At 74.1% G+C, this 56,883-nt stretch carries 51 protein-coding genes and 1 tRNA gene (1 of these 52 only partly in view); 28 read left to right on the top strand and 24 right to left on the bottom strand.

Going from position 1 to position 56,883, the window contains the following annotated elements:
• The 3 genes in view from VK501_RS00615 to VK501_RS00605 are tightly spaced (at most 36 nt apart) and all read right to left on the bottom strand, a layout consistent with a single transcriptional unit that may run on beyond the window.
• Positions 1 to 1,232 carry the 5' portion of a DHA2 family efflux MFS transporter permease subunit gene (locus tag VK501_RS00615; RefSeq protein ID WP_324333567.1) on the bottom strand. The gene continues 244 nt to the left of window position 1, outside the view, so 1,232 of the gene's 1,476 nt are visible here — the first part of the coding sequence; its start codon is at positions 1,230 to 1,232; its stop codon lies off the left edge, out of view.
• 36 nt (positions 1,233 to 1,268) lie between these two features.
• Positions 1,269 to 2,420: a low temperature requirement protein A gene (locus VK501_RS00610; protein ID WP_324333565.1), complete on the bottom strand. Its 1,152-nt coding sequence runs from the start codon at positions 2,418 to 2,420 to the stop codon at positions 1,269 to 1,271.
• On the bottom strand, positions 2,417 to 3,916 hold the full coding sequence (locus VK501_RS00605) for a fused MFS/spermidine synthase (protein WP_324333563.1): 1,500 nt from the start codon (positions 3,914 to 3,916) through the stop codon (positions 2,417 to 2,419). Before VK501_RS00605 ends, VK501_RS00610 begins: the two co-directional genes overlap by 4 nt.
• A 26-nt stretch (positions 3,917 to 3,942) precedes the next feature.
• Here VK501_RS00605 and bioA point away from each other — a divergent pair, with 26 nt between their 5' ends.
• A complete protein-coding gene (bioA, locus tag VK501_RS00600; RefSeq protein WP_414641032.1) occupies positions 3,943 to 5,325 on the top strand; it encodes an adenosylmethionine--8-amino-7-oxononanoate transaminase in 1,383 nt (460 codons plus the stop codon).
• Between the two features lie 100 nt (positions 5,326 to 5,425).
• On the opposite strand, the gene VK501_RS00595 is transcribed toward bioA, so the two are convergent.
• On the bottom strand, positions 5,426 to 5,608 hold the full coding sequence (locus VK501_RS00595) for a rubredoxin (protein ID WP_324333560.1): 183 nt from the start codon (positions 5,606 to 5,608) through the stop codon (positions 5,426 to 5,428).
• A gap of 44 nt (positions 5,609 to 5,652) precedes the next feature.
• Between VK501_RS00595 and VK501_RS00590 the strand changes: the two genes are divergently transcribed.
• From VK501_RS00590 to VK501_RS00580, 3 genes are all read left to right on the top strand, one after another.
• The gene (locus VK501_RS00590; protein WP_324333559.1) at positions 5,653 to 6,297 is read left to right on the top strand and encodes an NUDIX hydrolase; all 645 of its coding nucleotides are present in this window, start codon (positions 5,653 to 5,655) and stop codon (positions 6,295 to 6,297) included.
• Between the two features lie 71 nt (positions 6,298 to 6,368).
• The gene (locus VK501_RS00585) at positions 6,369 to 7,022 is read left to right on the top strand and encodes a pyridoxamine 5'-phosphate oxidase family protein (protein ID WP_324333557.1); all 654 of its coding nucleotides are present in this window, start codon (positions 6,369 to 6,371) and stop codon (positions 7,020 to 7,022) included.
• A gap of 56 nt (positions 7,023 to 7,078) precedes the next feature.
• Positions 7,079 to 8,083, top strand: coding sequence for an NAD-dependent epimerase/dehydratase family protein (locus VK501_RS00580; protein ID WP_324333555.1), 1,005 nt, complete (start codon positions 7,079 to 7,081; stop codon positions 8,081 to 8,083).
• Positions 8,084 to 8,098: 15 nt separating this feature from the next.
• Here VK501_RS00580 and VK501_RS00575 read toward each other — a convergent pair whose 3' ends face one another.
• Complete coding sequence (locus VK501_RS00575; protein WP_324333553.1) at positions 8,099 to 8,740, bottom strand: SCP2 sterol-binding domain-containing protein; 642 nt, start codon at positions 8,738 to 8,740, stop codon at positions 8,099 to 8,101.
• A gap of 94 nt (positions 8,741 to 8,834) precedes the next feature.
• Positions 8,835 to 10,016, bottom strand: a complete 1,182-nt coding sequence (bktB, locus tag VK501_RS00570; RefSeq protein ID WP_324333551.1) for a beta-ketothiolase BktB — start codon at positions 10,014 to 10,016, stop codon at positions 8,835 to 8,837.
• 65 nt (positions 10,017 to 10,081) lie between these two features.
• Between bktB and VK501_RS00565 the strand changes: the two genes are divergently transcribed.
• The 3 genes from VK501_RS00565 to VK501_RS00555 all read left to right on the top strand — a co-directional run bounded on the left by VK501_RS00565 (position 10,082) and on the right by VK501_RS00555 (position 14,274).
• Positions 10,082 to 11,521 carry an aminobutyraldehyde dehydrogenase gene (locus VK501_RS00565; RefSeq protein WP_324333549.1) on the top strand — a complete coding sequence of 480 codons (1,440 nt, stop codon included), beginning with the start codon at positions 10,082 to 10,084 and terminating at the stop codon, positions 11,519 to 11,521.
• Between the two features lie 135 nt (positions 11,522 to 11,656).
• Positions 11,657 to 13,198, top strand: coding sequence for a sigma-70 family RNA polymerase sigma factor (locus VK501_RS00560; RefSeq protein WP_324333547.1), 1,542 nt, complete (start codon positions 11,657 to 11,659; stop codon positions 13,196 to 13,198).
• 29 nt (positions 13,199 to 13,227) lie between these two features.
• Positions 13,228 to 14,274: a Glu/Leu/Phe/Val family dehydrogenase gene (locus VK501_RS00555; protein ID WP_324333607.1), complete on the top strand. Its 1,047-nt coding sequence runs from the start codon at positions 13,228 to 13,230 to the stop codon at positions 14,272 to 14,274.
• 180 nt (positions 14,275 to 14,454) lie between these two features.
• Here VK501_RS00555 and VK501_RS00550 read toward each other — a convergent pair whose 3' ends face one another.
• The 3 genes from VK501_RS00550 to VK501_RS00540 all read right to left on the bottom strand — a co-directional run bounded on the left by VK501_RS00550 (position 14,455) and on the right by VK501_RS00540 (position 16,824).
• On the bottom strand, positions 14,455 to 14,706 hold the full coding sequence (locus tag VK501_RS00550) for a hypothetical protein (protein WP_324333546.1): 252 nt from the start codon (positions 14,704 to 14,706) through the stop codon (positions 14,455 to 14,457).
• 20 nt (positions 14,707 to 14,726) lie between these two features.
• Positions 14,727 to 15,497: an MBL fold metallo-hydrolase gene (locus tag VK501_RS00545; protein WP_324333544.1), complete on the bottom strand. Its 771-nt coding sequence runs from the start codon at positions 15,495 to 15,497 to the stop codon at positions 14,727 to 14,729.
• Positions 15,498 to 15,612: 115 nt separating this feature from the next.
• Positions 15,613 to 16,824, bottom strand: coding sequence for an MFS transporter (locus tag VK501_RS00540; protein ID WP_324333542.1), 1,212 nt, complete (start codon positions 16,822 to 16,824; stop codon positions 15,613 to 15,615).
• Between the two features lie 104 nt (positions 16,825 to 16,928).
• Between VK501_RS00540 and VK501_RS00535 the strand changes: the two genes are divergently transcribed.
• Both VK501_RS00535 and VK501_RS00530 read left to right on the top strand, forming a co-directional pair.
• Positions 16,929 to 18,278, top strand: coding sequence for an HD-GYP domain-containing protein (locus VK501_RS00535; protein WP_324333540.1), 1,350 nt, complete (start codon positions 16,929 to 16,931; stop codon positions 18,276 to 18,278).
• Positions 18,279 to 18,674: 396 nt separating this feature from the next.
• Complete coding sequence (locus tag VK501_RS00530) at positions 18,675 to 20,114, top strand: wax ester/triacylglycerol synthase family O-acyltransferase (RefSeq protein WP_324333539.1); 1,440 nt, start codon at positions 18,675 to 18,677, stop codon at positions 20,112 to 20,114.
• On the opposite strand, the gene VK501_RS00525 is transcribed toward VK501_RS00530, so the two are convergent.
• Positions 20,093 to 21,346, bottom strand: a complete 1,254-nt coding sequence (locus VK501_RS00525) for a PQQ-dependent sugar dehydrogenase (protein ID WP_324333536.1) — start codon at positions 21,344 to 21,346, stop codon at positions 20,093 to 20,095. The two genes, VK501_RS00530 and VK501_RS00525, sit on opposite strands and share 22 nt — an antisense overlap.
• A 348-nt stretch (positions 21,347 to 21,694) precedes the next feature.
• On the opposite strand from VK501_RS00525, the gene VK501_RS00520 reads away from it, so the two are divergent.
• Positions 21,695 to 23,938: an aminodeoxychorismate synthase component I gene (locus VK501_RS00520; protein WP_324333534.1), complete on the top strand. Its 2,244-nt coding sequence runs from the start codon at positions 21,695 to 21,697 to the stop codon at positions 23,936 to 23,938.
• A 66-nt stretch (positions 23,939 to 24,004) separates the two neighbouring features.
• On the opposite strand, the gene VK501_RS00515 is transcribed toward VK501_RS00520, so the two are convergent.
• Both VK501_RS00515 and VK501_RS00510 read right to left on the bottom strand, forming a co-directional pair.
• Positions 24,005 to 24,370, bottom strand: coding sequence for a nuclear transport factor 2 family protein (locus tag VK501_RS00515; RefSeq protein ID WP_324333532.1), 366 nt, complete (start codon positions 24,368 to 24,370; stop codon positions 24,005 to 24,007).
• Between the two features lie 44 nt (positions 24,371 to 24,414).
• The gene (locus tag VK501_RS00510; protein ID WP_324333530.1) at positions 24,415 to 26,499 is read right to left on the bottom strand and encodes a RecQ family ATP-dependent DNA helicase; all 2,085 of its coding nucleotides are present in this window, start codon (positions 26,497 to 26,499) and stop codon (positions 24,415 to 24,417) included.
• A 194-nt stretch (positions 26,500 to 26,693) separates the two neighbouring features.
• Here VK501_RS00510 and VK501_RS00505 point away from each other — a divergent pair, with 194 nt between their 5' ends.
• From VK501_RS00505 to VK501_RS00475, 7 genes are all read left to right on the top strand, one after another.
• Positions 26,694 to 27,593: a DMT family transporter gene (locus VK501_RS00505; RefSeq protein ID WP_324333528.1), complete on the top strand. Its 900-nt coding sequence runs from the start codon at positions 26,694 to 26,696 to the stop codon at positions 27,591 to 27,593.
• A 16-nt stretch (positions 27,594 to 27,609) separates the two neighbouring features.
• Positions 27,610 to 28,482 (top strand): PhzF family phenazine biosynthesis isomerase, encoded by an 873-nt coding sequence (locus tag VK501_RS00500; RefSeq protein ID WP_324333526.1) that lies wholly within the window; start codon positions 27,610 to 27,612, stop codon positions 28,480 to 28,482.
• Positions 28,479 to 29,171: a hypothetical protein gene (locus VK501_RS00495; RefSeq protein ID WP_324333524.1), complete on the top strand. Its 693-nt coding sequence runs from the start codon at positions 28,479 to 28,481 to the stop codon at positions 29,169 to 29,171. Before VK501_RS00500 ends, VK501_RS00495 begins: the two co-directional genes overlap by 4 nt.
• A 170-nt stretch (positions 29,172 to 29,341) precedes the next feature.
• Positions 29,342 to 29,713 (top strand): hypothetical protein, encoded by a 372-nt coding sequence (locus VK501_RS00490; RefSeq protein WP_324333523.1) that lies wholly within the window; start codon positions 29,342 to 29,344, stop codon positions 29,711 to 29,713.
• Positions 29,714 to 29,732: 19 nt separating this feature from the next.
• Positions 29,733 to 30,407, top strand: a complete 675-nt coding sequence (locus tag VK501_RS00485) for a dienelactone hydrolase family protein (protein ID WP_324333521.1) — start codon at positions 29,733 to 29,735, stop codon at positions 30,405 to 30,407.
• A gap of 159 nt (positions 30,408 to 30,566) precedes the next feature.
• Entirely contained in the window at positions 30,567 to 30,884 is a 318-nt protein-coding gene (locus tag VK501_RS00480; protein WP_324333519.1) for a hypothetical protein, read from the top strand.
• 93 nt (positions 30,885 to 30,977) lie between these two features.
• Entirely contained in the window at positions 30,978 to 31,487 is a 510-nt protein-coding gene (locus VK501_RS00475) for an OsmC family protein (protein WP_324333517.1), read from the top strand.
• A gap of 3 nt (positions 31,488 to 31,490) precedes the next feature.
• Here VK501_RS00475 and VK501_RS00470 read toward each other — a convergent pair whose 3' ends face one another.
• Positions 31,491 to 34,535: a BTAD domain-containing putative transcriptional regulator gene (locus tag VK501_RS00470; protein ID WP_324333515.1), complete on the bottom strand. Its 3,045-nt coding sequence runs from the start codon at positions 34,533 to 34,535 to the stop codon at positions 31,491 to 31,493.
• A gap of 174 nt (positions 34,536 to 34,709) precedes the next feature.
• Here VK501_RS00470 and VK501_RS00465 point away from each other — a divergent pair, with 174 nt between their 5' ends.
• Both VK501_RS00465 and VK501_RS00460 read left to right on the top strand, forming a co-directional pair.
• Entirely contained in the window at positions 34,710 to 35,117 is a 408-nt protein-coding gene (locus VK501_RS00465) for a hypothetical protein (protein WP_324333513.1), read from the top strand.
• A gap of 62 nt (positions 35,118 to 35,179) precedes the next feature.
• Positions 35,180 to 36,673, top strand: coding sequence for a hypothetical protein (locus VK501_RS00460; protein ID WP_324333512.1), 1,494 nt, complete (start codon positions 35,180 to 35,182; stop codon positions 36,671 to 36,673).
• Here VK501_RS00460 and VK501_RS00455 read toward each other — a convergent pair.
• Positions 36,621 to 37,484, bottom strand: coding sequence for a class I SAM-dependent methyltransferase (locus VK501_RS00455; RefSeq protein WP_324333511.1), 864 nt, complete (start codon positions 37,482 to 37,484; stop codon positions 36,621 to 36,623). The two genes, VK501_RS00460 and VK501_RS00455, sit on opposite strands and share 53 nt — an antisense overlap.
• A 167-nt stretch (positions 37,485 to 37,651) precedes the next feature.
• Here VK501_RS00455 and VK501_RS00450 point away from each other — a divergent pair, with 167 nt between their 5' ends.
• The 3 genes from VK501_RS00450 to VK501_RS00440 are packed head-to-tail and all read left to right on the top strand — an operon-like array spanning position 37,652 to position 40,985.
• Positions 37,652 to 38,458: a glycosyltransferase family 2 protein gene (locus VK501_RS00450; RefSeq protein ID WP_324333510.1), complete on the top strand. Its 807-nt coding sequence runs from the start codon at positions 37,652 to 37,654 to the stop codon at positions 38,456 to 38,458.
• A 13-nt stretch (positions 38,459 to 38,471) separates the two neighbouring features.
• A complete protein-coding gene (locus VK501_RS00445; RefSeq protein ID WP_324333508.1) occupies positions 38,472 to 39,167 on the top strand; it encodes a hypothetical protein in 696 nt (231 codons plus the stop codon).
• A gap of 9 nt (positions 39,168 to 39,176) precedes the next feature.
• A complete protein-coding gene (locus VK501_RS00440) occupies positions 39,177 to 40,985 on the top strand; it encodes an ArnT family glycosyltransferase (protein WP_324333506.1) in 1,809 nt (602 codons plus the stop codon).
• A 129-nt stretch (positions 40,986 to 41,114) separates the two neighbouring features.
• Here VK501_RS00440 and VK501_RS00435 read toward each other — a convergent pair whose 3' ends face one another.
• The 3 genes from VK501_RS00435 to VK501_RS00425 all read right to left on the bottom strand — a co-directional run bounded on the left by VK501_RS00435 (position 41,115) and on the right by VK501_RS00425 (position 44,062).
• Positions 41,115 to 42,503 carry a HAMP domain-containing sensor histidine kinase gene (locus VK501_RS00435; protein ID WP_324333503.1) on the bottom strand — a complete coding sequence of 463 codons (1,389 nt, stop codon included), beginning with the start codon at positions 42,501 to 42,503 and terminating at the stop codon, positions 41,115 to 41,117.
• A 2-nt stretch (positions 42,504 to 42,505) separates the two neighbouring features.
• Positions 42,506 to 43,210, bottom strand: coding sequence for a response regulator transcription factor (locus tag VK501_RS00430; RefSeq protein WP_324333500.1), 705 nt, complete (start codon positions 43,208 to 43,210; stop codon positions 42,506 to 42,508).
• Positions 43,211 to 43,282: 72 nt separating this feature from the next.
• On the bottom strand, positions 43,283 to 44,062 hold the full coding sequence (locus tag VK501_RS00425; RefSeq protein WP_324333498.1) for a glycosyltransferase family 2 protein: 780 nt from the start codon (positions 44,060 to 44,062) through the stop codon (positions 43,283 to 43,285).
• Between the two features lie 214 nt (positions 44,063 to 44,276).
• Between VK501_RS00425 and VK501_RS00420 the strand changes: the two genes are divergently transcribed.
• Positions 44,277 to 45,857 carry a hypothetical protein gene (locus tag VK501_RS00420; RefSeq protein ID WP_324333496.1) on the top strand — a complete coding sequence of 527 codons (1,581 nt, stop codon included), beginning with the start codon at positions 44,277 to 44,279 and terminating at the stop codon, positions 45,855 to 45,857.
• A 109-nt stretch (positions 45,858 to 45,966) separates the two neighbouring features.
• Here the strand turns inward: VK501_RS00420 and VK501_RS00415 are convergent, their stop codons facing one another.
• On the bottom strand, positions 45,967 to 46,680 hold the full coding sequence (locus VK501_RS00415) for an ATP-binding cassette domain-containing protein (protein WP_324333494.1): 714 nt from the start codon (positions 46,678 to 46,680) through the stop codon (positions 45,967 to 45,969).
• Positions 46,677 to 47,222, bottom strand: coding sequence for a hypothetical protein (locus tag VK501_RS00410; protein WP_324333492.1), 546 nt, complete (start codon positions 47,220 to 47,222; stop codon positions 46,677 to 46,679). The genes VK501_RS00415 and VK501_RS00410 overlap by 4 nt, the downstream gene beginning before the upstream one ends.
• A gap of 506 nt (positions 47,223 to 47,728) precedes the next feature.
• On the opposite strand from VK501_RS00410, the gene VK501_RS00405 reads away from it, so the two are divergent.
• From VK501_RS00405 to VK501_RS00395, 3 genes are all read left to right on the top strand, one after another.
• A complete protein-coding gene (locus tag VK501_RS00405; protein WP_324333490.1) occupies positions 47,729 to 48,352 on the top strand; it encodes an ABC transporter ATP-binding protein in 624 nt (207 codons plus the stop codon).
• The gene (locus tag VK501_RS00400) at positions 48,349 to 50,931 is read left to right on the top strand and encodes an ABC transporter permease (RefSeq protein WP_324333488.1); all 2,583 of its coding nucleotides are present in this window, start codon (positions 48,349 to 48,351) and stop codon (positions 50,929 to 50,931) included. Before VK501_RS00405 ends, VK501_RS00400 begins: the two co-directional genes overlap by 4 nt.
• A 115-nt stretch (positions 50,932 to 51,046) precedes the next feature.
• Positions 51,047 to 52,048, top strand: coding sequence for a DUF2600 family protein (locus VK501_RS00395; RefSeq protein ID WP_324333486.1), 1,002 nt, complete (start codon positions 51,047 to 51,049; stop codon positions 52,046 to 52,048).
• Between the two features lie 35 nt (positions 52,049 to 52,083).
• Here the strand turns inward: VK501_RS00395 and VK501_RS00390 are convergent, their stop codons facing one another.
• Together VK501_RS00390 and VK501_RS00385 are read right to left on the bottom strand one after the other, a co-directional pair.
• Positions 52,084 to 52,206: a hypothetical protein gene (locus tag VK501_RS00390; RefSeq protein WP_324333484.1), complete on the bottom strand. Its 123-nt coding sequence runs from the start codon at positions 52,204 to 52,206 to the stop codon at positions 52,084 to 52,086.
• Positions 52,203 to 53,075 (bottom strand): class I SAM-dependent methyltransferase, encoded by an 873-nt coding sequence (locus VK501_RS00385; RefSeq protein WP_324333482.1) that lies wholly within the window; start codon positions 53,073 to 53,075, stop codon positions 52,203 to 52,205. Before VK501_RS00385 ends, VK501_RS00390 begins: the two co-directional genes overlap by 4 nt.
• A gap of 48 nt (positions 53,076 to 53,123) precedes the next feature.
• Between VK501_RS00385 and VK501_RS00380 the strand changes: the two genes are divergently transcribed.
• Positions 53,124 to 53,687: an XRE family transcriptional regulator gene (locus VK501_RS00380; protein WP_324333480.1), complete on the top strand. Its 564-nt coding sequence runs from the start codon at positions 53,124 to 53,126 to the stop codon at positions 53,685 to 53,687.
• Positions 53,688 to 53,841: 154 nt separating this feature from the next.
• Here the strand turns inward: VK501_RS00380 and VK501_RS00375 are convergent.
• The 3 genes from VK501_RS00375 to VK501_RS00365 all read right to left on the bottom strand — a co-directional run bounded on the left by VK501_RS00375 (position 53,842) and on the right by VK501_RS00365 (position 55,900).
• Positions 53,842 to 53,915 (bottom strand) — tRNA-Pro (locus VK501_RS00375).
• Positions 53,916 to 53,930: 15 nt separating this feature from the next.
• Positions 53,931 to 54,182 (bottom strand): hypothetical protein, encoded by a 252-nt coding sequence (locus VK501_RS00370; protein ID WP_324333478.1) that lies wholly within the window; start codon positions 54,180 to 54,182, stop codon positions 53,931 to 53,933.
• On the bottom strand, positions 54,179 to 55,900 hold the full coding sequence (locus VK501_RS00365; protein ID WP_324333476.1) for an RNA polymerase sigma factor: 1,722 nt from the start codon (positions 55,898 to 55,900) through the stop codon (positions 54,179 to 54,181). The genes VK501_RS00370 and VK501_RS00365 overlap by 4 nt, the downstream gene beginning before the upstream one ends.
• Before the next feature lie 81 nt (positions 55,901 to 55,981).
• On the opposite strand from VK501_RS00365, the gene VK501_RS00360 reads away from it, so the two are divergent.
• Positions 55,982 to 56,746, top strand: coding sequence for a Nif3-like dinuclear metal center hexameric protein (locus VK501_RS00360; protein WP_324333474.1), 765 nt, complete (start codon positions 55,982 to 55,984; stop codon positions 56,744 to 56,746).
• Positions 56,747 to 56,883: the final 137 nt, after the last annotated feature.

Genomic DNA, 56,883 nt, shown 5'->3' with positions numbered 1-56,883 from the left:
CGCTGCAGCACGTTGAGCTGCGGCGACGCGTGGCTGATCTGGTCGGGACGGAGCACAGCGAATGCCGCCGTCATGGACGGCATCATCGACATGCCGATGCCGAACCCACGGAAGACCATGGCCGCGCCGATGATCCAGTACGACGTCCCGGCACCGATCAGCACGAACGGCACGGTGGCGATCACGGTCACGATCCCGCCGCCCAGCGCGGTCAACCCGCCGCCCCAGTTCTCCGTCGCCCGCGCCGACAGCCGCATCGCGATCGCGGCGCCGATGCCCTGGGGCATCAGCAGCAGGCCGGTCGTCACCGCGTCCTCGCCGCGGACCGTCTGGAAGTACAGCGGCATCAGGATCATCGCGCCGAACAGCGCGGCGCCGAGGCAGAACGTGGTCACCGAGGCCGCCGCGAACGCGCGGTCGGCGTAGAGCCGGACGTCCAGCAGCGGCGCCGGGATCCGCAGCGCCCTCATCACGAACGCGGCGATCAGCGCGACGCCGAGGAGCACCGGGACGAGCACCGACGACGCCAGCAGCGAGCCCGCCGTGCCGCTCTGCGCGAGCCCGTAGGTCACGCCGACCAGCCCGGTGGCGATCAGCCCGAGGCCGATCGCGTCCAGCGACCCGGCCTCCTCCCGCGTGTCGTGCGGCAGCAGCCGCAGCGCGACGCTCAGCGCGATCGCGCCGATCGGGACGTTGACGAGGAAGATCCACTGCCAGCCGGCGTGCTCGAGCAGCAGGCCGCCGATGGTCGGCCCGAAGACCGGCGCGAGGATGATCGGGATGCCGATGGCCCCCATGACGCGCGGCAGATTCCGCGGACCGGCGGCCTTGACGAGGATGATCTGCCCGATGGGCATCAACATGCCGCCGCCGATGCCCTGCAGGACGCGGAAGCCGACGAGCGAGCCGGACGACCACGCCAGCCCGCACGCCGCGGAGCCGGCGGTGAAGAGCACGAGCGAGATCAGGTAGAGCCGGCGCGCGCCGAAGCGCCGGGCCGCCCAGCCGGTGACGGGGATCACCGCGGCCAGGGCGAGCAGGTAGCCGGTGATGACCCACTGGATGGAGTCCAGCGAGCTGTTGAGGTCCTTGGAGAGGTCGTCGAGCGCGACGTTGACGATCGTGGTGTCGAGGACCGACATGATCGCGCCGAGGATCACGACGATCGCGATCCGCCAGACGTGGGGCTCGATGCGCGGGGCGGGGAGTGCGGCAGAGGGGGAGGAAGTCATTCGTTGCCTAAAGTTTAGACAACGAATGTTTCGGCGTCAAGAGATCGCGGCGCGCGCCTCGAGTCGCCGGGCGGACGCCCGCCCTGGCGCGCCGGCCATCGCGGCGACCGCGACCACCGCCACGAGCGCGGCGACCTGGGCGACCGCCGCGACCTCCGTGCCGAGTGGGATCGTCGCCAGCGCGACGAGCGCCCCCAGCGCCCGCGGAGCCGAGCGCCGGATGTGCAGCACGGCCCGGAACCACACGTCACCCAGCAGGAACAGCGCCGCGCCGCCGGCGAGCGTGAGCGCCGGCCCGGTCCCCAACGGGTCGTACGCGTGCCCGGTCGCCTTCTTCAGCCCGACGGCAAGGCAGATGATCCCCAGCAGCAGCGCGAGGTGCGCGTAGCCGAACGCGTCGAGCGCGGCGTGCGCCCGTTCCCGCCTGGGCAGCGCGGCGAGCGCCCGCTCGGCGCGCTCGTCGTCGCCGCCGAAGTACGTCCACCACAGGCCCGCGCTGAGCAGCAACCCGAGCACGGCCACGAGGACGAGCTCGGCGTCGATCGCCAACTCCGCCGCGCCGATCCCGATGGCGACGACCGACTCGCCGATCGCGACGATCACCACCAGCCCGTGGCGCTCGACGAAATGGGCGGGCGCGACGTCGAAGTCGTCGTTGCCCACGATCTTCGGCACGACCCACTCGGCGACGAACGCCACCGACCACAGGACGATCTGCGCGGTGCCGCCGATCGCGCCGCCGACGAGCACGAGCGCCGCGCTGCCGACGTTGGACGGCGCGAGCCGCAGGATCGCGTGCGCCGCGTCCGCTCCCCCGGCACGCGCGAACAGCCACGCGTGGACGCCCACGACGAGCAGGTAGCCGATGCCGAACGTGAGCCCGCTGCCGTCGAACGCGCCCGGGATCGCCAGGGCGAGGATGAAGTACCCGCACATCCCGGCCAGCAGCAGGGTCCGGTTCAGCGGCTCGTCGAGCGCGATGGCGTTCGTCAGCCACACGTAGCCGCCGTACATGAACCAGATCAGCCCGAGCATCACGGCGACGTGGGCGATGCCCTCCCAGCTCAGGTCGTGCGCGAGCACCGCGCTCAGCTGCGTGATGGTGAAGACGAAGACGAGGTCGAAGAAGAGCTCGAGCGTCGTGACGCGCTCGCTCGTCGGCGCCGCCGGCGCGCCGGCCGCGGTCACCGCGACCCCTCGGCGGCGACCTGCACGATCGAGGCGTCGATCAGCCACTCCACCGGCGCGACGTCGTCGGTGTAGACCCGGCCGCCGCGCAGCGCGGGCGCCAGGCGGTCGGCGGCCGCCTCGGCCACGGGCGCGAGCGCGGGGTCCATCCTCGCGGCGGCGGCCCGCAGGCGGCCGGCGCTCAGCGGCACGTCGGAGGCCATGAGCTGGGTGTTGACGTCCTGGGCGGGATCGCGGACGACGTGGCCGAACACCGAGCCCATGGTCGCCGAGAGCACCTGCTCGAGCCGCGGCGAGTCCGCGGGATGGCCGACGTTGACGATCACCGAGCCGCCCGGGTTCAGTCGCGACTTGGCGAGCGCGAAGAACTCCTTCGTCGCCAGGTAGAACGGGATGTACGGCTGGCGGTAGGCATCGACGTAGATGACGTCGAAGCGCTGCTTGGTCGCCCGCAGCCACGGGCGCGCATCCGCCGCGTGCGTGCGCAGGTGCGGCGCCCGCAGGTCGAACAGCCTCCGCCCCACCTCGGTCAGCCGCCCGTCGATCTCCACCGCGTCGATCCGCGTGGCCGGATGGAAGTGGCCGTAGGCGCGCACGACCGTGCCGGCGGCGCTGCCGAGGATCGCGATCGAGCGGGCCCCGGCGGCGTTCGCGGCGAACGGCAACACGAGCGGCTCGTCCCAGTAGTTGTCGGTCAGCCACCGGCCGGGCGTGTACACGGAGTGCACCGCCTGACCCTCGTTGAGCTCGAGCCGGCGCTCGCCGTCGTCGGCCTGCACGACGCGCGCGTACTGGTAGTCGGTCTCGCTCTCCCAGATCACGTGGCCCTGGGAGGTCGCCTTGACCGTCCCGGTCGGCAGCGCGATCAGCAGCAGGACGAGCGCCGGCGCGACGCCGGCCACCCGGCGGCGCAGCCCCAGCGCCGCGACGAGGCCGAGCGACAGCGCGAAGACGAGGAACGTGCGGCGGGTGCCGAGGAACGGGATCAGCACGAGCGCGCTCAGGAAGACGCCGGCCAGCGAGCCGAGCGTGGAGATGGCGTACAGCCGGCCGGAGGTGCGCCCGGCCTCCTCGAGCGTGCGGACGCTGAGGCGCACCGCGTAGGGAGCGACGCAGCCGAGCACCAGCACGGGCGCGGCGATGAGCACGAGCACCGCGAGCAGCGAGCCGACGAACGCCCCGGCCTGCACCGAGTCCAGGGCGTCGACCGAGACTCGCAGGAACGGCCCGGCGACGAACGGCACGGCGGCCATCAGCGCCGCGGCCACGAGCACCAGGCGGCACAGGCCGGCGAACGTCGGGTCGCGGTCGGCCAGCCGGCCGCCGACCCAGTAGCCGCCGCTCAGCGCGACCAGCACGGTGGCGATCGTGTTGGCCCACACGATCGTCGACGCGCCGAACCACGGCGCCAGCAGGCGCGCGGCGGCGATCTCTGCGCCCAGGGAGGCCGCGCCCACCACGGCGGCCACGAGCGCGACGGAACGGCGATCGTCCACGCCACGAGGGTACGCGGTGGCCGGCGATGGCGTCCGTGCGGGGCCATACCGTTCGGGCCATGACGACTGCAGCTCTCCGCGCGCTGGACCGGGAGGTCCTCTGGCATCCGTTCACGCAGCAGCAGGGCTGGATCGGCGAGGACGCGCCGATCATCGAGCGCGGCGAGGGCTGCACGCTGTACGACACGGACGGCAACGCGTACCTCGACGGCGTGTCGTCGCTGTGGTGCACCGTCCACGGCCATCGGCATCCGGCCCTCGACGCGGCGGTGCGGGCGCAGCTGGACCGCGTGGCGCACACGACCATGTTGGGGTTGTCGCACCCGCCGGCGATCGAGCTGGCCGAGAAGCTGCTCGCCGTGGCGCCGAAGGGCGACCGCGAGCTGACGCGGGTCTTCTACTCCGACAACGGCTCGACGGCCAACGAGATCGCCCTGAAGATGGCGTTCCAGTTCCACAAGATCCGCGGCGACGGGCAGCGGACCAAGTTCGTGTACCTGGACATGAGCTACCACGGCGACACGATCGGCTCGGTCTCGGTCGGCGGCATCGACCTGTTCCACACGCTCTTCCGGCCGCTGCTGTTCGACGGGCTCCGGACCACGCCGGGCGACGTCGACGGCCTGGAGCGCATCTTCGCCGAGCACGGCGGCGAGATCGCCGCGCTGATCATGGAGCCGCTCGTGCAGGGCGCGGCCGGGATGCTGATGCACCCGGCGGGCTACCTGCGCGCGGTGCGCGCGCTGTGCGACGCGTATGGCGTGCTGATGATCTGCGACGAGGTCGCCACCGGCTTCGGGCGCACCGGCACGATGTTCGCGTGCGAGCAGGAGGGCGTCGTGCCCGACCTCATGAGCGTGGCCAAGGGCCTGACCGGCGGCTACCTGCCGCTGGCCGCGACGCTGGCGACCGAGCGGATCTACGACGGCTTCCTCGGCGAGTTCGAGCAGCTCCGCACGTTCTTCCACGGGCACACCTACACGGGCAACCCGCTGGCCTGCGCCGCGGCGATCGCGACGCTCGACGTGTTCGAGCAGGAGGGGACGCTGGCGGCGCTGGCGCCGAAGCTCGAGCTGCTGGGCGAGCTGCTCGGCGAGCAGGTCGCGCCGCTGTCGACGGTCGCCGAGATCCGGCGGCTCGGGACCATGGTCGGCATCGAGCTGACCGCCTTCCCGCTGCAGGCGCGCATGGGTCACCAGGTGACGCTGGCCGCCCGCGAGCGCGGCGCGATCCTCCGGCCGCTCGGCGACGTCATCGTGCTGATGCCGCCGCTGGCCATCGGCGAGGACGAGCTGCGCCGGCTGGTCGCGATCACCGCCGAGGCGATCGCGGTGGCGACCGGCGCGGCCGATCGCGCTGAGGGCGATCGACGGCGGGAGACGGCCCCGGGGGCCGCTCCCGCAGTCTGATCAAGTGGCCCACCAGGAGCGTGGCTCCCCAACCCGCCGCGGGTTTCGCCCCCTGGGCGAAGACCCGCAAGGGAACCTGGCCCTCTGGGCCAGCGTTCCCCTAGCCCGCGTAGGCCACGAAGTCGCGCTTGCGGGCGCCGCACACGGGACAGAACCACGTGTCGGGGATGTCCTCGAAGGCGGTCCCGGGCGGGATGCCGCCGTCGGGGTCGCCGTCGGCGGGGTCGTAGATGAACCCACAGGATTCGCAGATCCACTTCTGCACGGTGGCGGTGTCGCTCATGTCCTCCGAAAAGGTACTGGCCAGCTGGCCAGTAGGCTGCCCGGGTGGACGTTGATCGGCCGGGTCCCGGCGAAGAGCTGAACGACGGCGAGGTGACGGCGCCGCGCCAAGCGGCCACCGTCATCGTGCTGAGAGGTGGCGCGGAGACGCTCGAGGTGCTGCTCGTCCAGCGCAACCCCGAGGCGCGCTTCATGGGTGGCGCCTGGGTCTTCCCCGGCGGCGCCGTCGACGACGGCGAGGGCCAGGGCGACGGCGCGCACCGTGCGGCCGCCGTCCGCGAGCTGGCCGAGGAGGCGGCGATCGAGGGCGTGACCGCCGACGGGCTCGTCAAGTTCTCGCGCTGGATCACGCCACCCGAGGTCAAGATCCGGTTCGACACCCACTTCTTCCTGGCGCCCGCCCCCGACGGGTCCGAGCCGCGCGTCGACGGCGCCGAGTGCGTCGACTTCGGCTGGTTCGCGCCGCAGGACGCGCTCGCCGCCCAGCGCGAGGGCCGCCTGCTGCTGGTGTTCCCCACCATCAAGCACCTCGAGCAGCTGTCGATCTTCCCCACGTCGGACGCGTTGCTGGACCACGCGCGCGGCCGCGAGGTCGTCGCCGTCACCCCGCGCGTCGTCCTGGGCGGCGAGCAGGCGCGCATCGTCCTGCCCGGCGAGCCCGGGTACGACGACGCCCCCGACGCGAGCTGACCCGGCGCCCGTCGCCGCGATGGCGTACACCAAGCCTGGCGGTGCGTCCGCGCGAGGCGTAATGTCGGCCCATGACCGCCACGCTGCCGTCCGAGCTCCGCGACGTCTTCGCGGGCTGCACCTCCGCCGAGCTGGTGACCATCGACGATCGCGGCCGGCCCGTCGCCCGGTCGGTCACCCCGGCCTACCGCCCCGGCGGCCCATGCATCGACGTGGCCGAGCGCGAGACCGTCGTGGATCCGCACGTGGCGCTGCTGTTCGCCGACGACGGCCCGATGGTGCTCGTCCAGGGCACCGCACGCGCCGCCGACGGCCTGCACGTCCAGCCCGAGCGCGTCTACGCGTGGCGCTCCGACGATCCCGACGCCGAGCCGCGGCTGTTCGACACGCATCTCGAGGAGGTGCGCTCCGGCCACAACGAGGAGCCCGAGGTCGGCCACCGCGGTCCCGAGGGCGGCGACGCCGTCTGGGACGCGCGCCTGGAGGCGCTGGACTCCGCGCTGCTGGCCTGCGTGGGCCCCGACGGCTTCCCGTTCGCCGCACGCCTGCAGGTCGCGCCCGACGCGGGCGACGGGGTCCTGCGACTCCCGCGGCTGCCGGTCGGCATGCCCGTCGAGGCCGGCCCGGCCTGCCTGCACGCCCGCCGCGGCCCGCGGGTCCACGGCGACCTCGTGCGGCAGAGCGGCGGCTGGGCCTTCGTCCCGCACGCGGTGCTGGACGCCTGAGGTGGGCCTCACGGTCGCGGTCACCGCGCCACCGCGCGAGGTCGGAAGGGGTTGACGTGGGCCTCACCGTCGCGGTGACGGGCCCGACCGGGGAGATCGGCAAGCCGTTCGTGCGCGCGCTGGACCGCTCGCGCGACGTCGACCGGATCATCGGCATGGCGCGCCGGCCGTTCTCGCCCGAGGAGCACGGGTGGCGCAAGGTCGAGTACCGCCAGGGCGACGTGCTGGACCGCGGGTCGGTGGAGGAGCTCGTCGCGGACGCCGACGTCGTCGTGCACCTCGCGTTCGTCATCGTCGCGGGCTCCAGCGAGAGCGAGCACATCAACCTGGAGGGGTCGCGCAACGTGTTCGAGGCGGCGGTCGCCGCGGGCGCGCAGCGGCTCGTCTACGCCTCGTCGGTGGCGGCCTACGGCTTCCCGGACCTCGACCGCCCGATCGTCGAGAGCGATCCGGCGACGGGCAACGCGCAGATGCCGTACTCCCATCACAAGGCCCAGGTCGAGGCGCTGCTGAGCGAGGTGCTCGACGACGCCGAGACCGACGCCTACATCTTCCGGCCGTGCATCGTCGCGGGGCCCGAGGCGCCGATCCTGGTCAACCAGATCCCGTACGTGCGTTGGGGCGACCGGCTGCCCGGCCCGCTGCGCGCGCTGCTGGACGGCGTGCCGGCCATCAAGCCCGTGCTGCCCGATCCGGGCGTGCCGTTCCAGCTGGTCCACCACGACGACGTGGCGACCGCGCTGCGGGCCGGTGTCCTGGGCCGCGGCGAGCCAGGCGCCTACAACCTGGCGGGCGACGGCACGATCACGATGGCCGACCTCGCCCGCGAGCTGGGGTACTACAGCGTGCCGGTGCCCGACCTGGCCGTCGAGGCCACCGCCGAGGTCGTCGCCCGGCTGCCCCGGGTGCCCGACGAGGTCACGTGGATCGAGGCGGTGCGCCGCCCGACGCTGATGGACACCGCCCGCGCGCGGCGCCTGCTGCGCTGGCGCCCTGCGCACGACGCGACCGACACGCTGCGCGCGACGGTCGCCGCCGCGCGCCCCGTCGTCAGCGCCTGACGCCGCAAGCGCCGCTCAGGCGGCGCCGTCGGCCTCGGGCGAGTCCGCGGCCGGGGTGTCGCCGGGGGCGGGCGGAGCGTCGGCGGCGGGCTCGGGCTCGGGCTCCGCAACGGGGGCCTCGGGCTCGGCGGGCGCAGCGTCGGCGGCGGGCTCGGCCGGCGCCTCGGGCTCCGCCGTGGGCGCCTCGGCCTCCGCCGGCGCCTCGGTCTCTGCGGCCGGTGCCTCGGCGGCAGCGGGCTCGGCCGGCGCCGCCTGCGGCTCCGGCGGCGCCTCGATCGGCAGGTCGGCCTCGACCTCGTGGGCGCCGACGGTCACGGGCACGACGCGCAGGACCTTGCCGACCGGTCCCTTCGTGCGCACGTCGCCGCGGGCCAGCGCGAGGGTCGGGCTCAGCTCGCCGTGCAGGATCGCGCGCCCGGTGTCGGCGTCCATCGCCAGGACGACGTCGGCGCGCAGCTTGGTGTCACCCAGGTCCACGCGGGCCTGCTTGTTGGCGCGCACGTCGAGCGTGACGGTCGCGTCCGGGTGCCGGAAGGCGAACTGGACGACCGCGTCGGCCTGGTGCAGCTGCTCGCGGCGAGCAGCGTTGTACACCAGGTTGGTCAGGATGCCGCCGAGCTGGTCGTAGACCTCGGCGTCGGTCTCGTAGTGCGCCATGGGCCGCGGAGGGTACCTACCCACGATGGACGTCGACTCCTTCCACCTCCACCCGGCCGGACGAAAACCTTCAACAGGCTCCTTGGCCCCGGCCCTACTCCCGCCCGAGCAGCAGCGCGATGCCCTGGCCGCCGCCGATGCACAGCGTCACGAGGCCGTACCGATGGTCGCCGCGCTCCATCTCCGACAGGCACTTGGCGGTGATCGCCGCGCCGGTCGCCGCAATCGGATGCCCGAGGGCGATCGCGCCGCCGTTGGGGTTGACCTTCGTGGGATCCAGGTCGAGGTCCTTCATGACCGCCAGCGCCTGCGCGGCGAACGCCTCGTTGAGCTCGATCACGCCGACCTGGTCGAGCGTCACCCCCGCGCGGTCCAGCGCCTTGCGGACCGCCGGCACGGGGCCGATGCCCATGATCGCCGGATCCACGCCGCACGACGCGTAGGACAGGATCCGCGCACGGACCGGCGCGCCGAGCTCGGCGGCCTTCTCGTCGCTCATCAGCACGAGCGCCGCGCCCGCGTCGTTCATCCCCGACGCGTTGCCCGCGGTGACCGTGCCGCCGTCCTTCTTGAAGATCGTCGGCAGCTTGGCCATGCCCGCCTGGTCGGCCTCGTGGCGGATGTGCTCGTCCTTGTCGAAGTCGACCGTGTCGCGCTTGACGCGGATCGCGACCGGCACGACCTCGTCGTCGAAGCGGCCCTCGGCCTGCGCGCGGCTCGCGCGCCGGTGGGACTCCACCGCGAACGCGTCCTGCTCCTCGCGCGTGATGCCCATGCGCTCGGCCAGGTTCTCGGCGGTGACGCCCATCTTGATGTCGTGGAACGGGTCGGTCAGCGCGCCCTGCACCGGATCGACGATCGGCGCGGGCCCCATCTTCGAGCCCCAGCGGCCCTGGGTCATCCACATCGGCGCGCGGCTCATGGACTCCGCGCCGCCCGCCAGGGTGACCGACGCGTCGCCGGTCTGGATGGCCTGGCAGGCCGAGACGAGCGCCTGCACGCCGGTTCCGCACAGGCGGTTCACGGTGAACGCGGGCGTCTCCTTGGGGACGCCGGCCTTCATGCCGACGACGCGCGCCATGTAGGCGTCGGCCGTCTCGGTGTGGATCACGTTGCCGAACACGACGTGCTCGATCTGCTCGGGCGACAGGCCGGAGCGCTCGATCGCGGCCCGGGCGGCCGTGGCGCCGAGGTCGCTGGGGCTGACCCCGGCGAGCGACTTGCCGTAGGAGCCGATCGCGGTGCGCGCGGCGGAGGAGATGACGACGTTGGTCAAGCTGGCGTTCCTTTCGAGGACCGGTTGTCCGGGCGGGAAGACTAGGCGGTGATACGTTCGGGCGCATGAGCACGACCGCCACCCTTCCACTGCGGAACTTCATCGACGGCGAGTTCGTCGAGGCCGCGGAGGGCGCGACGACCCCGGTCCTCAATCCGGCGACGGGTGGGGAGATCGGCCAGGCGCAGTCCTCCAGCCAGGCCGACGTCGACCGCGCCGTCGCCGCCGCCCGCCGCGCCTTCCCCGGCTGGGCCGCCACGCCTCCCGGAGAGCGTGCGCTCGCCCTCCTCAAGCTCGCCGACCTCATCGAGGAGCACGGCGACGAGCTCGCCACCCTCGAGGCCGACAACGCCGGCAAGCCGATCGAGGCCGTCAAGGCCGACGAGGTCCCGGTGTGGGTCGACAACCTGCGCTTCTTCGCGGGCGCCGCGCGCACGATGGAGGGCAAGCCCGCCGGCGAGTACCTCGCCGGGTACACGTCGATCATCCGGCGCGAGCCCGTCGGCGTCGTCGGTCAGATCGCGCCGTGGAACTACCCGTTGATGATGGCCGTCTGGAAGATCGGCCCGGCGCTGGCCACCGGCAACACGATCGTCCTCAAGCCGGCTCCCTCGACGCCGGTCACCGTCGTCAAGCTCGCCGAGCTCGCCGCCGACCTGCTGCCCAAGGGCGTGCTGAACGTCGTGCTCGGCGGCGACGACGTCGGCAAGGCGATCGTCGCCCACGACGACGTCGACATGGTCTCGATCACCGGCTCGGTCGAGGCCGGCAAGGCGGTGGCGCGCGCCGCCTCCGACACGCTCAAGCGCGTCCACCTCGAGCTCGGCGGCAAGGCGCCGGTCGTGGTGTTCGACGACGTCGACGTCGCGTCGGTCGTCGAGGAGATCGCGGGCTTCGCCTACTACAACGCCGGCCAGGACTGCACGGCCGCCACGCGCGTCATGGTCGCCCCGAAGGTCTACGACGACGTCGTCGCCGGCCTGGCCGACCAGGCCAGGGGCTACGTCATGGGCGACACGCGCTCGGCCGACACCACGCTCGGCCCGCTCAACAGCGCCGGCCAGCGCGAGCGCGTCGAGGGCTTCCTGGCGCGCAAGCCCGCCCACGCCGAGGTCGTCACCGGCGGCCGCGAGCCCGAGCTCCCCGGCTTCTTCCTGGAGCCGACGGTCGTCGCCAACCTGCAGCAGGCCGACGAGATGATCCAGAAGGAGATCTTCGGCCCGGTCCTCACCGTGCAGCGCTTCAGCGACGAGGACGAGGCGATCGCCTGGGCCAACGGCACGCCGTACGGCCTGGCGTCGTCGGTCTGGACGCGCGACGTCGGCCGCGCGCTGCGCGTCGCCAACGCGCTGCGCTTCGGCTGCGTGTGGATCAACAACCACGGCCTGCTGGCCAGCGAGATGCCGCACGGCGGCTACGGCCAGTCGGGCTACGGCAAGGACCTGTCCATGTACGCGCTCGAGGACTACACGCAGGTCAAGCACGTGATGGCGAGCCTCAGCTAGCACGCGCGCGACATACCCGATTCCGGCGAAGGGCGGCGCGAGCAGCGTCGCCCTTCGTCGTTCTCTCAGAGATTTCCGTGAGAACGCGCAACCTTCGTCCCCACGCCCCGTTAGAGTCGGCGGAGGACGACTACTGTGGAAGCTTCAGCGCTATCGCACCCCGTCGGGCTCGGCCGTCTCACGGTCGCCGGCCCCCTGCTGCGCCTACGGACCGACGACCAGCTGGTCGCGCTGTTCCGGGCGGGCCACGACGAGGCATTCGGGACGATCCACGACCGCTACCGGCCGCGGTTGTTCGCCTACTCGCGGCAGATGCTCGGCGGCTCGTCGTCCGACGCCGAGGACGTCCTGCAGGACGTGTTCCTGCGCGCCTACGACGCGCTGCGGGTCGACGGGCGCGAGGTGCTCCTGCGCGCCTGGCTGTACCGCGTCGCGCACAACCGCTGCATCGACCAGCTGCGGCGCCCCACGCCGTCGCCGTCCGACATCTACGACCTCAACCGGGGGCCGCAGCAGGATCCGATGGCCGAGGCCGAGCGCCGTGAGGATCTGCGCCGCCTGGTCGAAGACGTGCGCCGTCTGCCCGAGCAGCAGCGGTCGGCGCTGCTGATGCGCGAGATGGAGGGCCTCTCCTACAACGAGCTGGCCGACGCGCTGGACGTCACCGTCCCCGCGATCAAGTCGCTGCTCGTCCGGGCCCGCGTGGGCCTGGTCGAGGCCATCGAGGCGCGCGACACCGGCTGCGCGGAGATCCGCACCGACCTCGCGGCGGCGTTCGACCGCGGCGTGCGCTCCTCGGGCCGCTCCCGCAAGCACCTGCGCGAGTGCGCCGGCTGCCGCGACTACCGCGCGGCGCTGCGCCACCTCGACAAGCAGCTCAACGGCCTGGCGCCCAGCGCCGGCCCGCTGGCGACGCTCGCCCAGATCCTGGGGATCGGCGGCGCGAGCTCGGGCGCCGCGGCCGGCACGGGCGTCGTCGGCGGTGGCGGGGCCGCGGCGGTGAGCACCGGCGCCGCGACGCTCGGCAGTGGCGCGGCCGCGGCCACCGCGGGCAAGGTCGCGGCCGTCGTGGCGGCGGCGGCCGTCGTCGGCGGCGGCGCCGCGACCGTGGAGAACGTCCAGCACCAGCGCGATGCCGCGCGCGCCGCCGCCGCGGCGCCGATCGTCCGCCACGTTCCGGCCGGCACGCCGGCCGCGCCCGACACGCAGCGCCGCGTCGACCTCGTCGTCCACCGCACCGCGGGCGCCCGGGTGCTGACGGTGCACGGGGCCACGAAGGCGCCCCGGACGGTCGCGGCGCTCGACCGGCTCCCGGCCGAGTCCTCCACGGGTCCGGCCGTCAAGGCACCGGCCTACGAGCCGATCACCGGCGGGCTGGAGGCGCCCGACGAGCCGGCGCCCGCCGCAGGCAGCGGCGCCGGGCCGGCGGGCACGGGCACGTCCGGGGCGGCGCCCGGCGACGCGACGAGCGGCGCCATGGCCCCGGGCGCTCCCGGGACCGCCACGCCCGGCACCGGCGCGACCGTCCCCGGCGGCGCGCCGACCGCCCCCGGCACCGGCGGCGCGACGGCACCACCGTCTTCGGGCACCGGCACGGCCGGGCCCTCCGGGCAGGTCGCCCCCACGGCCGGCGCGCCGGTCGCCCAAGGCGCCGCGGTGCCCACCCCCGCGGGCTGATCGCGCCGTCCACGCGGTAGGGTCGCCCGATCGAGCGCTACCTCGCGACACTCGACCACGAGGAGCTCTACGCGCGGCGTGGACCGCGCTCCGGGCTGTTCACGATCGTCGCCGTCCACTCGACGGTGCGCGGCCCCTCGCTGGGCGGCTGCCGCATGTGGACCTACGAGGACAACCGTGCCGCGATCCGCGACGCGCTGCGCCTCTCGGAGGGCATGACGCTCAAGTCCGCGGTCGCCGGCCTGCCGCTCGGCGGCGGCAAGGGCGTCATCGTCGTGCCGGCGGGCGAGGGCCTCGACGCCAAGCGCCGCCGCCACGCGCTGCTGGACTTCGGCGAGACCGTCGAGCGCCTCGGCGGCACCTATGTCACCGCGGAGGACGTCGGCACGTCCACCGCCGACATGACCGCCATCGCCACGCAGACGCAGTACGTCAGCGGGCTCTCGCGCCGCTCGGGCGGCTCGGGCGATCCCAGCCCGTTCACCGCCCAGGGCGTCCTCCACGCGATCGAGGCGACCGTCGAGCGGACGTTCGGCACGCCCGAGCTCAAGGGCCGCGCCGTCGCGGTCGTGGGCCTCGGCCACGTCGGCCTGCGCGTCGCCAAGCTGCTGGCCAAGGCCGGCGCCGAGCTCGTCGTCGCCGACATCGACCGCTCCAAGCGCGCGGAGACCGACCGCCTCGGCGCCGCGTGGACGACGCCGGCCAAGGCGATGACCTCGGCGGTCGACGTCCTGGTGCCGTGCGCGCTGGGCGGCGTCCTGGACCACGACGTGGTGCCGCAGCTGCAGGCGCCGGCGATCGCGGGCGCCGCCAACAACCAGCTCGCCTCCGCCGACGTCGCCGACCTCCTGCGCGAGCGCGACATCCTCTGGGCGCCGGACTTCGTCGCCAACGCGGGCGGCATCGTCAACATCTCCGTCGAGTTCGAGCCCGGCGGCTACGACCCCGAGCGCGCGAAGGCCAAGACCCGCGAGATCGGTGACACGCTGCGGGCGATCTTCGACGCGGCCGACGCGTCGAACACCACGCCGCTCGCCGCCGCCACGGCGCGCGCCGAGCGCAACCTGGCCGGCTAGGAGCGTGGGTCCGTCACCTGCCGCGGGTTTCGCCCCCTGGGCGAACACCCGCAAGGGAACCTGGCCCTCTGGGCCAGTGTTCCCCTCGGAGACGGTGTCGCTATCGCGACTGGGGACCCACCTCCGGCGGCGACGGCTGGCCGTCGTGGGCCTCGGCCTCGCCGGCCGCCTACGGCACCCCTAGACCAGGCCGTCGGACGAGGCGCGGGTGACGCCCGGGACGGGCGCGCCGGCCGAGGCGGCGATGCGGGCCCGCTCGGCCTCGGCCTCCTCGAGCGTCTCGTCGGGCCAGTGGCCGTGCTCGTCGAAGAAGATCCGCGCGGCGTCCTCCTCGTGGCGGTCCTTGTCGCCGTTGCGCATCAGGTAGATGATCCAGGCGATCCCGACCACGCCGGCGACACAGATGAAGATCCCGTAGGCGTTGGCGAGCATCTCCGGCGAAGGGTAGACCGTCAGTCCCAGCGAGGACGTTGCACGCCGTCGGGCAGCCTGCCCTCCTCCTCGAGCTTGTCGAGGTGCGCCGCGAGCGTCACGGTGGCCGCGAGCCGCAGCTGGTCGGGCACGTCGTCCCAGGCGGCGTCCAGCAGCGCGTCGGTGCTCCGCGCGCCCGCGTCCAGGGCGGCGAGCAGCCGCCGCTCGCGGTCGCGGCGGTGCGCGAGGTAGCCGGCCAGCCGCGCGTCGACGTCGGTCACCGGCGGCCCGTGTCCGGGCAGCAGGACCGCGAAGCCGCGCTCGCGCAGCCGCTCCAGCCCCGCGAGGTAGCCGCGCAGCGCGCCCGGGTCGGGCGCGATGAAGACCGAGCCCTCGCCGAGGACCGCGTCGCCGGTGAAGCACGCGGTGCCGAGCGCGAAGCAGAGGTGATCCGGCGCGTGTCCGGGCAGGGCGATCGCCCGCAGCGGCCCGACCGCGCCGCCCTCGCCGATCGGCTGCGCGCCCGCGTGGCGGGCCGCGGAGACCGGCGCGCCGCCGGCGCGCCGCGCCAGCTCGTCCGCGGCGTCGGCGTGGTCGCCGTGGTGATGGGTCAGCGCGATGCCGGCGATCCCGCCGCGCTGCCGGCCCGCGGCCAGCACCGCCGCGACGTGCTCCTCCAGCAGCGGCCCCGGGTCGATCACCCAGCACGGGTCGTGGCCGACCAGCCACGTGTTCGTCCCCGACAGCGTCAGCAGCCCGGGGTTGCCGGCCCGCACGAGCGCGACGTCGTGGGCGGCGAGCAGGTCGGACATCGCCGCGAAGGCTAGTGGTGGCTGAGACTGTGTCGCTGTCGCGACTGGGGACCCACCTCCGGCGGCGACGGCTGGCCATCGTGGGCCTCGGCCTCGCTGGCCGCCTACGGCACCCCTAGGGGCGTGCGGGCGCGGGGACGCGCTCGGGCACGATCGGCCTGCGCGCCCAGACGAGCACCACGACCGCGACGCCCAGCGCCGAGACGGCGTAGGCCAGCCGGGGCGAGACCGCCGCCGTCAGCACGCCGCCGACGATGTAGCCCACACCCGGCACCGCGGCCGCCGCCGACTCGAGCAACCCGGCGGTGCGCGCCTGGTAGCGCTCCTCGACGGCCTCCTGCAGCGCCGTCATCACCGCGACCCACTGGATGCCGTTGCCGGTGCCGCCGAGCACCGAGCCCAGGCAGGCGATCAGCAGCGTCGGCGCGCCCGCCATCACGGCGTAGGCGGCGCCGATCGCGGCGGTCGACGCGAGCACGAGCGTCCCCAGCGATGTCGTCTGCATCCGCGCGAACAGCGCCGAGCCGAGCAGGATCCCCACGCCCCAGGACGCGATCAGGATGCCGAACCCGAGGCTCGAGGAGTCGAGCGTCTCCTTCGCGTAGACGACCTCGATCGGGATGATCAGCGTGAAGAAGAGGATCGCCACCGCCTGGCCGGCGATGAGCCGCCCGGCGACCGGGTGCCCCCGCACGTACTCCAGGCCGTCACGCACGCGCGCGCGCCAGCTCTCCCGCGGACCCGCCGGCGGCTCGGGCAGGCTCCGCGCGCTGGCGACCAGCAGGAGCGCCACGGCCAGGAACGACCCGGCGTCGAGCCACAGCGCCGTCGCCACCCCCCACTCGTGGACGATGAGCCCCGCCAGCACGGGCCCCGCCGCGCTCATGACGGCGAAGACGACGTTGATGAGGGCGTTGCCCTCGCGGAGCGCGTCGTGCGGGGTGAGCACTGCGGCGATGGCACCGCGCGAGAGGCCGCGCGCGGTCAGGGCCAGGAGCCCGTCGGCGAACGCGAAGGCCAGGATGGCCGGCAGCCAGAACGCGTCGGTGATCGCCGCCAGCGAGGCGAACGCGCCCGCCTCCAGCGCATAGAGCGCCGGCAGCACGCGGCTGACGCGCTGGTGGTCGAGGCCCGCGGTCAGCGCCGGCGCCGCGAACGCGGGGATGAACTTCCCGGCGACGAACAGCGCGGTGACGGCCAGGGCCGAGTCGGTCCGATCCAGGACGAGGATCGCCAGCGCGATGACCCCGAGATTGTCCCCGAGCTCGTTGATCGCGTAGCTCGTGGCGAGCGCCGGGAACCCCCGGACCCGCAGCGATCTCCTCACCGGTGGCACGAGGTCAATCTAGACGGCTCGGCGGCGCAACCGCGGTCCGGCCACCCCGCCCGACCACTAAGGATTTGCGGGAGTAGGCCGATAAGCAGGGCGTAATGGGCCGTAGGACCCTAGTCGCCGCACAGACCGTGCTGCTCGCGTCATCGCTCGCCGTTGTGGCGCTGACGTCCCGTGCTGCCGATTGGCAGCCGGCAGAGCTCGTCGTGCTGCTGGCCGCGCTTGCCGTGGCCTCCGACGCGACCGCGATCGAGACCGCGAGCATGCGGCTCACGGGGTCGTTCATCGCGCTGGTGCTGGCGATGGTCCTGCTCGGTCCCGCGCCTGCGGTGGCGATCGGGCTGCTGACGGTCGCGACCGACGCGCGCCGCCTGCGCGGCAAGCCCGCGCTGCTGCTCGCCAACGCGAGCACGTTCACCACCTTCCCGCTGGCCGGCGGGCTCGCCGCCCGCGCGCTCGGGTTGGGGGACGCCGACGAGCTGACGCTCGCGCTCGGCGTCGCCGGCATCTACGTCGGCGTCAACCTCCTGAACTTCCTGCTGATCGCGGTGCCGCACATCTGGACCGACGGGGTGCCGCTGGGCCGGTCGATGCGCACGATCCTGCTGCCGCTCGCGCCGTCGGAGGCCATGGCGTGCGCGCTCACCGTCCTCACCGCCGCGACCTACCAGGCCGTCGGCCTGCCGGCCCTCGTCGCCGTCCTCGCGGCGCTGTTCCTCTTCCAGGTCCTGACCCGGGAGCTGCTGCTGTCCCAGGACCGCGCCGAGCAGCTGCAGGCGCGCTCCACCCAGCTCGCCTCGCTGCAGGTCGGCGTGCTCGCCGCGCTGGTCCAGACGCTGTCGCTGCGCGACCGCATGACGGCACGCCACTCGGCCGCCGTCGCGCGCTATGCCCGCGCGATCGCCGAGGAGATCGGCTGCGACGCCGCCGAGCAGGAGCTGGTCCACACCGCCGGCCTCCTGCACGACATCGGCAAGTTCGCCTTCCCCGACCGGATCCTGCTCGCCAACCGCAAGCTCGACGAGGACGACTGGAAGATCGTGCGGACGCACCCCTACCAGGGCGCGCGGCTCGTGCGGCGCATCAACGGCTACGGCCCGGTGGCCGAGATCATCCTCGCCCACCACGAGCGCATCGACGGCCGGGGCTACCCCCGCGGCCTCACCGGCGAGCAGATCCCGCTGCTGTCGCGGATGATCTCCATCGCCGACACCTACGACGTGATGACCGCCCGCGACTCCTATCGCGATCCGGTCAGCCAGGCCGAGGCGATCGCCGAGCTGCGGCGCGTCTCGGGCGCCCAGCTCGACGGCGAGCTGGTCGAGGCGTTCATCCGCATCGTCGAGCGCAGCGGCCTGCAGTTCCAGCACACGACGGACGCAGACTTCGAGCGCGAGCTCGACTTCGACGCCCGTGTGCGGGGCTACGCCCTGCCTCAGGCCGCCTGAGTCCCCCGATTGGGTGGGCCTCGCGGCGTCTGGACGCCTGGGCACATAATCCCCGTGACCTAGGACATCCGTCTACTGGAGTGTCCGATCCCCAGAAGTGGGGATGGCGCGGAGGACGTTTGGCCAGGAAACTTGCGGCCCGCATGACGAAACGGCGCCGCAGCTGGCAGGCGGGCGCCGTGTCGTCGGGATATCCGTCCGTCCGCTAGTCGCTGCGGTGGTGCGCAGCGCGAACTCTTGGGGGTGCACCGTGGGTTACAAGAACTAAAGTTCCTACACGGCGAACCTTGTGAGGCGTCCAGAAATGGGCGCCTCTCGCCTTTAAACGGCAGCTGTCGAACAACCTTGAGGCGAAGTCCCCCACGGTTGGACGTTTGTGCGAGAGGATGGGCGCTCGTGGACCGTCCGACCGCGCTGGACCTGGCTTTCCTGGACCTCGAGACGCCGCAGGCGCCGCTGCACGTCGGTTGGACGCTGCGCTTCGACGGCGCGCCTCCGTCGCTGGCCGGGCTGCGCCGTCACCTCGACGCGCGCCTGCACGCGGTGCCGCGCTTCCGCCGGCGCCTGGCGCGTCCACTGCTGGGCGCGCCGTGCTGGGTCGACGATCCCGGCTTCGACGTCGCCCACCACGCGTTCCGGGTGACGCTGGCCGCCCCGGGCGGGGAGGCCGAGTTGCTCGACGTCGCGGGCGCGCTGCTGTCGCAGCCCCTGCCGGCCGGGCGGCCGCTGTGGCGGATCTACCTGGTCGACGGCCTGCGGAGCGGCGGGTTCGCCCTGGTGGGCCAGGCCCACCACGCGCTGGTCGACGGCATCGCGGCGGTGGAGGTCGCGCTGCTGCTGTTCGGCGACCCCGAGGCGCGGGGCGACGACGGGTGCGCGCCAGGCTGGGCGCCGCAGCGGGCGCCGTCGGAGGGCGAGGCGGCGCGGACGACGCTCGGCGCCCGCGTCCGTGCCGCGACGGCGACCGCGCTGGATCTGTCGCGGGCGGCACTCGGGACGGGCGCGGCGGGAGCGCTGCGCGACGCGGCCCGGACGGTCGAGTCGTTCGCGCGCCCCGTGTCCCCGACGAGCCTGGATCGCTCCGCCACGGCGGAGCGCGCCGTCGCCTTCGCCTCGGTGCCGTTTCACACCGTCCGCGAGGCGGGCCGTCGCGCCGGCGCGACGGTCAACGACGTGCTGCTGGCCGCCTCGACGCTGGCGCTCCGTGCCGAGCTGCGGCGCCGCGGCGACCGCCCCGACACCCTGCGCGCGCTCGTCCCGATCAGCGTGCGAGCCGACGACCCGGGCGCGCTCGGCAACCAGATCTCGTTCCTGCCCGTCGAGCTGCCGGTCGGCGAGCCCGACCCCGCGCGGGTGCTGCGCGTGGTCCGCGCGCGGACCGCGGCCGCCAAGGAGGGCGGCGACGCGGGCGCGCTGGAGGCGGTCGCCCGCGCGGCCGAGGCGCTCTCGGGCAGCGGCCGGCGGCTGCTGACCCGAGCGGCGGTCCGGGCGGTCGGGTTCAACCTCGTGATCTCCAACGTCCCGGGGCCGCCGATCGAGCTCTCGCTCCTGGGCCGGCCGCTGGTCGCCATCCACCCCATGGTCCCGCTGCTGCACGGACACGCGCTGTCCATCGGCGCCGTGTCCTACGCGGGGCGCCTGCAGCTCGGGCTGGCCGCCGACGCGGCGGTCCTGCCCGACGTCGCCGCGACCGCGCGGGCGCTGGAGGCGGCGTTCGACACGCTGTACCGGGGCGAGGCCCCGCCACGGGACGGGACCGGCGGCACCGGCGGGTCGGGCCAGACGCCGTGGGCCGCCCGGGCGCGAGCGCGGCGTCAGCGCGCGGCGAACCGATAGACCGGGCCGGACTGCGAGACCACGTAGACGCGGCCGGCCGCGTCCTCGCCGAACGAGTCCAGACCGGAGACCGTGTCGAGCCCGGCGATCGGGCGATCGTCGGCCGCACGGCCCGCCGACAGCCGTGCACTGCGCAGCTCGCCCTTGCAGAAGTCGCCGTAGACGTAGCGCCCGAGGAGCCCGGGCACGCCCTTGTCGCGTACGACGTAGCCGCCGGTGATCGAGCACCAGCCGTCGTCGTGCGTCTTGGTCAGCACGGGCCCGATCGCCCCGGGCGCCCGCTCGTCGAACAGGCGGTTGCGGCCCTCGAACGGGCGCCAGCCGAAGTTCGCGCCGCGGCCCTTGCCCTTGCGCACGAAGTCGATCTCCTCGACGGCGTCCTGGCCGACGTCGCCGATCGCGAGGTCGCCGCGGACGCGATCGAACGAGAAGCGCCACGGGTTGCGCAGGCCGTAGGCGTAGATCTCGGGACGCGCGCCGGCGACGCCGACGAACGGGTTGGACGGCGGGGCGCTGAACGGCTTGCCGTCGGCGGCGCGAGGGTCGATCCGCAGGATCTTGCCCAGCGGCGACGCGAGGTCCTGCGCGTTGCCGCGCGACCCGTGCTGGTCGTTGCCGCCGCCCCCGTCGCCCGTGCCGACGTACAGGAGGCCGTCGGGGCCGAAGGCGAGCTGGCCGCCGTTGTGGTTGGGCTCGGGGTCGTCGTGGACGAAGAGGGTGCGGGCGCTTGCGGGGTCGGCGACGTCGTCGGTGCGGCGGCGGTACTCGACGAGGCGCTCCTTGGCGTCGGTGCCCGTGAAGTAGATGTAGAACAACCCGGAGGTCGCGTAGTCGGGCCCGAAGGCGAGCCCGAGCAGGCCCTGCTCGCCGCCGGCGGTCACCTGGTCGCGGACGTCGAGGAAGGTGCCGGCCTGCTTGCCGCCGCGCACGAGCCGGATGCGGCCGGGCTGCTCGACGACGAACACGCGGCGGCGGTCGCCGGGAGGCGCGGTGACGTAGAGCGGCTGGGTGAAGTCGCCGACCTTGACCAGCCTGACGCCGCGGCCGGCGGCGGCCTGGGCGCCGGGCCCGGGGTCGGTCGCGGTGCGCAGGTCGGTGGACGCGGGCGCCTGCGCGGCCGGAGCCGCCGCGTGGTCGCCCGTCTGGGCACCGGCGCGGTCGCCGTCGCTGCCACAGGCGACGAGCGCCACGGCGGCCAGCAGGGCGGCGGACGGGAGCGCGGGGTGGAGCATCGGGCCAGCATGCCAAACGGCGGCGACGCGCCGGTCGGTGCTCGGGCTGTGCGTGCTCGCCATGCCGGCGGCAGCGTCCACGGACCCGCGGTCGCCGCGGCGATCCCCGCCGTCGCCGGCGAGGAGCGGTTCGGGCGGGTGCCGGCGCGGTCGGTCTGCCGCCGGCGCCGCGGGGATCGTTCGGGCGTGAATCGCCGCTTCGCGATCGCCAACGAGAACGCATGCCGGATCGACCCCGCATATGGGGGTCGATCGCGCACGGATCGCCCGAACCCCTGCAATCGCGGACGACCGGCGCGGCCCTCGGCCACGCGGCCGGTACGGCGCCGCCTGCACGAGAATGGGTGTGTGCCCTCCGCCGCTGCGTCCACCGCCGCCGCGCGTGCCGTCCGGATCGCCCTCGAGGGGACGGTCGAGCCCGCCCGCGCCGCCCTGCTGGTGCACGGCGACCACCGGCCGTTCGCGCTCGTGGGCCGCTGGGGCGGTGCCGCGGCGCTGGTCGGCAGCGAGCCGGTCCGCGTCGCCCGCGACGACGAGGACCCCTTCGCCCTGCTCGACCAGCAGCCGGCCCTCACGGGCGCGCCCGCGGGCTTCGTCGGCGGCGGCTGGTTCGGGATGCTGGGCTACGGGCTGGGGCGGCGGCTCGAGACGCTGTCACCCCCGCCGCCCGCGCCGGAGCGGCTCCCCGACGCCGTCCTCGCCTTCCACGACCATGTGCTGCGACTTGATCACGACGGCCGCTGGTGGTTCGAGGCGCTGTGGACCGACGCCCGCGCCGACGCGCTGCAGCGGCGCCTCGACGTGCTGCGCGAGCGCCTGGCCGCCGGCGTGGCGGAGCGGGGTGAGGCGAGCGCGGTCGCCCCGGGACCCTGGCGGGCCACGCCGTCTCCCGCCGGCCATGCACGCGCGGTCGCGGCATGTCGCGAGCGGATCGCCGCCGGCGACCTGTTCCAGGCCAACCTGTCGCTGCGCCTGCGCGCGACCCTGCAGGGCGATCCCGTCGACCTCCTCACGCGCGGCGTCGCCGCGCTCGCCCCCGACCGCGCAGCGTGGCTGAGCGGTCCGTGGGGCGCGGTGGCGAGCCTGTCGCCGGAGCTGTTCGTGGAGCGTCGCGGAGACACCGTGCGCAGCGCGCCGATCAAGGGGACGCGACCACGTCCGGCCGACCCGGAGGCCGCCGAGACGCAGCGCGCCGAGCTCGCCTCGGCCGCCAAGGACCGCGCCGAGAACGTGATGATCGTCGACCTGATGCGCAACGACCTTGGCCGGGTGAGCACGCCCGGCTCGGTCGCGGTCGCGGCGCTGGCCGAGGTGCGCCCGCACGCCGGCGTGTGGCATCTCGTGTCCGAGGTCGTGGGCCGCCGGGCGCGCGGGATCGGCGACGGTGAGCTGGTCTCCGCATTGTTTCCCCCGGGTTCTGTCACCGGCGCGCCGAAGCTCGCGGCGATGGACGTCATCAGCGAGCTGGAGTCGACGGCACGCCAGGCGTTCTGCGGCGCGATCGGCTTCGCCAGCCCGGCCGCCGGCTTGGCGCTCAGCGTCGCGATCCGCACCTTCGAATGCCGCGACGGCGACGTCTGGCTCGATGTCGGCGGCGGCGTCGTCGCCGACTCCGACCCCGACGCCGAGGCAGCCGAGTGCCTCGCCAAGGCGCGGCCGCTGCTGACCGCGATCGGCGCGACGCTGGAGGTCGACGACGCGCCCGAGGGCGCGGGCGATCGGGGCGAGCGCCCGGGCGACGGGGCCCCGCGCGGGGGCGACGGGTCCCAGCGCGCGGCTGGCCCGGCCTACCGCGCAGCTGGCCCGGCCGGGCGCGCTGCCGGCGCGGCCGGGCGCGAGGCCGGCCCGGCGCACGCCCGCCGCCCGCCGCTCCCGCTCCGCCTCGGGGTGCACCCGACGCCGAGGCCCGATCCGGCCGGGGGCGTCTTCGAGACGGTGCTGGTCCGGGACGGCGCGGCCGTCGCGGCGGAGGACCATCTCGCGCGGCTCGCGCGGTCGGCGCGCGAGCTGTACGGCGTGTCGTTGTCGCCGGCGCTGCCCGCGCTGCTGGAGCACGCCGCGCTCGAGCAGGGTGGGCCGTGCCGGATCCGGATCGTGCTCGGCGCCGAGGGCGACGTCGCGCTGGAGGCCGCGCCGCTGCCGGCGGCGGGCGCGCCCGCGACGCTGGCGCCGGTCGTGGTCCCCGGTGGCCTGGGTGCGCACAAATGGCGCGACCGGCGCCTCGTCGACGCGCTGGCCGGCGCGGTCACCCCGGCGTTGCCGCTGCTCGTCGACCTCGACGGCGGCGTGCTCGAGACCACGCGCGCGAACGTCTTCGTCGTCTACGACGGTCAGCTCGTCACGCCGCCGCTCGACGGCCGGATCCTGCCGGGCGTCACGCGAGCGCGCGTGCTCGCCCAGGCCGCGACGCTCGGGATCCCCACCCGCGAGCGCCCGCTGTCGCTCGACGACCTGGCGACCGCCGACGCGATCTTGACCTCCGGCGCGCTCCGCGGCCTGGAGGCGACGGCAGGCATCGGCCCGACCACGCTGCCGCTCCCCGACGAACGCTTGCGAACGCTCATCGATCGCCTCGACCCCTCGCCACGCTGAACCCGCCGGATCGGTGCGCGTCCCGGAGGAGCTCCTCCTCGACGTCGATCCGCTCCACCTGCGGCATCACTCCGCGCGCCGGGGGAGCTCCTCCTCGACGTCCATCCGCTCCACCAGGTCACCGCGGAAGGTGTAGATGTGCAGCACCCGGCCCTCGCCGAGCAGCGCGCCATCGAGATCGCGGACCGACTGCTGGACCTCGACGGCGACGCGGCCATCCGGTCGTGCCGTGAGTGCCACCACCTGCACGCTCGGGTCGATGGCCGCCCACTGGCGCGTCCAGTAGTCGCGGACGCCGTCGTGGCCGTGGACGCGACCGCCTTCCCAGGCGTTGGGCCAGTCGACGTCGGCGGTCAGCTGGCGCAGGACGCCCTCGATGTCCCGGGCGTTGAAGGCGTCGTACGTGGCGCGGAGTCGGTCGTCGCGTTCCATGCGCCCCAGGATACGCAACCACTCAGTTGCGAATCAAGGCCCGCTCAGAACGCCGTCGCCAGCGCGAACGGGAAGACCGGCCCGGCGCCCTTCTGGCGCAGCTGCCCGGCCACCATCGCCAGCGTCCAGCCGCTGAACCGGATGTCGTCGACCAGGAGCACCGACTGCCCCTGCGGCAGCTCTCCGGCCACCGCGAAGGCGCCGCGGACGTTGGCGACCTGCTGCGCCGCGTTGGCCATCTCGCGCTGCGGAGGCCCGTCGGTCACGCGCTGGAGCACCGGCGCGCACGGCAGCCCGAGCGCGCCCGCCAGGCGGGCCGCGAAGTCCGGCACGAGCGCGCCGCTGCGCTGTGACGGCACCGCCGTCACCCATCCCAGCGGCACGTTCCAGCGACGCACCGCCTCGGCTGCGGCGGCGACCAGCTCGTCGTCGAACTGCCCGCCGGAGCGTCCGGCCTGGATGAGCGGATCCCAGCCGCCGTCGCCGAGCCGTGCCAGCGCGCGGCCCTCCTCGGCGCGCACATGCTCGGGCACCTTCTTCATGCGGCCGTCGGCGTCGGGCGCCATCTTCTTGACCTCGAGCAGCACCGGCCGCGAGCGCAGATGCAGCGCGGCGTCGCGCACCATGGTCGCGTCGAGTGATCCATTGAAGCGCGCACCGGCGCAGACCGAGCAGCGCCCGCAGTCCTGTGGGTCCGGATCGTCGAGCTCCTCCTGCAGCGCGCGCATCAGGCAGCGCCCGTCGGTCCCGAACCCCGCCATCGCGGCCTGCTCGCGCCGGCGCAGCTCGGTGATGCGGCCGTAGCGCTCGCCGTCGTAGGTCCAGGCGCCGCCCGGAAAAGCCAGCCAACGCGAGCCGTTGCGGTCCACCGCGCCCTCGACGTCCAACACCTTCAACAAGCCCTCGATCCGCCCGCGGCCGAGGTTGACCTGCGCCATCAGCTCCTGCGTGGTCGCGCCGTCGTGGCCGACGGCCTCGAGGTGCTCGAGGACGCGGTCGACGACCTCCCGACGCGGAAAGGCCTGCTCGATGAAGAAGTCCTGGATGCGCTTGTCCTCGGCGCCCCGCAGCAGCACGACCTCGGCGCGCTCGATGCCGCGCCCGGCACGGCCGACCTGCTGGTAGTAGGAGATCACCGAGCCGGGCGCCTGGTAGTGCACGACGAACCCCAGGTCGGGCTTGTCATAGCCCATGCCCAGCGCGCTCGTGGCCACGACGGCCTTCAGCTCGTTGCGCAACAGCCGGTCCTCGACGTCCACCCGGCGGTCGGTCTCGACCTCGCCGCTGTAGGCCTCGGCCGCGATGCCCTGGCCCGTCAGCCACGTGGCGACGAGATCGGCGTCGCGCTTGGTGAGCGTGTAGACGATCCCCGACCCCGGCAGCTCGGGCAGCCGCTGGGCCAGCCACGCGAGGCGGTCGGCCTGCGACGGGAGGTCGACGACCTCGAACCGCAGGCTGGACCGGCCGAGCGCGCCGCGGTAGGTCCGCAGCTCGGCCTGCTCGCGCCCGGCCTGCAATTGCTCGGACACGTCGGCGACCACGCGATCGTTGGCGGTCGCCGTCGTGCAGAGCACGCCGACGCCGTCGGGCAGGCGCTCCAGCATGTCGCCGATGCGGCGGTAGTCGGGCCGGAAGTCGTGCCCCCAGTCGCTGATGCAGTGCGCCTCGTCGACCACGAGAAGGCCCACGCGCTCGGCGAACATGGGCAGCATCTGCTCGCGGAATTGCGGGTTGTTGAGCCGCTCGGGGCTGATGAGCAACAGGTCGACGGCGTCGTTCTCGAGCAGTCCGGCGACCTCGCTCCATGCGTCGCGATTGGTCGAGTTGACGGTGTGCGCGCGCAGACCGAGCTTGCGTGCCGCATCGATCTGGTTGCGCATGAGCGCCAGCAGCGGCGAGACGATGAGCGTGGGTCCCGCGGGTGGGTGGGGGCCGTCTTCGCGCAGCAGCGCGGTCGCCACGAAGTACACCGCCGACTTGCCCCAGCCCGTGCGCTGCACGCACAGGACCCGCGCGCGATCGTCGACGAGATCGCGGATCGCGTCGAGCTGGTGCTCGCGAAAGCGCGCGTCGGGTCCGGCGAGCGCCTGGAGAAGCTGTTCGGCACGGGTGTCGATGGCGGTGCTCATGTGTGTCATGACGGTAGGGGAAGGCGCGGGCGTCGAGCGCGGACGCCGCAGTTGCGGCACACGCCCTCCGCCGTTTCGTCGCAGACGGCCACAGTCCCGTGACCTCACGCCACGTACGCTCGCTCCGTTGCCCACCACACCCCCGAAAGCTTCGGCCAGCTCCGAAGCGTCCCGGATCCAGCGTCCCTCCGCACATGGCCACGGTCACCACCGCCCCACCCCGAACGCCCTCGGCGCCCTCCGTCCTCGTGCTCGGAGCGGCCCTGGCGACCGTCGGGCTGTGGGCCTCGGCGTTCGTCGGGATCCGCGCGGCGGGCCAGGACTTCTCGGCCGGTGCGCTCTCCCTGGCCAGGCTGCTGATCGGCAGCGTGGCGCTGGGGGCGTTCGTCGCGATCCGGCGCGAGCCGCTGCCGCCCCGCGCCGACCTGCCGCGCCTGATCCTGTGCGGCGTCCTGTGGTTCGGGATCTACAACGTGGCGCTCAACGAGGCCGAGCGACACGTCGATGCCGGCACCGCCGCCATGCTGGTCAACGTCGGCCCCGTCCTGATCGCCGTGCTCGCGGGCGTGCTGCTGAAGGAGGGGTTCCCGCGCATGCTGCTGATCGGCTGCGCGGTCGCCTTCGCGGGCGCCGTGCTGATCGGCATCGCCACGTCTGACGGAGGACTCGCCGCGAGCGCCGGCGCCGCCCTGTGCCTCGTCGCGGCGATCACCTACGCCGGCGGCGTCGTCGCCCAGAAGCCGCTGCTGGGCCGCAGCTCACCGCTGGCGATCACGTGGCTGGCCTGCGTCATCGGCGCGATCTGCTGCGTCCCGTTCACCCCCCAACTCGTGCAGGAGAGCGCCGACGCCGGCGGCGAGGCGATCGGCTGGACGATCTACCTCGGCCTCTTCCCCACCGCGATCGCGTTCACGCTCTGGGCCTACGCGCTGACGCACACGACCGCGGGACGCATGGGCGCCACGACGTACCTCGTCCCGCCGCTGGCGACCCTGATGGGCTGGGCCTACTTCGGCGAGACGCCGCCCGGTCTCGCGCTGGCCGGCCGCGCGCTCTGCCTGACGGGAGCCGCCCTCGCGCGCCGCGGACGCTGACCGTAGTGTCCTCGGCATGAGCCCGGACCCCGAGATCCTGCGCCTCGCCGCGTTCACCGACGTGCCCGGGGGCGGCAACCCGGCCGGCGTCGTGCTGGACGCCGGGGCGCTCGACGACGCAGCGATGCAGGCCATCGCCGCCGACGTCGGCTACTCCGAGACCGCCTTCCTCACCGGTGGCGCCGACCGCGAGTACGACGTGCGGTACTTCAGCCCCGTCGCCGAGGTGCCGTTCTGCGGGCACGCGACGATCGCCACGGCGGTGGCGCTGGCGCAGCGCGACGGCCTGGGCGACGTGCTGCTGCGCACGGCCGCCGGCCCGGTCGCCGTGCGGACCGCGGCCGACGGCGACGGCGACGACGACGGCGCCCGTGCGATCACCGCCACGCTGACGAGCGTGGACCCGGAGGTGTCGGAGATCGGCGACGCCGACGTCGACGCCGCCCTCGCCGCCCTGCGCTGGACCCGCGACGACCTCGATCCGGCCCTCCCGCCACGGGTCGCCTACGCGGGCGCGCGCCACCTCGTGCTCGCCGCGGCGTCGCGCGAGCGGCTCGCCGACTTGGACTATGACTTCGACGAGCTCAAGTCCTACATGTCGGACCGCGACCTGACGACCGTCGACCTCGTCTGGCGCGAGGCCGCGACGACGTTCCACGCTCGCAACCCGTTTCCGGTCGGCGGCGTGGTCGAAGACCCGGCGACCGGCGCCGCCGCCGCGGCGTTCGGGGCCTACCTGCGCGCGCTCGGCGCGGTCACGCCGCCGGTGCGCGTGACCGTCCACCAGGGCGACGACATGGGCCGGCCCAGCCGGCTGCTGATCGACCTCGAACCGGGGCGCGCCGCCGTCCAGGTCACCGGTGGCGCCGTCCGGATCCCGCACGCATGAGCCCGCCCAAGCGGCTCGCTCCCGGGCTCTGGCGCTGGACGGCCCGGCATCCCGACTGGCATCCCGGGGCCTTCGGCGCGGAGGTCGCGAGCTTCGCGCTCACCGCCGGGGACGAGCTGCTGCTGCTGGATCCGCTCGTCCCGAGCGGCGACGGCGACGCGGTCGCCGCCGGTCAGGTCCTGGGCCAGCTCGACGCGCTCGCCTCCGGCGCCGCCGCGGTGCACGTCCTCGTCACGATCGCGTACCACGTGCGCTCCGCTGCGCTGCTGAGCGAGCGCTTCGACGCGCGCATCTGGGGCCCGCCCAACGCGGCGAGCCGCCTCGCCGAGGACGCCTGCTTCACCCCGCTGGAGCCGGGCGGCGACGCCGGCCCCGGCGGCGTCCGAGCGTTCGCGATCGGACGCCCGAGGCGCACCGAGCGCCCGCTCTGGATCCCGTCCCACGACGCCGTCGCGTTCGGCGACGCGCTCGTCAGCACGCCGGACGACGAGCTGCGTCTCTGGTCGCAGGACGTCGTCGACGACAGGCGGGTGGCCTGGTACCGCGACCGCTTCGTGCCCACGCTCGCGCCGCTGCGCGAGCTGCCCGCCCGGCGGGTCCTCGTCACGCACGGCGCACCGGTCCTGAGCGGAGGCGCCGGCGCGCTCGCGACGGCCCTCGACGCCGAGCCGTGGTACCACCACGGCTGAGCAACGCGTCGCGGCCGGGAGCGCACGGCCCCGCATCGCCGAAGCGGCCACCCACCGGCAGCCCGGCCAGAACCCGGACCACCACCCGCAGCTCGGCCAGAGCCTCTTGCGCGCACACGGCCACGCCCTACGGTCGTGCACAGAGCTCGAGGATCCTCAAGGAGCCAGAGGTGGACGCCGTCAAGCAGCGCTTCAGGAACCGCCAGGAGGCCGGCCGGCTGCTGGCCGAGCACCTGCGCCAGTACGCCGGCGACGACGACGTCGTCGTCCTGGCCCTGGCGCGCGGGGGCGTACCCGTCGCCTTCGAGGTGGCGTGCGTGGGCCGGCTGGTCCGCGAGCGTCACGGCTGTGAGGCCCTGCTCGTCGGCTTCACCACGTACCAGCCCGGGACCGAGCGCATCTTGCACTCCTTCAACGCCCGGCTGGGCGAGCAGTTCGACGTCGTCATCCACCTCGACGAGACGCACGCGCTCGGACCGCTCGAGCGCACCAGCCAGTGGAAGGCCGGCGAGCTGCCCGAGACCTACCCCTCCGGAGCCTGAGGCGATCGGGCGTCCTCCGATGGCGGAGCAGCGTGGCACCGACGTCGCGCGCGCGGTCACCGTGTCCGCCGACGGCGTCCCGCTGGCCGGCGATCTGGGCGTCCCACCCGCTGCGCGGGGCGTCGTCGTGTTCGCCCACGGCAGCGGCAGCGGGCGCTTCAGCCCGCGCAACCGCGCGGTGGCGCGCGTCCTGGACGAGGCAGGTCTCGCCACCCTCCTGCTCGATCTCCTCACCGCTGAGGAAGAGGCCGTCGACCTCCGGACCAGGCACCTGCGCTTCGACGTCGCACTGCTGGGACGGCGCGTGATCGCCAGCATCGACTGGCTGGCGGCGGACCCGGCCACCGGCGATCTCGACGTCGGGTGCTTCGGTGCCAGCACCGGCGCCGCCGCCGCGCTCGTCGCGGCCGCCGACCGCCCCGACCGCGTGACCGCCGTCGTCTCGCGCGGCGGGCGGCCGGACCTCGCCGGCGACGCCCTGCGGCGCGTCACCGCCCCGACGCTGCTGATCGTGGGCGGCCACGACCACGAGGTCCTGCGCCTCAACCAGCGGGCCCTGGCCGCGCTCGCAGGCCCGGCCCGCCTCGAGATCGTGCCGGGGGCGACCCACCTGTTCGAGCAGCCGGGCGCGCTCGAGCGCGTGGCCGTGCTCGCCCGCGACTGGTACCTGCAGCACCTGGGACACGATCGCTGAGTCGCCTGCGCAAACCGCGTGCCTGGCGGCGACCGGCGACCCGGCGTAGCATCGGCGCCACCCAAGAGCCGTCGCCCGTGGCGGGAAGGAGGCTCGTGACCGACGCGCCCCGGCAGTGCCGGACGTCCATTGTCTCATCCACGCGCAGAAGGAGGAGCGGTGTACACCACCATCCGCCAGTGCTGTCGCCCCGACGACGTGCGCGACATCGCGCACACCACCGACGAGCATTTCGCCGACCAGCTCGCGCAGATGGACGGCTTCGTCGCCTACGAGCTGATCGACTGCGGCTCGGGCGACCTGTTCACCACGACCGTCTTCACCGACCGCGAGGCGTCGATGCGGTCCAACGAGCTCGCGGCCCAGTTCATCGCCGAGCACCTGGCCGACGTGCAGCTCGAGCGCACGCAGGCCTTCACCGGTGAGGTCCTGGTCAACCGCGCGGAGTCCAACGTGCTGGAGCTCGTCCACGCCTGATGGAGTGACGCGGTGGCGCATCGTGGGACCCACGCGGACCACGAGCGCCACCCGCGCCTTCTCGCACCGCACCAACCGCTGAGGAGAACGCTCGTGCGACACGATGAGCTGCGGGCCGTCCAGGCGCCGCTGAAGGAGCGCTATCGCGAGGACCCGGCCGCGGCCCTGGTGACCCTGACCGCGCACGCCACCCTCGGCGAGGGTGTGACGTGCAGGGTGCAGACGGGCCAAGCGCTCGCGGTCGCCGGCCTGCACCCGGCCTCGGGCGGCGACGGCACGCAGCTGTGCTCGGGCGACCTGCTGCTCGAGGCGCTCGCGGCGTGCGCCGGCGTGACGATGCGGGCCGTCGCCACGGCCCTGGCGATCGACGTGGAAGGGCAGGTGACGGCCGAGGGCGTCCTCGACTTCCGGGGCACCCTGGGCGTCGACCGCGCAGCACCGGTCGGCTTCGCGGCGATCGGGCTGCGGTTCGCGCTCGACACCGGCGCCGAGGACGACGGGATCGAGAAGCTCGTCGAGCTCACCGAGCGCTATTGCGTGGTGCTGCAGACGCTCACCGGCGCGCCGGCGCTGTCGGTCGACTGGACCCGCGCCGCTCGTTGAGCGTCAACGCGGGCGGAGCAGGCTCGGCGGCGGACGCACGACGTCCCAGAGGCGCAGCTCGCCCCTGGTGACGCGGTAGACCGACACCGAACGCTCGGTGGTGTCGCCCGACGGCGTGATGGCGAAGTCGCCGACGAGGCCATGCCGCACGCGCGTCCGGAAGAGCGCCCGGCGGACGGACGCGCGTGTGCCGTCCGACGTCGCGATCGCTCCGAGCAGCACCTCCGTGGCCTGCGCCGCGTAGACGGAGTAGGGGTCCGGCGGACCGCCGACGGCCGTCGTCAGCCGCCCGATGAAGCGACGGCCCCGGACGGGCAGTCGCTCGGTCGGCAGGCCGGCCACCGTGACGTACAGGCCGTCGGACGCATTGCTCAGCGTCGTGACGGCGGTGTCGATGGCGAAGCGGTCAGGCGCGATGAACCGCGTTCGCCGGGGGAGCGCCCGCCGCAGCGCGGGGAGCAGGTCGGCGCTGTGGGCATCGAGCGTGCCGGCGAGCAGGACGGTGTCGGGGCGCACGGCGCGGACCCGGCGCAGCGCCTCCGACGACGTCCAGTCGGCGACCCCGGCGACGCGTATCCCGAGGCGCCAGGCCGCCCTCCTGAAGCTCATCGCGATCCCGAGGCCGTAGGCGTGCGGCTCGCGCACCACGAAGGCCCGGCGCGCCCCGAGGCGCTGCGCGAGCTGGGCGTCCGCGGCGCCCTGGACGTCATCGCGCGCGATGACGCGCACGTAGCTGCGCACGCCGCCCGCGGCGTACCGCTCGGGCTCGGCGGCCAGTGTCCCGGGGCCGCTCCGTGTCAGGCCGACGTACGTGTTGGACGGGCTGATCAGCGCGACGGGCGGCCGGGCGCCGTTGAGGATCGGCAGCGCCGCCGCGGCGCAGAACGAGGTGAACGGCCCGACGACGCCGACGACGCTCGGGTTGCGCGCGAACATCCGCGCGTTGGCGCGGCACTTGGCGATCCCGACCAGCCGCGGGTCGGCGACCGAGTCGTCGCAGGCCTGGAACGCGAGCGGATGGCGCCCCGCCCGGAACCCGCGGTCGCGGACGGCCTGCCGGACCGCCTCGGTCATCGGCACGCCCGCGGTGGCGCTCGGCCCCTGCAGCGCCAGCGAGGACGCGATCAGCAGCCGCGGATGGCTGCCCCGGCGCTGCGCGACCGGCGAGCACGACGACGTCGCCAGCGCCCGCACGGTCGGCCGCCCTGCGCTCATGGCGACGGGCGCGGCCGGCGATGCGCCGGACCCCTGCGTCGCCGTGACCCACACCGCGCCTCCCGCCACGACGAGATCGTTCAGGCCGTGCGCCACCGGCAGGATGCGCGGCACGCCGCCCGCCGGGTCGATCCGCGCGAGCGTCCCGTCGCCGTTGGCCACCCAGACGGCGCCGGCGCCGACGGCGAGGCGCCGGGGAGAGCGCTCGATCCCGATCCGCACGGTGCTCACCGGGGCCAGCTGGGCGGGATCGATCCGGGTGACCGTCGCGGTGTTGCCGTTGAGCACCCAGACGGCGCCGAGCCCGGCGGCCACGGAGGTCGGGTACGGCGGGTTGACGCCACGACGGTCGGCGATGTCGATGCGCACCGGCCGGCCCCGCCCCTGCGCGTCGAGACGCAGCACGCTGGCCGACGCCCCACTCAGCAGCCAGACCGCCCCCGCGAAGACCAGGACGTCGTTGATCCGGTACTGGACATCCAGCCGCCGCACGCTGCCGTCGCGGGCGTTCACGCGCAGCACGCGCGCCGATCCGTCGCTCACCCAGACCGCGCCGTTCCCTGCGGCCACGGCCCACGGGCCGTTGCGGTCCTGCGGCAGCGGTCCGGTCGCGGGCGGCTCGGGCAGCGGCACGCGACGCGCGGGCGTCGCGTAGCCGGGATGCAGCTCGAGCAGCCGCCGGCGCCCGACGTCGACGGTCCACAGCGCCCCTGCCGCGGCGGCGACGGCTCCGAGCCGGCCGCCCGGAGCGACCACGTCGGCCACCGCGCCCCGGGCGAGGTCGATGCCGGTCAGCGTCCCCGCCTCCGTGCTCTGGACCCAAGCGCGGCCGCCGGACGCCGCGACCGCGTCGGGCTTGCCGGGGACGTACGCGGAGCTTCGGATACGGCCACTGGACGGGTCGACCGCAGCGACGCGGCCCTCGGCGAGCAGGAGCTCGGGCTCGGCCTCGTCCCCGCCGAGGCGTCCGGACAGCAACGCGGCGGCGATGGCGGCGGCGATCACCAGCGCGCCGCCGACGACGATCAGGCCGAAGCCTCGCTGCTGCTCCCGGCGCCGGATGGCCGTCCACGCGACGGACGCCGGTGCGAGCGCGGGATCCTGACGCAACATGGCCGCCTCGAGGTCCCGCAACGCCGGGCCGGGTTCGAGGCCGAGCTCGGCGATCAGCGCGCGGCGAACCTCGCGGTACACCTGCAGGGCCTCGCCCTGCCGGCCGGCGCGATAGAGCGCCAGCATCAGCTGGCCGCGCAGGCGCTCGCGCGTGGGGTGCTCGGCGACCAGGCCCTCCAGCTCGGGCACGATCTCCTGGGCGCGGCCGAGGGCGAGATCGGCGTCGAGGCGCCGCTCCAGCGCGGTCAGGCGCCGCGCCTCCAACCGGGCGATCTCCGGCTGGGCGAACGGCTCGTAGGCGAGGTCGGCGAGCGCGGGGCCGCGCCACAGCGCGAGCGCCTCCTGGAGCTGCCGGCGGGCCTCCGTGGGATCGCCGCGCTCCAGCGCCTCGCCGCCTTGGCGCGCAAGCCGCTCGAAGCACTCGACGTCGAGCTGGCCGGCGTCGAGGTGCAGCGCGTACCCGTGGCCGCGGGTCTGCAGGAGCACGCCGCCGCGGTCGCCGAGCGCGCGCCGGAGGTGGGCGACGTGGTTCTGCAGCACCTTGCCGGCGGTGGCGGGCGGGCACTCGCCCCAGAGCGCGTCGATGAGCCGATCGCTCATCACCGTCTCGTCGTGGTGCAGGAGCAGGATCGCCAGGACGCTGCGCTGGCGGCCCTCGCCGACCTTCACGGTGCGGTCACCGTCGGAGACCTCGAGGGGGCCGAGCAGGCGAAAGTCCATGTGGCGCTTCCTCGTCGCCCACGCTACGCCCCGAGCTAGGACGACATCAAGCGGCCCGGTCTGGGCAGCCATGGGCAAGGAATGGGCGCTCGTGGGCGGCGCGAAACCGGAAGTCGGGAGGTTCATTGCGGCCCGCCCGCACCGGGCGGTCGACCGATCCGAAGGAAGACATCCATGCGTCCGCGTACTCGTCTCGCCACCACCATCGCCGTCGCCTTCGGCAGCGCGGCGCTCGCCGGGCCGGCCATCGCCGCGACCGGGGGTCAAGACATGCGCTCGCCGGACGCCGTCGAGGCTGCCGCACCGCCCCGTCCGGCCTTCCAGCAGGATCTCCGCTCGCCCGACGCCAGCGACGTTCCGGCGCAGGTCGTCCAGGATCTGCGCTCGCCCGACGCCGCGGACTCCGCGACGGCGGACGGCGTCGCGCCGGCCGTGGCCACGCAGTCGGCCTCCGGCTTCGACTGGAGTTCGGCGGCGATCGGCGCCGGCGGCGCGCTCGGCCTCGTGGCCATCGCGCTGGGGAGCGCGCTCGCCCTGCACCGTCGCCACGAGACGCTTCCCCACTCCCCGATCGCGCACTGACCGCAGCCCCGATTGACCCCGAGGCCGACCGGTCCCCGCCGGCCTCGGCGTAGCATGGCGCCGTGGGGCTGCCGGACTCCACGGCGCGAAGTGCCCTCGGGATGGTGCTCATCGCGGCGATCGCGGTCGCAGCCGGCGTGGTGGTGGCGCGCCACGTCGACGGCGGCGGCTCGCAGCGGCACACCGGCGCCACAGCGGTCGTGCGGATCCGGACCGCCGCGCGGGGACCGGTCGTGCCGCCGTCCTTCCTCGGGCTGTCGATCGAGTGGGACAGCGTCGTGCCCTACACCGGCCCGCGGCGTGATCGGCGCGGCGCGCTGCCGCGGGTGCTGGCGCCGCTGGATCGGGCCCAGGGCACGCCGCTGGCGCTGCGCATCGGCGGCGACACCGGCGACCAGGCGTGGTGGAACCCGTCCGGGCGTCCGCGCCCGCCGACCGTGCTGCAGGACGTCGGGCCGGGGGTCCTGGACGCCATCGCCTGGCTCGCGCGCAGGCTCGGCGGTCCCGTGACGCTGGGGCTGAACCTCGCCCTGAACGATCCCGCCAACGCCGACGCGATGGCGTCCGAGGCCCGCCGCCGCCTGCCGCCCGGCGCCCTCGCCGCGCTGGAGATCGGCAACGAGCCCGACCTCTACCGCCGCGGACACACCTTTCGCCGCGGCGGCCACCTGCACCGGCGCCTGACCAAGGACGCGCACTACGACGTGGCCACCTACGCGTGGCAGGCCGATGGATATCTCCGCACGCTCGCGCGACCGGCGGGCCCGCGCCTGGTCGTCGGCGGGTTCGCGGGCCCCGGCTGGTGGCCGTCGCTGCCGCGCCTGCTGCGCGGCTGGGGGCGCCGCCCCGGTGCGCTCGCCGCGCACCTGTACGCCCTGCCGCAGTGCAGCGCCCCGACGCCGTCGCAGGACTGGCTCATGAGCTCAGCGGCCTCCCGGGACCGCGTGGCCGGTCTGCGGCCGCTGCTGGCGATCGCTCACCGGTACGGCCTGCCGCTCCGCGTCGACGAGCTCAACTCGGCGGCCTGCGGCGGGCGCCCGCACTTCAGCGACTCCCGCGCGGCCGCCGTGTGGCTCACCGACACGCTCTTCGCGATCCTGCGCGCCGGCGCAGCCGGAGCCAGCGTCCACACGTGGCGCGGCGCGCAGTACGCGCCGTTCGCGGTCACCGGCTCGCGGGTGGTCGCCCGCCCGCCGCTGGCCGGGATGCTCGCCTTCGCCCGCGCGGCGCCGTCGGGCAGCCGCCTGGTCGCCGTCGACGTCCGCGGTGGCGACGGTCTGCGGGCCTGGGCGACCATCGACCGTTCCGGCGCGCGACGGCTCGCGCTGCTTGCGCGCAACCGCGCGCGCGTCACGATCCCGTCGGGGCGACGAACCGGCTGCGCAGGCGTCTGGCGGTTCCCCGCCCGGCGCGGCGGGCCGCGCTGCACCTGTCCTCAGAACCGGCGGTACTTGCTCGACCTGCCGGCGCGCTCGCTGGCGGTCGTGACCTTCCGTGCACGCGCTAGGGCACCGTGCTCGTCGCCCGGACCGACCCGTCGGCGATCGAGCTCGTGACGCTCGACCGGCGCCGGAGCCGATGATGACGAGGACCGTCAGCGCGCCAGAGGTCCGCTTCAGCGCGCCGCGGCTCGCGCAGAGCGGGACGGCGCAGGACGGCGAGCAGCGAGAGGCCGGCCGGCAGGCGCGTGCCCGAGGCCAACAGCCGCGCCTCGAGCCGCAGCGGCAGCTCGAGCACGCCGTTGAGGCGCAGGGGGGTGAGGTCCAGGTCGGAGTGCGTATGGCGGCGCCGTCGGCGCTGCGCGACGCGCACCGCGGCGGCCGGTCCCAGCAGCAGGCTGTTGAAGTGGGTGTCGCCCACGACGTCCCAGCCCGCCGCACGCGCCGCCGCGCGCAGCGACGAGCTGTCGTAGCGCCGGTAGTGCAGGTTGACCTCGTCGTGCCAGGACCACAGCGCCTGGTAGGCGGGAACGGTGACCAGCAGCAGGCCGCCGGGACGCGCCACCCGCCGCAGCTCGGCGAGCGTCGCGCGGTCGTCGGGCGTGTGCTCGACGACGTCCAGGCACGTCACGACGTCGAACGTCGCGTCCGGGAACGGCAGCCGTTCCACGTGGCCGACCCGCACATCCCGGTGGCCGCGCCGGTGGGCGGCCGCGACCGCCTCCGGGCTGAGGTCGATTCCCGACACGCGCCCGTAGCGGGCCAGCTCGTCGAGCGTGCGACCCGAGCCGCAGCCGGCGTCGAGCAGTCGAGGATCGGGTGCGAGCGGGAGCCGGTCGAGCTCGGCTCGCAGCACCCGCCGGCGGCCGCGGTACCACCAGTGGCGCTCGTCGCTGGCGAGCATCGCCTGGAGCTCGTCGTGCGTCATGGCGGCGATGCTCACGGCATCTCGACGTGCGCTGCGCGTGCGGCGCGTTGGGATCGCGTTAGCGCGCGACGCCGCTAACACAAGACCAATCGATGCCCAACCCGGTGCGAAGCGCCGCGGCCCCACGCTGGCCTCCATTGCGAGCCATCTCCCTGGAGGCACAGACCGTGACCACGCAGACCATCGCGGCGCCCGCCGGCCGGCGCGACCACGACGAAGGCCCACCCGCCGCCCGACTTCCGGGCCTGACCGTCGTGCTGCCGTGCTTCGACGAGGCGCCCAACATCGCCGCGGCGATCGACGACGCCCGGAGCGCTGCGGCGCGCAGCGCCGAGGAGCACGAGATCGTGGTCGTCGACGACGGCTCGAGCGACGGGACCGCCGAGATCGCCCGGGACGTGGCGCGGGACGTGCCCCACGTCGTGGTTGTCCAGCACGGCCAGAACCGAGGCTATGGCGCCGCCTTCGTCTCCGGGCTGCGGGCCGCGCGCATGCCGTGGGTGCTGCTCACCGACGCCGACCTCCAGTTCGACCTCAACCAGCTCGACCAGTTCGTACCGCTCACTGCGGAGGCCGACTTCCTGCTCGGCTGGCGCATCCACCGCCAGGACCCGATGCGCCGCCGCGTCAACGCGGCGGCGTGGAACTGGCTCGTCCGGCGCACGTTCGACCTGCGGGTGCGCGACGTCGACTGCGCGTTCAAGCTGATCCGCCGCGACGCCGTCGCGGGGGTGCCGCTCACCTCCAGCGGCGCGATGATCTCCACCGAGCTGCTCGTACGGGCCCGGGCGCGCGGCGCCCGCGTGCGCGAGCTCGGGGTCGAGCATCGCCCGCGCGTCGCCGGCGAGCAGAGCGGTGCGGACCTGCGCGTCGTGCTGCGGGCCTTTCGCGAGCTCCGCCGGCTCCGCGCCGACCTGCGCGGCCCGGCCGACCGCCCGGCGGTGGCCTCCCCGATCACGCCCGCGGCGACGTAGAGGGCGGAGATCCATGTCCCCGCTCGTCCGCTCGCGCCGCGCCGCGGGCATCGCGCTCGTCGGCTTGGCGTCGGGCTGCGCCGCGTCGGCCGCGACGCCCCCGGCCCCGACGGCCGCCACCCCCACCGTCGCCGCCCCCGCGAAGGCGGTGGCCACGTCGATCGACCGCCTGACCGCCACCGCCCGGCGACGCTACGCCGACGAGGCCCACGGCGGCGTCGCCGTCGGGACGCCGCACCGAGTGGGTCGCGACCCTGGCCTGCGACGCGCGCTCGCGTCCGGGAACGTCGGCGCGGTGCGCGCATACGTCCGCCAAGAGTTCGGGCCGGTCTGGTACCACTGGCACGTCTCGCGCGTCCGCATCGTGCAGGGTTCTCGGCTGCTCGCGGACGCCGGTGTCCCGTTCGTGGTCGCTCCCACCCAGATGACGCTGCGCACGCCCGGCGGGCGCACGCTCGGTCGCCTGCAGGTCTCCATCCAGGACGAGATCGGCTTCGTGCGCTACATGCACCGCAACTACCCGGTCGACGTCGTCGTTCGCGGGCGGAGCGCCGCGCACGTCCGGGCCTCCCTCCCGGCCGCCGCACACGCGAAGCTGCCATCGCGCGGAACCGTGACGATCACCGGGCGCCGGTACGTCGTGGGGTCCTTCCACGAGACCGCGCTGGCCGGCGAGCCCGTGACGGTCTGGATCCTGACGAAGGGCTGAGGGGCGTCCATGGAGTCCGGGACCCTGACCTCGAGACGGACGGCGCCCCGCGCGCAGATCGCCGCGCATGCGGGCGTCGTGACCGCCGCGCCGCTGGCGGGCATCGTGCTGCTGGGCGCCCTGCTGCGGCTGTGGGCCTTCGACCGGGTGGAGCCCAACCCGTACTACGACGCCGCCGTGCGCAGCATGACGCTGTCCTGGCACAACTTCTTCTTCGGCGCTTTCGAGCCGGGCGCGCAGGTGTCGATCGACAAGGCCCCGGGCGACCTCTGGCTCCAGGTCGCGAGCGTCAAGCTCCTCGGCTTCACGGCGATCGCCACCCGCGTGCCCGAGGTCGCCGCCGGGATCCTGGCGATCCCGTTGTTGTACGACCTGGTCCGCCGGCTGTTCGGCCGCCGCGCGGGGCTCGGCGCCGCGGCGGCGCTCGCGGTCCTCCCCACGGCGGTGCTCACCGCCCACAGCGACACGATGGACTCGGTCATGATGCTGCTCGACGTGCTCGCCGCCTGGCTGGTCGTCGTCGGCGCGCAGTCGCGCCGCGCCTGGCCGATCGTCGCCGCCGGCGGCGCCCTCGGGCTGGCGTTCAACGTGAAGCTGTTCGAGGCGCTCATCTTCCTCCCGGCGCTCGCCTTGCTCATGCTCATCGCGGTCGACCTGCCCTGGCGCCGGCGCGCGCTGGCCTTCGGCGGCAGCCTCGTGGCGTTCCTCACCGTGAGCCTGGGCTGGATCGCCACCGCCTCGCTGACCCCGCTCAGCGGCCGTCCGTGGCCGATCGGCTCGACGAACGGCAGCATCTGGAACGTCATCTTCGTCTTCAACGGGATCGACCGCCTGCGGACCCCGGCGACGCCGGCCGCCCTCGCGCTGGACCCGCCGGGCGCCGCGCGGTTCTTTCGCGCCTCCGGCCACGGCTACGCGACGACGGTCGGGACGATGCTGCTCGCCGCGCTGGTGCTCGGCGCCTGCGCGGCCGCGGCCGGGATCGCGCGGCGCCGCGCGGATCGACGCGCCGACCGGCCGGCGCTGGCCGGAGCCGTGTTCCTGGGGACGTGGCTCGTCCTCGGCGTGGGTCTGCTGAGCCACATGCAGCGCCTGCAGCCGCGCTACCTCGAGGCGGCGACGCCGGCGATCGCCGCCGCCGTCGGGGTCGGGCTCGCCGGACTGGTCGCCGCGGCCCGACCGGGCCGGCGCCTCAGCGCCGGAGTGCTCGTGGGCGCCGCCGCGGTCGTGGCCACCGGCAGCGTGCTCCTGGCCTCGCCGCCCACGTGGGCGGTCATCGTCGCGGTCGCGGCCGTCGCCGGCTGCGCGGCCGCCGCAGTCCTGCGCAGCCATCCTCAGCGGACCGCCGCCCTGCTCGCCTGCAGCCTGGTCGCGGTGCTCGCCGTGCCGGCCTCGGGAGCGGTCACGGTCGCCCGCCAGCATCGCTCCGACGCCGGCGTGCCGCTGCGCACGTCGCCCGCCCGGCTGGCCGCTCTGAGCCGCTTCCTGATCAACCATCAGGGCCAGGCCCGCTACGAGGTCGCCAGCCCGAGCGTCGTGCGCGCCGCCCCGCTCATCATCCGCGACGCCCGGCCCGTGCTGATGCTCACGAGCCTCAAGGGGCGCCCGCTGCTGGACGGCGCTGCGCTGAAGCGGCTCGTCGCCACAGGTCAGGTGCGCTACGCGCTGCTCGGCCGCGCATCGTGTTCGCAGACCGGGTGCGCGGACGCCATCCGCTGGGCGCAGCGGCACGCGGTCGACGTGAGCGCGGCGGCGGGGCAGCCGCCGCGAACGCTCTTCCGCCTCGTGGCGACCCCGGCCGCCGGGAGGGCGCGGTAGATGCTCGAGGTTCCCGCGGCCGTCGGCGCCGCGGTCGCCGTACGCCCCTCGCCGTCCTCCGGGGCGCTCGCAGGAGGCTCCCGGCCTGCGGTCGGCCTGACCGTGGGCCGCGTCGAAGCGCGCCGACGGTCACGGCGCCGTGGCGCGCGGAAGCCACAGGATGAAGCGAGCCCCGGCGGCAGTGTCCTCGAGCACCAGGTCGCCGCCCATGCGCCGGGCCAGCTCCCGCCCGATCGCCAGCCCGAGCCCGAAGCCGCCGGGCTGGGCCTCCACGCCGCGGACGAAGCGCTCGAAGATCCGCTCCCGGTCCTCCGCGGCGATCCCCGGGCCCTCGTCCTGCACGGCGATCCCGGTGCGATCCCCGTCGGTGGTGAGCTGCGTCCAGACGCCGCCGGGCGCGGCGGTGTGGCGCAGGGCGTTGTCGATCAGGATCCGCAGGATCCGCGCGACGTTGCCAGGATCGGCCAACGCCCAGCGGTCCTCACCGTCGGCGATGCCCACGCTCCGTCCCTCCCCGCCGAGGCGCACCTGCTGCTCGGCGACGACCGAGCGCAGCACCTCGCCGAGCGCGACGGGCTCCCGGCGAAACGGCAAGCCCGCGTCGATCCGGCTGAGGTCGAGCAGCTCGCCGGCCAGCTGCGACAGACGGCCCGCCTGCTCGTCGGCGCTGCGCGCCTGCTGCCGGGCGTCGGCGATCGCTGCCGGCTCGGCGTCCAGGTCGGCGATCAGCAGATCGAGCATGACCTGCAACGACGCGACCGGCGTTCGCAGCTCGTGCGAGGCCGTGGCCACGAAGGCGCGTCGGGCCTGCTCCTGCTCGCGCAGCCGGGTCTGCATGACCGCGAAGGTCCGGCTCAGGTCGCCGATCTCGTCGCGCCCGCCCTCGGGCTGGAACTCGGCGACCGGTCCGACCTGCGCGACGCGTTCGGCGGTGTCGCGCAACCGCCGGATCCGGCCGACCGCGCGCCCGGCGATCAGCACGCCCATCAGGACCGCCCCGAGCAGCCCGGCGACCGCTGCCAGCGCGAACGCGCGGCGCAGGAGTCGCGTGACGGCCTCGACGTCCTCGATCGGGCGGCGCGCGGCGACGATCGCCGGCACCCCGTCGATGTGGACGGGAACGGCGATCTCGGCCTCCGGCTGCGAGCCGCCGACCACCAGGCGGCGCTCCTTGCCGGTGCGCACGGCGTCGTGGGCCGCCACGAACGGCTCCTCGCGCCCCGGATCGGTGGTCGCCAGCACACGGCCGGAGCCGTCGAGCACCGCGACGTCGGCGCCCGTGCGGCGCAGCGGCCGCATGGCGGCGAGCAGCCGCCGGTCGCCGGGGTGCACAGCCTCGGACGGCAGCGCCGTGAAGTCCCCCAGCTCGCTGTGCACCGACTGCGCCAGCGTCTCGCGCGCAGCGTCCCGCAGGAGGCGGTCGAGCGGCGAGAACAGGCCCACCGCCGCCACGGCGAGGGTCAGGGCGCACAGCACCGCCAGCAGGGCGACGAACCGCTCGCGAATGCCGAAGCGCACGGTCAGGGCTCGCCGAGGCGGTACCCGGCGCCGCGCACCGTGAGAATGAGCTGCGGCTCCTCCGGCGACGCCTCGAGCTTCTCCCGCAGGTGCCGGACGTGCACGTCGATCGACCGCGGGTCGCGGTACGCGCTGTCGCCCCAGATCGCGCGCAGCAGGTCGTGCCTGGAGTGGACGCGATGCCGCTGGGCCATCAGCGCGTGCAGGATCTCGAACTCCGAGAACGTGAGGTCGACCTGCTGCCCGTCGCGCTGGACGTCGCGCAGGTCCGGGTCCAACGCCAGCGCGCCCACCCGCAGCGCACCGCCCGTGCGTCCGTCCCCCGCCCCGACGCGCCGCATCACCGCGCGGATGCGGCTGCGCAGCTCGGCCGGGCGGAACGGCTTGACGACGTAGTCGTCGGCGCCCGCCTCCAGGCCCAGCACGGCGTCGGCCTCGCTGTCGAGCGCGGTGAGCATGATCACCGCCACAGCGTTGCGCCGGGCGCGCAGCTCGCGACAGACCTCGTACCCGTCGGGGCTCCCCGGGCCGAGCGCGACGTCGAGCAGGATCACGTCGAAGTGCTGCGTGGTCGCGCGGTCGATCGCCGCGCGGCCGTCGGCGACGGCCAGCACGCGATGGCCCTCGCGCTGGAAGGACTGGCGCAGCGCCTCGCGTAGGGACGACTCGTCGTCGCACACCAGGATGTCCAAGGTCGGAGACGTCATCGCTGCGCCCACGGTAACGGCGGGCGGCGACGCAGTCAGCGGCCGGCCTCCGCGGGGCCGGCGCGCCCGTCGTCAGGCACCCGGCTTGGGCGGGAGGCCGCTGTGCAATGCGTGCCGCAGGCCGGCGAGCTCCCGCAGCGTCCGCGCCGACAGCCGCGCGCCCGAGCCGTTCTGACGGCCGGCGACCCGGATCCGGTGGTGGACCGGGACCTCGGCCACGCGGGCGCCGGCGGCAGCGCTTTTCGCCAGGAGCTCGGCGCCGACGAGCGCCCCGCCGGCGCGCAGGTCGAGGCGCTCCAGCAGCTCGCGGCGGGCGAGCCTGAACGCGCAGTCGACGTCACGCACGGGGAGGTCGAAGGCCGCACGCACGACGCGATTCCACAGCGCGCCGCCCGCGCGCCGGCCGACCGGTCCCTGCGGCAGGATGCGCCAGCCGACGACGAGGTCGGCCGACGGCGCGAGCGGCAGGAACGCCGCGAGCTCGCCCACGTCGAACTGCAGGTCGGCGTCGATCAGCAGCACCCACGGCTGCTGCGCTGCGGCGATGCCCGAGCGCAGCGCGACGCCGTAGCCGCGGTTCTCGCCGTGGACGATGAGGCGCACGCGCGCATCCGCGGCCGCCAGCCGGCCCGCGACGGCGACGGTCTCGTCGGTGCTGCCGTCGTCGACCACGATGATCTCGTGCGCTGCCGCACAGCGCTCGGCCGCGATCGTCGCGTACCGGACGGCGTCCGGCAGGTTCTCGGCCTCGTCGAAGCACGGAAGCACGATGGTCAGGCCGCTGAGCCGGTCCGCGGCCCGTCGCTCGCGGCCGAAGTCCGACATGGACGTGGTGTTGCTCGTGGGGTTCATGGCGCTCTCATCCGATGGGACCGGAACGTATGTGCGCGGCGGTTGCCCTCCGTGGCGGGCCGCGTTGGCATCGCGTTACGTCGATCTCGCGCCCGGCGGTCCGCGCTCATCTCCAGCTCATCGCCGGCTCATACGTTGCGGTTGGCGCCAAGCGCCTCCGCCGGAAGGCCCCTGACGTGTTCGACGCGCTCCAGCCCACGCAGGACGCCGCGCCGTGACCGGCGCCTCGTCGCCGTCGATGCCCACGGCGCTGTCGAGCCGCCGGCTCGGCACGCCGCCGAGCTGGAGCATCACGGCCGTCCTCGCCGGCCTGTGGCTCGTGGCCGGTCCCACCACACCCGACCTCGCGGCGCAGCTGCATCGCGTAGGGATGTTCGCCGCAGACGGGTTCACGATCTGGGACAACCGGTGGTACGGCGGCCATCATGTGCCCGGCTACTCCCTGGTCTTTCCGGTGGTCGGCGCGGCGATCGGGGCGCGTGTGGCCGGAGCCCTGGCCGCGGTGCTGTCCGCCGCCCTCTTCGAGGCGCTGCTCGGCCCGGGCCGGAGATACGCGGCCAGCCGGTGGTTCGCGGTCGGCTGCTCGGCCGACCTGCTCATCGGACGCCTGACCTACGCGCTCGGCGTGACGATCGGACTGGCGGCGGTCACCGCGCTCCTGCGAGCGCGGCCCCGGCTGGCGGCCGGCCTCGCGGTCCTCTGCGCCGCGACCAGCCCCGTGGCCGGCCTCTTCCTGGCGCTGGCCGGCGTCGGCATCGCGGCGACCGGCCGGCGCCGAGACGGGCTGGCGATGGGCGCGGCGGCCCTGGCGGTCGTGCTCCTGCTCAGCACCGCCTTTCCCGAGGGCGGGTCACAGCCGTTCTCGTCCACGTCGTTCGCGGTGACGGCCTCCATCTCACTGGCCGCCGCGCTGGCGGTCGGTCCCGTCCGCCGCCTGCGCGTGCCGCTCCTCCTCTACGCCGGCACGGCGATCCTCTGCTTCGCCATCCCGAGCCCGATGGGAGGCAACGTCACCCGGCTGGGCACGGCCTTCGTCGCGCCGGCGCTGCTCGTCGCCGCTGCCGGTGCGCCCCGCGCTCGGCGGATCGCCCTCACGGTCGTCCTGTGCGCTGCTGCCGCATGGCAGTGGGTCGACCCGTTCACCCAGGCGGCGCACGGCTGGCACGATCCCTCATCGGTCAGGTCCTACTACCAACCCCTGATCGCCCAGCTTCGGCTCGACGGCGCGCAGACGGCGCGCGTCGAGGTCCCGTTCACCCGGGGACACTGGGAGACCGCGTACCTCGCGAGCGAGTTCACGCTCGCGCGCGGATGGGAGCGCCAGCTCGACCGGCGCCTGAACCCGTTGTTCTACGAGCCCCGGTTGGATCCCGCCGCGTATCACCGCTGGCTGCGCGCCAACGCGGTGGAGTTCGTCGCGCTGCCCGACACGCCGATGGACGACGCGGGCCGCCAGGAGGCGCGGCTGGTGGGGCGATCGCCGTCCTTCCTGCAGCCGGTGTGGACGGGGCGCCACTGGCGGCTGTTCCGCGTCCGGGACACGCTGCCGCTCGCCTCGCCCCGCGCGCGCGACGTCCAGGTCTCCGACGGCAAGGTCCGCCTCGTCGTCCGGCGGCCCGGCCCGGTGCTCGTCCGCGTGCACTGGACGCCGTATTGGCGGCTGCTCACGGGTACGGGATGCGTGTCGCAACAAGGCGGGTGGACCCTCCTGGAGGCCCATCGGCCGGGCGTGTTCGTCCTGGAGACGCGGTTCTCGGTGAGCGGCTTCCTCGACCGGCTGCCGGCCTGCCGATGACGCGCGGGCCCTCGAACGCCTGAAGGCCCGCTTGGCGGGCCTTCTCAACGGTTCGGGTAGTGACCATTCGTGACCGGTTACACGGCGGAGCGGCCGGCAGCGGAAACGATCAATCGCCGCCGGAGGCTCGCAGGTGCACAACGGCACCCATCGGCCGAGGCGGCGGGCCGTCGAGGCGTCCTCTGTCCAGCGCCCAGATCTGGTCTGCCCCGTGGAGCTCGGAGAGTTCGGCGGCGGTCATCAGCACCGCGACGCCGTCCGCGGCGATGTCGCGAAGCAAGTCCATGACCTCGGCTCGGTCCTGGTCTCCGAAACCGGCCACGGGGTCATCGACGATGACGAGGCGGGGCCCGCGCGCGATCGCTTGGGCGATAGCCGCGAGCATGCGCTCGCCGTCGGACATGTGGTCCCAAGGCATCGAGGCGACGTCCCCGATGCCGACGCGATCGAGAGCGGCTCGGGCGCGACGCTGCGCGGTCCGCCACGGGCTGAGGTGAACGAGGGTCGACATGATCCACGTCAGCGCGTCCATGTGCTCGAAGTCGGGTCCGCGGCGCGATGCCAGCCCGATCTGCGCCATCAGCTCGCCGTCACGGTCAGGGTCGCGCAGCTCGCGACCGTCGAAGAGGACCCGTCCTGCGTCGGGCGCCTGGACTCCGGCGACGATCCTGGCGAGGGTCGTCTTGCCGGCACCGCGCCGTCCCCAGATGCCGCCGAACTCGCCGGCGTGGAGCTCCAGCGACACCTCGCGCAGCACCTCGATCGCTCTGGGACCGCGCCAGAAGGAGAGGCTGGCCGACTCGACCTGGACCAGCGGTCTCACGGGGCCACCGTTCCGGCGTTGGGCCGTTCCCGGAGGTCCTCAAGCGTGCGGCGCAGGTCTCGCAGGAACGTCGCCCGCGATGCGACCTCGTTGCGTTCGGCGGCAGCCAGGGCTGCTGCGCAGACGGCCTCCCACGGCGCCTGTTCCTTGACCAGCGAGCCGACCTCCGGTGCACGCAGGTCCCGATGGTGGGCGATGAGTTGGTGCTCGGCGGTGACGACGAGTTCGACCAGCTCGGGCAGGTCGTCCTCGCGGGCCGTCGCCAACCGGCGAAACAGGTCGGCGAACGATTCGGGCGGACTGGACAGCCACGCTTCATAGCGACGCTCGCCCGCGGGGGTCGCGATGTAGCGGCGCCGGCTCGGGCCGCCGACGTCTCGATCGCTGACGACTTGAAGCGGTTCGATCAGGCGGCCGTCGCGCAGAACTTCAAGCGCCTTGTAGACCGCTCGGGGCGCCGGGACGACGCCTTCGGGGCCAGACCAGCGTTGTACCTCGTCGACGAGGGAGTACCCGTAGCTCCTCGGGCGACGCCGGACCATGCCCAGCACTGTGAGACGCGTTGATTCCGACACTTTCTCGACCCTTTATAGACGCGAGCATATCTCTTTAGGTGTCCGGGAGGGAACTTCTGCCTCACGGCCAGGCACCCGGCGAGCGAAGCCCGATGAGGGGCTGCTCGACGGGCGAGCTGGCGTCCTGCCGGAACGGCCCGAACCCGCGCTGCCGTGCGACATCTGAACGTTTGCGTCGGATATGTTCACGTCTCCAAAACGGAGTGTGGTGTCGGTGCCCGAGCGATGCGGAAGACCATGATCGAAGATGACGGGTTCGGCGCGGCACGCCGTCTCTGTCACGACCGCGGGTCGGTGTGAGGGTGGACCGGCCGCGAATGCCGAGCGCCGGGGTCGGGCGACGCTCGGCGGATCTGCGCTCCGACGCTGGCCTCCACGCGGCGGCCGAGCAGCGAGCGGGGCCGGTCTTGGAGTTTCGCGACGTTCGGAGACACTTCGCCGTTGGAGATGAGGTCGTTCGTGCCGTTGATGGCGTGTCGCTTCAGATCGACTCCGGCGTGCTCGTGGCGCTGTATGGGCCGTCAGGCTCGGGGAAGAGCACACTGCTGAGGATCGCGGCGGGCATCGAGTCGGCCGACGGTGGCGCGGTCCTGGTGGACGGCGTAGACGTGACCGCGCTCTCGTCCCGGGAGGCGTCGGACTACCGGATGCACGTGCTGGGCTGGGTCGGGCAGGAGTCCGACCTCATCGACGGGGCGAGCGCCATCGACAACGCTGCGTTCAAGTTGATCTGCGCCGGGCGCAAGGTTCGGGAGGCGCGGCGAGCCGCGGCATCGCTGCTCGACGCCGTGGGGTTCTCGCAGCGGCGCGAACAGCGCGCCGAGACGCTGTCGATGGGCGAGCGCCAGCGAGTCATGATCGCGCGTGCTCTATCGATGGGCCCGCGCGTCGTGCTCGCCGACGAGCCGACCGGCAACCTCGATAGCCGGCGGACCCACCAGGTCCTCGAACTGCTCAGGGTGACGACCCGTGAGCGGGGCATGGCGACCCTGCTGGTCACCCATGACGAACACGCGATGGAATATGCCGACAAGGTGTATGCCTTGCAGGACGGAGCGCTGCGCGAATTCGCCACGGAGTCGAGGCCGCGCACGTGAGCCTGGCCGGCTTGGAGCCGCTCGCCCGGGGACGATTGCGGCTCGGAAGCGTCTTGATGCTGTACGCGGTCAGGTTCCGCCGACGGTGGGTGGCCGAGCTGATGGCCGTCTTCGGGATCGCCTCCGGCGTGGCCCTCCTGTACGCCGCCAACGTCGCCTCGACCTCACTGTCTGCTCCCGTCCGAAAGCTGAACGAAGGGCTGGTCGGAAACAGCCAGCTCCAGCTCGTGTCACGCGGGTCGGTCGGGCTGCCGGAGCAGCTCTACGACCGGGTGATCGCTCTTGGCGGGGTACAGCGGGCCGCCCCGGTCCTCCAGGTTCCGGGCAACATCGTGGGCCCGCATGGCGACCGGGGCGTGATCTTCTTCGGCGCCGACCCGCGCATCGTCAAGCTGCGCGGGAAGCTGCTGCAGGGATTCAGCAGCGCTGATGCCGCAAGACAGCAGACGTTGGTCATCACCGCGCCCGTCGCCAGCAGCATCGGCGTGAAGTTCGGTGACGATGTCAGCGTGGAGATCGCCGGACGACGGCTCACCGTCCCCGCGGTCGTCGCGGGCCGCGAGCAGGTCGGATCGCTGGCGGACACGTCGATCGCGCTGCTACCGCTGCGCTACCTCCAACAGATCGCCCGCAGCGGGCCAACGGTGAGCCGCATCGTCGTCGAGGCCAAGCCTGGGCAGCTCGCGACCGTCGGCCGCGAGCTTCGGCGTCTGGCCGGGGTGGGTGGGCTCGACGTTCGGCCGGCCGACTACGAGAGCCACCTGTTCGACAACGCTGCCAAGCCGACGGATCAGGCGACGTTGGCCTTCAGCGTCCTCAGCGCGCTCGTCGGTTGGCTCTTCGCTGCTTGCGCGTTGCTCGTGACAGCCGGCGACCGTCGCAAGATGGCCATGCAACAACGGTCCATTGGGGCGCGGCCGTCGGCACGACTGGTGACCTTGCTGGTCGACGCCGCCGCGGTCGGCCTGCTGGGAACGGTCGTGGGTCTCGGGGCGGGAGAGCTGCTGTCGCGGGCTGGGTTTTCCTCGGACGTGAGCTTCCTCTCCGGCGCGTTTCCCGTGGGCGATCAGCGGATCGTCACCTGGCAGAGCGTGGCGATCGCCGGCGCGGGCGGTCTGCTGGCCGCGACGATCGGCGTGCTCGCTCCGCTTCGAGAAGTCGTTGTCGCCACGATCCCGAATCGGCTGCGCCCAGCGTGGCGGAGACAGACGCCACCGGACGCCCACCGGGGCCAAGGGCCGAACGTCTCGATCCTGTTGACCGGCGTGGCGTGTCTCGGCGCCGCCACCGCGATCACGGTGCTTGCGCCCCGCGCGGTGATGGTCGGGCTTGTCCTCCTGGGCGCCGCGCTGGTGCTCGTGCTCCCTTCGGCGCTCTCGGCGACGATCTCGGGCTTGGAGTGGTGGAACCGGCGGGGCCCGGTGTCGTGGAATGCCGCCCAACTGGCGCTCCAGCACCTCAAGACGCGAAGGTGGCGACCTCGAGCGCTCGCGATCACCGCGACGGGCGCGATCGCCGTGTTCGGCGCCACCGCGCTGCAGGGCGCGCGCATCAACCTCCAGGCCGGTCTGGACGACCTGACGACCGGGCTCACCGAAACCGCAGATGTCTGGGCTGCCCCGCGCGGAGCGGGCAGCTCGATCGGGACGGCGACGTTCCCTGCGACCGCGACGGAAGCCCTCGCCCGGCTGCCCGACGTGCGAGGCGTCAGCCTGTACCGCGCCGGGCTCCTTGACCTCGCCGGGCAGCGGGCGTGGATCATCGGCCAGCCGAAAGACGTCAAGAACCCGATCCCGCCTCACCAGATCCTCGAGGGCGACGACGCGCGGCCCGCCGACGAGATCAGGCGCGGCGGCGCGGCGGCGGTGTCACAGGCGCTGGCCGAAGACCTTCACCTCGACGTCGGGCAGCGCTTCACCCTCGACGCGCCCCACCCGGTCAGGCTCAAGGTGGCGGCGATCACCACGAATCTCGGATGGTCGGCCGGCGCGATCGTCCTCGGTGCCGACGATTTCGCCCGGGCCTGGGGCACCACGGCCGTCGCGGCGTACCAGTTCCACGTGCGCCCCGGAGTATCCGCGATCGCCGCCCGTCGACAGGTGGCCGACGCGCTCGGGCCGCGCTCGCCGCTGCGCGTTGAAACGGGCGAGGAGCGAGGCGACCGCCAGCGCGCGATCTCACGCGCCGGTCTGGCGCGGCTGCGTGAGATCGCGACGGTGACGCTGATCGCCGCGGTGTTGGCGATGGGCGCCGCGATGACAGGGCTCCTGTGGCAGCACCGCGCCGCCGTGTCGCGTCTCAAGGCGCATGGACCCCGCACGGGGATGATGTGGCGGATGCTCCTGATCGAGACCGGCGTCCTCTTCGGCGCGGGCGCTGTCACGGGCGGAGTCTTCGGGCTCCTCGGGCAGGTTCTCGGTACGAAGGGCGTGCAGGTGGTGACGGGCTTCCCAGCGGTCGAGTCGCTGCGCCTGGACGTGGCCGTGGTGACCGTCGCGGCCGTTGTCGGGGCGTCGTTGCTCGTGGTGATCGTGCCCGGCTATCTCGTGGCCCGGGTTCGACCATCCTGGCGCGGCTAAGCTCGCGCCGGTGCCGGCGAGGACTCGTCAACGAGATCCCGCGCCGCTCTCGCTCGCGCAGGTGAGCGCGCTGGTTTCCGCGGCCACGCGCGAACTCGCATGGGGTCTTCGAATCGTGCGCGCGACCATCGGGCAATGGCATGCCCGTGCGCTGACGATCCCCGACCCGTCGATGCGGAGCAACGCCCTCGCGGCGCTCAGCGACAAACGCCCGCTGCTCGACGGAGCAGCGCTGTTCTGGATCCTGCCGACCCGACGACACCACGAGCTCGTCAAGTTGCTCGTTGCGTTCCAGATCCTCGCCAACTTCCACGACCATGCCGGTGAACGCGCCGGCCGCGCTTCATCGGCAACCGAGGCGGCGGGCACCATCCGCACGCTCGCCACGATCGTCGATGTCGAACGCCCGTGGGCCGGGTACTTCGGTGACCGCCGACCCGCCGATGGTGGCTACCTCGACGCGCTGGCGAGCACATGCCGGTCGGTGAGCGCTCGCCTTCCCGGGTACGGCGCTGCCCGAGCGTTGCTGGTACAGCAGACCCAACGTGCGCACGTGATGGACATCGAACACGGTCCCAACGAGCGCGACCGGCCGCGACTGCTCCGGCAGTTCGCTGCGACGGATCTCGGCAGGACCGAGGACCTGGAGTGGTGGGAGCTGGCCGCCGGCGCCGCCTCGCTCATGACGGCGATCGTTGCCCTCGCGCTCGCCGCCGACGAGCGCGCGACGCCCGACGATCTGGACGAGGCCGTCGATGCCTACATCTGGGTCGGAGCCGTCGGCACGTTGTTAGACAACTACATCGACCAGTTCGACGACGCTGCCACCGGCGCGCACAACTACATGAGCTACTACGGATCGCCCGACGCTGCGCAGGAGCGGCTGGCCAGCCTGATCGACCGCGCGCTATGCAAGGTCGGAGCGCTCCGGCGCGGCGAGCATCACCTCGTGATCGTCGCCTCGATGACGGCCATGTACCTCACGAGCGACAGCGCACGCGGTGAGCCACTCCGCGCCTCGACGGACGAGCTGCTCGCGCGAAGTGGATCGCTCACTCGCGTGCTGCTTCCGCTCATGCGTGCCTGGCGGGTCGCATACAAGGAGGCCGACGCCTGAGCAGCTCGTCGCGAGCACGCCGCTCTGCGACGCGTTCAGGTCCAGCGCGAGATCCTGCTGAGCGACGTTGAGCCCGACGCCGAGGCGACGACGGCCATCAGCGCGGTGCACGTCGCGATCAGGATGCTGCGCCGGCGTTCGGCGGCGACGACGGTCACGACTGCCCCGCGGCCGGTTGCGCGATGAAGAGCTTGCGGCTCGAGGTGACCGTGACGCCGTCCCAGCGAGCGTCTCGGCTCGCGTCGACGAGCGCGACGAGCGCTTCGACGTCGGCAGCGTCGGCGAGGTCCGCGACGTTCCGCGCGGTCGCTCGCAGCTGAGCGCCGAGGAACTTGCGCGTCGCGGGATCCTCGGGCGCCGTCACGGTGTTGGTCAGCGTCCGGGACGCGACGACGTCGAGTCCCGCGGACGCGAGCATGCTCGGGTAACGCTCGGCGTTCGGTGCGCCCGGCAGCGTCGGGCGCGCGCGCTCGGACCATTCGGAGCGGGCCTCCTCGAGACGTTCCCAGATGCCTGGTCGTCCGAGGTCATCCGCGAGGCGGACCGCCATCGGGTCGGCGCGCTCGAGCAGGCACACGAGGCCCTGCGGGCGAACCAGCTCTCGGATGCGGCTGAGCGTGGCGACCTCGTCCTCGGCGTGATGGATGGCCATCGCCGACCAGGCGAGGTCGCACGAGCCGACGATCTGGAGATCGCCGTTCAGGTCCACGGCGCAGGTTTCGACGCGATCGGCCAAGCCGAGTCGCTTCGCTCGAGCCTCCGCACGCGCCAGCATCGCGGTGGAGCCGTCGGCCGCGACGACGGTCGCGGACGGGAACCTCTCCGCGAGCCGCGCCGTGTCGACGCCTGGCCCGGACCCGATGTCGACGACGCGTTCGACCGTGCGGCCCTGGTCCGCGAACCGGTCGGCGCAGAGCGCGATCGCTTCGGCTGCGAGGCCCGAGGCCAGCTGACCCTCGACCTCGAGGGCGGCCGCGACCCGCTCGGCATCGAAGTGTCCCTCGTGCGAGTGCCCGTGCTTCGTCATGCTGACCACGCTACCCCTGATCTGCGCGAACGGCATATGGTCTTGCCAATGACGCAAGACGATTCGCTCGAGGGTGTCGCTCGTCGCCGGCTCCGGTCACTCCGTCAGGCTCGGGGCTGGTCGCTGGAGGAGCTGGGACGCCGAGCCAACATCGGGCCCTCGACGCTCAGCCGCCTGGAGACCGGGCAGCGCCGGATGGCGCTCGACCACCTTGTCGCCCTCGCGCGCGTCCTGGACACGACGGTCGACGAGCTGTTGATCGAGGACGACGACGAGGACGTCGTGATCCGCCCTCGCCGTGACAGCGCCGGCGGCTCCACGTTCTGGCTTCTCACCCCTCCCGACGACACGTCCGGACGCGTCGTGGTCAAGATGCGCCTCCCGGAGCGCGAGCGGCTACGCGAGACGCGCGTCCACCCCGGCCGCGACTGGTTCTACGTGCTTGACGGCATCGTGCGGCTGCGACTCGCGAGTCGCGAGGTCCTCGTCCCCGCCGGGCGGGCGGCCAGCTTCAACACGATGACCCCGCACAGCATGGGAGGTCACGGCGGACCCGCTGAGATCCTGAGCATCCTCGATCACCACGGTGAGCGCGCCCATCTCCACACCTGATCGGCGACCGGTGTCGCAGCTCTGAGGGGAATCTGAGGGGACAGAAGGGATTCTCGGTGACCCTCGGCGTCGGTGTCACCTGTCCCAAAAGCTAAGGCGCAGAGCCAAACCTGACTCTGCGCCTTGTCCTGAGCTTGAGGGCAACTGCCCTCTATCGGGGCGCCCGGATTCGAACCGGGGACCTCGCCGACCCGAACGGCGCGCGCTACCAGGCTGCGCCACGCCCCGAGGTACGGAGCAAGTCTACTCGGACGAGCCGGCGACGGCCTTGTAGTAGCGGACCGCCAGACCGGTGACGAGCGTCTGGAAGGCGGAGTCGAGCGTCGTGCCCGCGCGCTGCGCCCATGCCGCGAGGCCCTCGTCCTCGATCGCCTGGGCCTCGGCGATCACGTCGTCGCACAGCTCCGGGTGGCGATCGGCGAAGTACGCGCCGATCGAGTAGAGCCCCGTCTCCGTGAGCGACTCGAGCAGGTCCTCCGCGCCGTCGCCGGTCACGTGCCCCCGAGGAGGCCGCCGACCACGCCGCCGACGCCTGCGGCGACCTGGTCCACCGTGCCGCCGAGCACCGCACCGGTGTCCTTGACCGCGCCGCCGACCTGGCCGCCGACGGTCTGACCGACCGCGCCGGTCGCGTTCTGCACCACGCCGCCCGCGGTCGTCGGCGGCGGCGTGTTGGCCGGCGCCTGGGTCAGCTGCGTGAGGTCGGGCTGCACCAGCGGCTCCGAGCTGCTGGCCGGACCGCCCGTCGCCGCGCCGCCCGTCGCCGCTCCCGCCGCGGCGCCTGCGCCGGCCACCGCGTCGGTGACCGTCTGCGTCACGCCGCCGGCGGCGAAGGTCGGCCTGGACGCCGAAGGCGCGCCCGCCGGCGTGCCGGAGGTCGCCGAGCCACCGCCCGCCGCGGCGCCGGAGCCCGGCGCCGTGGCCGGGCCGGCGCTCGGGTCGCCGGAGGCCGCCGGCGCACCCGCGCTGAACTCGAGCCGGGAGGTGCCGCCGCGCCCGGGCGTCCGCCGCACGGTCACGGTGCCGGACGACGCCCTCAGGCGCCGAGCCGACGACGTCGTGCTCGCGGCGCCGGGCGCACCGCGCGAGGCGGTGGTCGCACCCGCGCCCGCGCCGGCCGCGCCGCCGCCCGCCGGCGTCGCCGCGACCGACCGCTGGACGGCGTCCCGGCCGTCGGGCGTCGCGGAGCCCGATCCGTGCTGCACCGCGCCGGTCCCCACGCCCGCCACCGCCACCGCGGCGGCGACCGCACCGGCCTTCATCCATCCCGACATCGCCGGCTCGCCGTACTGCGCGGCCGCCATCGACATCTGCGCCAGCGACGAGCCGTGGTGGGCGACGTGCGCCGTCGCGGCGTCCGCCGACCCGTCGGGCAGCCAGCGCCGGCGCAGGAACGCGGGCAGCGGCAGGAACGCGGCGATCTTCGCGCGGACCGGACGGCGCGCCAGCGCGGCGGCGTCCAGGCCCGCCGCGACGGCCTGCCGGCGGCACGGCCGGCAGTAGGAGATGTGGCTGCCGACGCGGCGTGTGTCGCGCAGGCCGAGCGCGGCGCCGGTCGCTCCGGCGATGATCGCCTGGATGCGCAGGCACTGCTCGCCGGTGACCAGTTCCTCGTACTCCTCGGTGAGGCGCCGCCGGGCGCGGAAGAGCGTCGACTCGACCGACGGCCGGCTCATGCCCAGGCGGTCGCCGATCTCGCGGTAGGACAGGCCCTCGAGCTCGCGCAGCACGAGGATCTGGTGGTGGGCGTCCGACAGCCCGCCGAACGCGCCGCAGAGATGGTCGAGCTGCTGCTTGGCGTCGACCGCCGCGTCGGGCGACGGGCCGGTTGCGGCGAGCTTGACGTGGTCGGCCGCGCCGAGGCCCTCGTCGGCGTCGTAGCTGACCTCCTCGGCGCGCTTGGACCGCCGGAAGGCGTCGATCGACGCGTTCTTGGCGATCTCGTAGATCCAGGGCTTGAAGGCGATCAGCCGCTCGGTCTGGCGCATGCGCCGCAGCGCGGAGACGAAGACCTCCTGCGTGAGGTCCTCCGCGCGCCCGTAGTCGTGGACCATCCCGAAGATGTAGCCCGCGATGCGCCGGTGGTAGCGGTGGTACAGGCGCTCGAAGGCGTGGTCGTCGCCGGCGCGGACGGCCTGGACGAGGTCGTGATCGGTGACGTCGGTGCGACTCCGCGCGGTGGCGGAGATCCCGGGTGCGGCGAGCGTGGCCAAATTCCCGTTCCCTGTTCCCCATGCGCGCGGCCCTTCCCGTGGTCGCGCTCCGCGGGAACTGTAGCGTTTCCCTTACCTCATATGCCAGCCATCTCGGAAATCGTCGACCACCTGGACCGCCTGCTCGAGGTCGATGCGTTCCGCGACTACTGCCCCAACGGCCTCCAGGTACCCACCGACGCCGACGTTCAGACAATCGTCACCGGGGTCTCGGCGAACGTCGACCTGCTCGACCGGGCGGCGGCCGAGGGGGCCGACCTGGTGCTCGTCCACCACGGCCTGTTCTGGCGCGGCGAGCCGCTGGAGATCACTCCGCTCAAGCGCCGCCGGCTGGCGCCCCTGTTCGCCGCCGACATCGGCCTCGCGGCCTACCACCTGCCGCTCGACGGCCATCCCGAGCACGGCAACAACGCCCTGATCGCCGCCGGCCTGGGCGCCACGACCGAGGGCCGCTTCGCCGAGCAGGGTGGACGACCGATCGGCGTCCACGTCCGCTTCGCGGGCGACGGCCTGACCATCGACGAGCTGACCGAGCGCGTCCAGGCGCTCGTCGGCGGCCGCGCGCCGCTGGTCGTCGCCGGCGGCCCGGAGCGCATCCGAACGCTGGGCATCGTCTCCGGCGCGGCCACCGACGACGTCCACGGGGCGATCGACCTGGGGCTCGACGCCTTCCTGACCGGTGAGCCGGCCGAGCGTGCCTTCTCGATCGCGCGCGACGCGGGCATCCACTTCCTCGCCGCCGGCCACCACGCGACCGAGACGTTCGGCGTGCGTCGCCTCGGCGAGCTGCTGGAGCGCGAGTACGGCATCCGGCACGTCTTCGTCGACGTGCCCAACCCGATCTAGATGGGTTGTTCCACGAGGCGGTCCCGTCGATGGCTGGTCCGGGCGGATGCCTGAGGTCGCACGATCTCGCAGCCGATCCTGGTCGGATCGGCAAGGGATCGGGTGGCCTCAGGCGCCGGCCGGGCCGGTCAGCGGCG

Origin of the sequence: Baekduia sp., from assembly GCF_035318805.1 — a bacterium.
In the GTDB taxonomy this organism is placed as follows: domain Bacteria; phylum Actinomycetota; class Thermoleophilia; order Solirubrobacterales; family Solirubrobacteraceae; genus Baekduia.
The sequence above is the reverse complement of the archived record's forward strand: the minus strand, read 5'-3'. Positions and strand labels throughout refer to the sequence as shown.

Coding starts and splice junctions, on each gene's coding strand:
- VK501_RS00380 (WP_324333480.1), top strand. CDS start 53,124: ATGACGCAAGACGATTCGCTCGAGGGTGTCGCTCGTCGCCGGCTCCGG.
- VK501_RS00515 (WP_324333532.1), bottom strand. CDS start 24,370: ATGGAACGCGACGACCGACTCCGCGCCACGTACGACGCCTTCAACGCC.
- VK501_RS00425 (WP_324333498.1), bottom strand. CDS start 44,062: ATGAACCCCACGAGCAACACCACGTCCATGTCGGACTTCGGCCGCGAG.
- VK501_RS00455 (WP_324333511.1), bottom strand. CDS start 37,484: ATGACGCACGACGAGCTCCAGGCGATGCTCGCCAGCGACGAGCGCCAC.
- bioA (WP_414641032.1), top strand. CDS start 3,943: ATGGCGTCCGTGCGGGGCCATACCGTTCGGGCCATGACGACTGCAGCT.
- VK501_RS00470 (WP_324333515.1), bottom strand. CDS start 34,535: ATGGACTTTCGCCTGCTCGGCCCCCTCGAGGTCTCCGACGGTGACCGC.
- VK501_RS00445 (WP_324333508.1), top strand. CDS start 38,472: ATGTCCCCGCTCGTCCGCTCGCGCCGCGCCGCGGGCATCGCGCTCGTC.
- VK501_RS00595 (WP_324333560.1), bottom strand. CDS start 5,608: ATGAGCGACACCGCCACCGTGCAGAAGTGGATCTGCGAATCCTGTGGG.
- VK501_RS00505 (WP_324333528.1), top strand. CDS start 26,694: ATGGCCACGGTCACCACCGCCCCACCCCGAACGCCCTCGGCGCCCTCC.
- VK501_RS00550 (WP_324333546.1), bottom strand. CDS start 14,706: ATGCTCGCCAACGCCTACGGGATCTTCATCTGTGTCGCCGGCGTGGTC.
- VK501_RS00565 (WP_324333549.1), top strand. CDS start 10,082: ATGAGCACGACCGCCACCCTTCCACTGCGGAACTTCATCGACGGCGAG.
- VK501_RS00440 (WP_324333506.1), top strand. CDS start 39,177: ATGGAGTCCGGGACCCTGACCTCGAGACGGACGGCGCCCCGCGCGCAG.
- VK501_RS00495 (WP_324333524.1), top strand. CDS start 28,479: ATGAGCCCGCCCAAGCGGCTCGCTCCCGGGCTCTGGCGCTGGACGGCC.
- VK501_RS00360 (WP_324333474.1), top strand. CDS start 55,982: ATGCCAGCCATCTCGGAAATCGTCGACCACCTGGACCGCCTGCTCGAG.
- VK501_RS00535 (WP_324333540.1), top strand. CDS start 16,929: ATGGGCCGTAGGACCCTAGTCGCCGCACAGACCGTGCTGCTCGCGTCA.
- VK501_RS00525 (WP_324333536.1), bottom strand. CDS start 21,346: ATGCTCCACCCCGCGCTCCCGTCCGCCGCCCTGCTGGCCGCCGTGGCG.
- VK501_RS00545 (WP_324333544.1), bottom strand. CDS start 15,497: ATGTCCGACCTGCTCGCCGCCCACGACGTCGCGCTCGTGCGGGCCGGC.
- VK501_RS00465 (WP_324333513.1), top strand. CDS start 34,710: ATGCGTCCGCGTACTCGTCTCGCCACCACCATCGCCGTCGCCTTCGGC.
- VK501_RS00430 (WP_324333500.1), bottom strand. CDS start 43,210: ATGACGTCTCCGACCTTGGACATCCTGGTGTGCGACGACGAGTCGTCC.
- VK501_RS00585 (WP_324333557.1), top strand. CDS start 6,369: ATGACCGCCACGCTGCCGTCCGAGCTCCGCGACGTCTTCGCGGGCTGC.
- VK501_RS00500 (WP_324333526.1), top strand. CDS start 27,610: ATGAGCCCGGACCCCGAGATCCTGCGCCTCGCCGCGTTCACCGACGTG.
- VK501_RS00410 (WP_324333492.1), bottom strand. CDS start 47,222: ATGGTCCGGCGTCGCCCGAGGAGCTACGGGTACTCCCTCGTCGACGAG.
- VK501_RS00485 (WP_324333521.1), top strand. CDS start 29,733: ATGGCGGAGCAGCGTGGCACCGACGTCGCGCGCGCGGTCACCGTGTCC.
- VK501_RS00385 (WP_324333482.1), bottom strand. CDS start 53,075: ATGACGAAGCACGGGCACTCGCACGAGGGACACTTCGATGCCGAGCGG.
- VK501_RS00575 (WP_324333553.1), bottom strand. CDS start 8,740: ATGGCGCACTACGAGACCGACGCCGAGGTCTACGACCAGCTCGGCGGC.
- VK501_RS00510 (WP_324333530.1), bottom strand. CDS start 26,499: ATGAGCACCGCCATCGACACCCGTGCCGAACAGCTTCTCCAGGCGCTC.